Annotated in this window: 45 protein-coding genes and 3 pseudogenes (2 of these 48 cut by a window edge); 22 read left to right on the forward strand and 26 right to left on the reverse strand. The window is 68.8% G+C overall.

All coding sequences use genetic code 11. From position 1 onward, the window contains the following. Both IFT54_RS17790 and crtD read right to left on the reverse strand, forming a co-directional pair. Window positions 1-541 carry the 5' portion of a hydratase gene (locus tag IFT54_RS17790; RefSeq protein ID WP_192071650.1) on the reverse strand. Its footprint begins 170 nt before the window's first position, so only the first 541 of its 711 coding nucleotides appear in the window; the start codon lies at window positions 539-541; the stop codon falls past the left edge of the window. A gap of 122 nt (window positions 542-663) precedes the next feature. Next, complete coding sequence (gene crtD / locus IFT54_RS17795) at window positions 664-2,244, reverse strand: 1-hydroxycarotenoid 3,4-desaturase CrtD (RefSeq protein ID WP_192071595.1); 1,581 nt, start codon at window positions 2,242-2,244, stop codon at window positions 664-666. A gap of 45 nt (window positions 2,245-2,289) precedes the next feature. On the opposite strand from crtD, the gene IFT54_RS17800 reads away from it, so the two are divergent. The 11 genes and pseudogenes from IFT54_RS17800 (at window position 2,290) to IFT54_RS17850 (ending at window position 13,432) form a co-directional block, all read left to right on the forward strand. Then, window positions 2,290-3,414, forward strand: coding sequence for a methyltransferase (locus IFT54_RS17800; protein WP_192071596.1), 1,125 nt, complete (start codon window positions 2,290-2,292; stop codon window positions 3,412-3,414). An 87-nt stretch (window positions 3,415-3,501) separates the two neighbouring features. Further along, on the forward strand, window positions 3,502-4,428 hold the full coding sequence (bchC, locus tag IFT54_RS17805) for a chlorophyll synthesis pathway protein BchC (RefSeq protein WP_192071651.1): 927 nt from the start codon (window positions 3,502-3,504) through the stop codon (window positions 4,426-4,428). After that, on the forward strand, window positions 4,425-5,408 hold the full coding sequence (locus tag IFT54_RS17810; RefSeq protein ID WP_031394550.1) for a chlorophyllide a reductase iron protein subunit X: 984 nt from the start codon (window positions 4,425-4,427) through the stop codon (window positions 5,406-5,408). The genes bchC and IFT54_RS17810 overlap by 4 nt, the downstream gene beginning before the upstream one ends. A 241-nt stretch (window positions 5,409-5,649) precedes the next feature. After that, window positions 5,650-7,050, forward strand: coding sequence for a chlorophyllide a reductase subunit Y (bchY, locus tag IFT54_RS17815; protein ID WP_446740685.1), 1,401 nt, complete (start codon window positions 5,650-5,652; stop codon window positions 7,048-7,050). After that, a pseudogene (bchZ, locus tag IFT54_RS17820) lies at window positions 7,047-8,492 on the forward strand (chlorophyllide a reductase subunit Z). The gene bchY and the pseudogene bchZ overlap by 4 nt, the downstream one beginning before the upstream one ends. A gap of 196 nt (window positions 8,493-8,688) precedes the next feature. Continuing rightward, a pseudogene (gene pufB / locus IFT54_RS20785) lies at window positions 8,689-8,793 on the forward strand (light-harvesting antenna LH1, beta subunit); the annotation flags it as partial. Window positions 8,794-8,834: 41 nt separating this feature from the next. Then, window positions 8,835-9,005, forward strand: coding sequence for a light-harvesting antenna LH1, alpha subunit (gene pufA / locus IFT54_RS17830; protein ID WP_081874173.1), 171 nt, complete (start codon window positions 8,835-8,837; stop codon window positions 9,003-9,005). Window positions 9,006-9,159: 154 nt separating this feature from the next. Then, entirely contained in the window at window positions 9,160-9,984 is an 825-nt protein-coding gene (pufL, locus tag IFT54_RS17835; protein WP_192071597.1) for a photosynthetic reaction center subunit L, read from the forward strand. A 13-nt stretch (window positions 9,985-9,997) separates the two neighbouring features. Continuing rightward, entirely contained in the window at window positions 9,998-10,972 is a 975-nt protein-coding gene (pufM, locus tag IFT54_RS17840; protein ID WP_192071598.1) for a photosynthetic reaction center subunit M, read from the forward strand. Continuing rightward, window positions 10,969-12,063 (forward strand): photosynthetic reaction center cytochrome PufC, encoded by a 1,095-nt coding sequence (gene pufC / locus IFT54_RS17845; RefSeq protein ID WP_192071599.1) that lies wholly within the window; start codon window positions 10,969-10,971, stop codon window positions 12,061-12,063. The genes pufM and pufC overlap by 4 nt, the downstream gene beginning before the upstream one ends. 58 nt (window positions 12,064-12,121) lie before the next feature. Further along, a complete protein-coding gene (locus IFT54_RS17850; protein WP_192071600.1) occupies window positions 12,122-13,432 on the forward strand; it encodes a DUF3422 domain-containing protein in 1,311 nt (436 codons plus the stop codon). A gap of 57 nt (window positions 13,433-13,489) precedes the next feature. Here the strand turns inward: IFT54_RS17850 and hemA are convergent, their stop codons facing one another. From hemA to bchF, 14 genes are read right to left on the reverse strand one after another with little or no spacing between them, the layout of a single operon-like run. Then, window positions 13,490-14,710 carry a 5-aminolevulinate synthase gene (hemA, locus tag IFT54_RS17855; RefSeq protein WP_192071601.1) on the reverse strand — a complete coding sequence of 407 codons (1,221 nt, stop codon included), beginning with the start codon at window positions 14,708-14,710 and terminating at the stop codon, window positions 13,490-13,492. Beyond that, the gene (gene puhE / locus IFT54_RS17860; RefSeq protein WP_192071602.1) at window positions 14,700-15,503 is read right to left on the reverse strand and encodes a putative photosynthetic complex assembly protein PuhE; all 804 of its coding nucleotides are present in this window, start codon (window positions 15,501-15,503) and stop codon (window positions 14,700-14,702) included. The genes hemA and puhE overlap by 11 nt, the downstream gene beginning before the upstream one ends. Continuing rightward, window positions 15,500-16,603, reverse strand: coding sequence for a magnesium-protoporphyrin IX monomethyl ester (oxidative) cyclase (gene acsF / locus IFT54_RS17865; protein WP_192071603.1), 1,104 nt, complete (start codon window positions 16,601-16,603; stop codon window positions 15,500-15,502). The genes puhE and acsF overlap by 4 nt, the downstream gene beginning before the upstream one ends. Then, window positions 16,600-16,896: a hypothetical protein gene (locus IFT54_RS17870; RefSeq protein WP_031439820.1), complete on the reverse strand. Its 297-nt coding sequence runs from the start codon at window positions 16,894-16,896 to the stop codon at window positions 16,600-16,602. The genes acsF and IFT54_RS17870 overlap by 4 nt, the downstream gene beginning before the upstream one ends. Further along, window positions 16,893-17,375, reverse strand: a complete 483-nt coding sequence (gene puhC / locus IFT54_RS17875) for a photosynthetic complex assembly protein PuhC (RefSeq protein ID WP_192071604.1) — start codon at window positions 17,373-17,375, stop codon at window positions 16,893-16,895. Before puhC ends, IFT54_RS17870 begins: the two co-directional genes overlap by 4 nt. Then, window positions 17,372-18,028: a photosynthetic complex putative assembly protein PuhB gene (gene puhB, locus IFT54_RS20790; RefSeq protein ID WP_192071605.1), complete on the reverse strand. Its 657-nt coding sequence runs from the start codon at window positions 18,026-18,028 to the stop codon at window positions 17,372-17,374. The genes puhC and puhB overlap by 4 nt, the downstream gene beginning before the upstream one ends. Next, window positions 18,025-18,792: a photosynthetic reaction center subunit H gene (puhA, locus tag IFT54_RS17885; RefSeq protein WP_192071606.1), complete on the reverse strand. Its 768-nt coding sequence runs from the start codon at window positions 18,790-18,792 to the stop codon at window positions 18,025-18,027. The genes puhB and puhA overlap by 4 nt, the downstream gene beginning before the upstream one ends. Before the next feature lie 10 nt (window positions 18,793-18,802). Then, entirely contained in the window at window positions 18,803-20,263 is a 1,461-nt protein-coding gene (locus IFT54_RS17890) for a BCD family MFS transporter (RefSeq protein ID WP_031439824.1), read from the reverse strand. Continuing rightward, window positions 20,260-20,958, reverse strand: a complete 699-nt coding sequence (gene bchM / locus IFT54_RS17895; RefSeq protein ID WP_192071653.1) for a magnesium protoporphyrin IX methyltransferase — start codon at window positions 20,956-20,958, stop codon at window positions 20,260-20,262. The genes IFT54_RS17890 and bchM overlap by 4 nt, the downstream gene beginning before the upstream one ends. After that, window positions 20,958-21,860: a ferredoxin:protochlorophyllide reductase (ATP-dependent) iron-sulfur ATP-binding protein gene (gene bchL / locus IFT54_RS17900; protein ID WP_192071607.1), complete on the reverse strand. Its 903-nt coding sequence runs from the start codon at window positions 21,858-21,860 to the stop codon at window positions 20,958-20,960. Before bchL ends, bchM begins: the two co-directional genes overlap by 1 nt. Before the next feature lie 10 nt (window positions 21,861-21,870). Beyond that, window positions 21,871-25,419 (reverse strand): magnesium chelatase subunit H, encoded by a 3,549-nt coding sequence (locus tag IFT54_RS17905; protein WP_192071608.1) that lies wholly within the window; start codon window positions 25,417-25,419, stop codon window positions 21,871-21,873. After that, the gene (gene bchB, locus IFT54_RS17910) at window positions 25,409-26,962 is read right to left on the reverse strand and encodes a ferredoxin:protochlorophyllide reductase (ATP-dependent) subunit B (RefSeq protein WP_192071654.1); all 1,554 of its coding nucleotides are present in this window, start codon (window positions 26,960-26,962) and stop codon (window positions 25,409-25,411) included. The genes IFT54_RS17905 and bchB overlap by 11 nt, the downstream gene beginning before the upstream one ends. Further along, entirely contained in the window at window positions 26,962-28,278 is a 1,317-nt protein-coding gene (locus IFT54_RS17915) for a ferredoxin:protochlorophyllide reductase (ATP-dependent) subunit N (RefSeq protein WP_192071609.1), read from the reverse strand. The genes bchB and IFT54_RS17915 overlap by 1 nt, the downstream gene beginning before the upstream one ends. After that, the gene (gene bchF / locus IFT54_RS17920; protein ID WP_192071610.1) at window positions 28,275-28,814 is read right to left on the reverse strand and encodes a 2-vinyl bacteriochlorophyllide hydratase; all 540 of its coding nucleotides are present in this window, start codon (window positions 28,812-28,814) and stop codon (window positions 28,275-28,277) included. Before bchF ends, IFT54_RS17915 begins: the two co-directional genes overlap by 4 nt. 223 nt (window positions 28,815-29,037) lie before the next feature. Between bchF and IFT54_RS17925 the strand changes: the two genes are divergently transcribed. The 7 genes and pseudogenes from IFT54_RS17925 (at window position 29,038) to IFT54_RS17955 (ending at window position 35,662) form a co-directional block, all read left to right on the forward strand. Then, window positions 29,038-29,943, forward strand: a complete 906-nt coding sequence (locus IFT54_RS17925) for a cobalamin B12-binding domain-containing protein (RefSeq protein ID WP_192071611.1) — start codon at window positions 29,038-29,040, stop codon at window positions 29,941-29,943. A 30-nt stretch (window positions 29,944-29,973) separates the two neighbouring features. After that, window positions 29,974-31,404 (forward strand): transcriptional regulator PpsR, encoded by a 1,431-nt coding sequence (ppsR, locus tag IFT54_RS17930; protein WP_192071612.1) that lies wholly within the window; start codon window positions 29,974-29,976, stop codon window positions 31,402-31,404. Between the two features lie 72 nt (window positions 31,405-31,476). Continuing rightward, complete coding sequence (locus IFT54_RS20940) at window positions 31,477-31,683, forward strand: hypothetical protein (protein WP_342354861.1); 207 nt, start codon at window positions 31,477-31,479, stop codon at window positions 31,681-31,683. A 12-nt stretch (window positions 31,684-31,695) separates the two neighbouring features. Continuing rightward, window positions 31,696-32,385, forward strand: a pseudogene (gene bchG, locus IFT54_RS17935) ((bacterio)chlorophyll synthase); the annotation flags it as partial. Continuing rightward, complete coding sequence (locus tag IFT54_RS20945; RefSeq protein ID WP_342354862.1) at window positions 32,382-34,928, forward strand: geranylgeranyl diphosphate reductase; 2,547 nt, start codon at window positions 32,382-32,384, stop codon at window positions 34,926-34,928. The pseudogene bchG and the gene IFT54_RS20945, both read left to right, overlap by 4 nt. A 6-nt stretch (window positions 34,929-34,934) precedes the next feature. Further along, window positions 34,935-35,417: a TspO/MBR family protein gene (locus IFT54_RS17950; protein ID WP_192071613.1), complete on the forward strand. Its 483-nt coding sequence runs from the start codon at window positions 34,935-34,937 to the stop codon at window positions 35,415-35,417. A gap of 35 nt (window positions 35,418-35,452) precedes the next feature. Continuing rightward, a complete protein-coding gene (locus IFT54_RS17955) occupies window positions 35,453-35,662 on the forward strand; it encodes a hypothetical protein (RefSeq protein WP_342354863.1) in 210 nt (69 codons plus the stop codon). 159 nt (window positions 35,663-35,821) lie between these two features. On the opposite strand, the gene IFT54_RS20950 is transcribed toward IFT54_RS17955, so the two are convergent. The 4 genes from IFT54_RS20950 to IFT54_RS17975 all read right to left on the reverse strand — a co-directional run bounded on the left by IFT54_RS20950 (window position 35,822) and on the right by IFT54_RS17975 (window position 44,013). Further along, the gene (locus tag IFT54_RS20950) at window positions 35,822-37,981 is read right to left on the reverse strand and encodes an MFS transporter (RefSeq protein ID WP_192071614.1); all 2,160 of its coding nucleotides are present in this window, start codon (window positions 37,979-37,981) and stop codon (window positions 35,822-35,824) included. Further along, window positions 37,959-40,145: a glycoside hydrolase domain-containing protein gene (locus IFT54_RS17965; RefSeq protein ID WP_244649182.1), complete on the reverse strand. Its 2,187-nt coding sequence runs from the start codon at window positions 40,143-40,145 to the stop codon at window positions 37,959-37,961. Before IFT54_RS17965 ends, IFT54_RS20950 begins: the two co-directional genes overlap by 23 nt. 80 nt (window positions 40,146-40,225) lie before the next feature. Beyond that, on the reverse strand, window positions 40,226-41,455 hold the full coding sequence (locus tag IFT54_RS17970) for an ElyC/SanA/YdcF family protein (protein ID WP_192071616.1): 1,230 nt from the start codon (window positions 41,453-41,455) through the stop codon (window positions 40,226-40,228). Next, the gene (locus tag IFT54_RS17975) at window positions 41,452-44,013 is read right to left on the reverse strand and encodes a TonB-dependent receptor (RefSeq protein ID WP_192071617.1); all 2,562 of its coding nucleotides are present in this window, start codon (window positions 44,011-44,013) and stop codon (window positions 41,452-41,454) included. The genes IFT54_RS17970 and IFT54_RS17975 overlap by 4 nt, the downstream gene beginning before the upstream one ends. Window positions 44,014-44,135: 122 nt before the next feature. On the opposite strand from IFT54_RS17975, the gene IFT54_RS17980 reads away from it, so the two are divergent. Then, entirely contained in the window at window positions 44,136-45,248 is a 1,113-nt protein-coding gene (locus IFT54_RS17980) for an ROK family transcriptional regulator (protein WP_244649184.1), read from the forward strand. Between the two features lie 15 nt (window positions 45,249-45,263). Here IFT54_RS17980 and IFT54_RS17985 read toward each other — a convergent pair whose 3' ends face one another. The 5 genes from IFT54_RS17985 to IFT54_RS18005 all read right to left on the reverse strand — a co-directional run bounded on the left by IFT54_RS17985 (window position 45,264) and on the right by IFT54_RS18005 (window position 52,920). Next, window positions 45,264-46,586: an MFS transporter gene (locus IFT54_RS17985; protein ID WP_192071619.1), complete on the reverse strand. Its 1,323-nt coding sequence runs from the start codon at window positions 46,584-46,586 to the stop codon at window positions 45,264-45,266. Next, window positions 46,583-47,476 carry an ROK family protein gene (locus IFT54_RS17990; protein ID WP_192071620.1) on the reverse strand — a complete coding sequence of 298 codons (894 nt, stop codon included), beginning with the start codon at window positions 47,474-47,476 and terminating at the stop codon, window positions 46,583-46,585. The genes IFT54_RS17985 and IFT54_RS17990 overlap by 4 nt, the downstream gene beginning before the upstream one ends. After that, window positions 47,473-49,275 (reverse strand): alpha-amylase family glycosyl hydrolase, encoded by a 1,803-nt coding sequence (locus IFT54_RS17995; protein ID WP_192071621.1) that lies wholly within the window; start codon window positions 49,273-49,275, stop codon window positions 47,473-47,475. Before IFT54_RS17995 ends, IFT54_RS17990 begins: the two co-directional genes overlap by 4 nt. A gap of 13 nt (window positions 49,276-49,288) precedes the next feature. Further along, window positions 49,289-51,811 carry a TonB-dependent receptor domain-containing protein gene (locus IFT54_RS18000; RefSeq protein ID WP_192071622.1) on the reverse strand — a complete coding sequence of 841 codons (2,523 nt, stop codon included), beginning with the start codon at window positions 51,809-51,811 and terminating at the stop codon, window positions 49,289-49,291. Window positions 51,812-51,936: 125 nt separating this feature from the next. Next, window positions 51,937-52,920 carry a LacI family DNA-binding transcriptional regulator gene (locus tag IFT54_RS18005; RefSeq protein WP_192071623.1) on the reverse strand — a complete coding sequence of 328 codons (984 nt, stop codon included), beginning with the start codon at window positions 52,918-52,920 and terminating at the stop codon, window positions 51,937-51,939. Between the two features lie 282 nt (window positions 52,921-53,202). Between IFT54_RS18005 and IFT54_RS18010 the strand changes: the two genes are divergently transcribed. Both IFT54_RS18010 and IFT54_RS18015 read left to right on the forward strand, forming a co-directional pair. Further along, window positions 53,203-54,138, forward strand: coding sequence for a DMT family transporter (locus tag IFT54_RS18010; protein ID WP_197975323.1), 936 nt, complete (start codon window positions 53,203-53,205; stop codon window positions 54,136-54,138). 34 nt (window positions 54,139-54,172) lie between these two features. Continuing rightward, the gene (locus IFT54_RS18015) at window positions 54,173-55,642 is read left to right on the forward strand and encodes a sugar porter family MFS transporter (protein ID WP_197984741.1); all 1,470 of its coding nucleotides are present in this window, start codon (window positions 54,173-54,175) and stop codon (window positions 55,640-55,642) included. A gap of 8 nt (window positions 55,643-55,650) precedes the next feature. Here IFT54_RS18015 and IFT54_RS18020 read toward each other — a convergent pair whose 3' ends face one another. Continuing rightward, a complete protein-coding gene (locus tag IFT54_RS18020; protein WP_197984742.1) occupies window positions 55,651-56,604 on the reverse strand; it encodes a LacI family DNA-binding transcriptional regulator in 954 nt (317 codons plus the stop codon). 110 nt (window positions 56,605-56,714) lie between these two features. Here IFT54_RS18020 and IFT54_RS18025 point away from each other — a divergent pair, with 110 nt between their 5' ends. Next, window positions 56,715-57,671: the 5' portion of a DUF885 domain-containing protein gene (locus IFT54_RS18025; RefSeq protein WP_192071625.1), read on the forward strand. Its footprint extends 873 nt past the window's final position; 957 of the gene's 1,830 nt are visible here — the first part of the coding sequence; it begins with the start codon at window positions 56,715-56,717; its stop codon lies beyond the right edge, outside the window.

A 57,671-nucleotide genomic window follows, 5' to 3' on the forward strand; every position in this document is an offset into this window, starting at 1 on the left:
GCGGGCGATACCCAGCATCCGCCCGCGTCGCGCGCTTTATGAGCCAGCCGGTCCGCGGCAAGGCCACCGGGGCGGGCTGGACGACGTCGTGCCACCGGCCCTGCGCATCGAATTTGAGCGCAAGGTCGAACGGCGTGCCGTCGCGCCGTCGCCCTTCGTACAGCACCGCGACATCGCTTTTCAGATGTGCGCGCGACCAGTGCCAGTCGTCGAACCCCGCCTCGAGCGGTTCGTCGCCGAAGTTCGAATCGAAATAGCCGGGGCCCGACCAGCGGACGCCGGGATGCGTCATCGCGACCTCGACCTGTGCGCGGGGTGCGACCGGATGCCAGCGATGCCGCCCGCCCGGATCGAGCGCGAAGGCGGTGGTGCCGATCATCGCGGGGCTGACGCGGATCGTGCCGCGCACAGGGTAGGGCAGCGGCGCGGATCGCTCGCGGATCTCGATCACCAGCGTGTCGCCGTCCCAGCTGAGGCCGCTCGGGCCGACGACGAGATGATCGGTGCCCCGGTCGACGCGGTGCGCGGGACGTTCGGTCATCGCCCAGGCGCTGCCGCGCGGGCCGGTCAGCGCGACGTTGATCGCACAGTGGTTTTCGGGGGTCGTCCGGCCGCTGAGCTTGTAATAGGGCGAGAACACGCTGCCGATGAAGGCGATGATCGTCAGCCCATGGGCGCCGTCCGCGCTGGTCGCGTCGACATACCACCAGGCATAGCCCTGGGGATCGACACGAACGTCGAAGCGTGGTCCCTGAGCAGGCAGTCGACGGCTAGCTGGCCGGAAAGCGCCGCCATCGGGACGCCCGCGCCGGGGTGGGTGCTCCCGCCCGCGCAATAGAGCCCAGGGATCCGAGTCCGGCTGCCCTGCCGGCGGAAGGACGCCGCCCACCCGTGCGAGGCCCGTCCATAAAGGGCTCCACCCGTCGAGGGACACAGCGCCTCGAACGCGTGCGGCGTCGTCATGACGGTCGAGGGCGCCAGATCGAGCGAAAGACCCGCCTGCGAAACGCCCTCCAGCATACGCCTCGTCCATGTCGCGATCTCCTCCTGGCTGGTGTCGGGGCCGTCGCCGGTGGGCGGCGCGTTGACGATGATCTGCACGCGTTCGGGGCGGGCCGGGGCGGGCGCGCCGCGGCGGTCGTCGGCGCCGTTGTCGCTGCGATCCTGCGCGCAGACATAGACGCTGGGCCGGGCGGCGGCGCGCCCCGCCGACAGCGCGGCGAATTCGGCCGGATAGTCGTCCGAGAAGAAGACGGTGTGGCGGGCGAGCGGAAAGCCCGCGGCCTGCGCATGTCCGGTCCACACCATGGCGCTGAGCGATCGGTGCGTGGCGGGGACGGGGGCGACCGCGTGACGGACCGCGGCGCCGAACCGGCCGACGGCGATCGCGGCGGGATCGGCGTTGCAGATCACCGCCGACGCGGCGATGCGTTCGCCGTCCTCGAACATGATCCCGGCGGCGCGGCCGTGCTCCAAGAGGATCGCGCGGACCGGCGCGCGGTAGCGGAAGCGGACGCCGTTCTGCCGGCCAAGCGCCTCGAGTGCGAGCGCGAGCCGGTACATGCCGCCGTCGATCAGCCACACGCCGCTCGCCTCGACATGCGCGACCAGCATCAGCGTCGCCGGGCACTGCATCGGCGACGCCCCGCAATAGGTCGCATAGCGCGCGAACAGCTGGCGCAGCCGCGGATCCGCGAAATAGCCGCCGAGCGCGTGCCACAGCGATGTATAGGGGCGCAGCGTGCAATAATCGCCAAGGCCGTGCAGACCCATCCGCCAGCCCAGCGTCAGCGGCCCCGGGCGTGTCGCGTGGAGAAAGGGCCGGTCGAGCGCGGTGAACAGCCGTTTCGCCTCGGCCCGGAACGCGCGATAGCCGCGGGCATCGGCCGCGCCGGCAAAGGCGCCGATCGCGTCCTCGCTCGCGGCGGGATCGGCGAACAGGTCGAGGCGGGCGGGACCCCAGGCATGACGGGCGAGCAGCCCGGCGGGGCGCATCGTCACGTGCCGGTCGAGCGTGTCGCCGCATGCCGCGAAGACATCCTCCATGACCGATCGCAGCGTGAACACCGTCGGCCCCGCATCGATCGCGCCGCCGTCGACCGCGATCGTGCGCAGCTTGCCCCCCGGCCCGGGTTGCGCCTCGACGACCGTCACGGTGCGGCCCTGCGCGGCGAGCAGCGCGGCGCTGACCAGCCCGCCGACCCCCGCCCCGATCACCACCACGCCCGCATCCGACACCGGCATCCTCCAATTGACGCGATGCTAACACCTGTCCACAAATATGGACATATGAAAACGTATCATCATCTTTCCGCCCGGGTGCGGGAGCGGTGGCTGGACTGTCGCAACCGCCTGCTCGCCGATCCACGCGTCCAGCACGCGGCGCAGCGCTTTCCGCTCAGCCGGCCGATCGCGCGTCGTCGGGCGGGCGCGCTGTTCGATCTGGTCGCAGGGTTCACCTATTCGCAGATCCTTGCCGCCTGTGTCGAAACCGGGCTGCTCGCGCTGCTGGCCCGCGGGCCGGCGGAGGCGCAGACGATCGCGGCGCAGCTCGACCTGCCGGTGGCGGGCGCCGAACGGCTGTTGCGCGGGGCGGCGGCGCTGCGGCTCGTCGAGCCGTGCGGGGCTGACTGGGCGCTTGGCAGCGATGGCGCGGCGCTGCTCGGCAATCCCGGGATCACGGCGATGATCGCGCATCACCGTCTGCTCTATGCCGATCTGGCCGATCCCGTCGCGCTGCTGCGCCGCGGGGGCGGGGGCGGGGCGGTGTCGGATCACTGGCATTATGCCGAGTCGGCGGGGCAGGGCGATGCCGCCGCGGTCTCGGCCTATTCGACGCTGATGGCGGCGTCGCAACCGATGGTCGCAGGCCAGACACTCGCGGCCTATCGGTTCGACCGGCATCGTCGCGTGCTTGACGTCGGCGGCGGCGAGGGGGCGTTTCTCTGCGCGCTCGGGGCGCGGTTCGAGTCGCCCGGTCTCGGGCTGTTCGACCTGCCCGCGGTGACCGAGCGCGCGCGTGGGCGGTTCGACTCGGCGGGGCTGGGGGCGCGCGCGACGCTGCACGGGGGTGATTTCCTCGCGGATCCGCTGCCCGAGGGCTATGATCTGATCACGCTGGTGCGCGTCCTGCACGATCATGACGACGCGGTGGCGCGGACGTTGCTGCGTCGTATCCATGCCGCGCTGCCCCCCGGTGGGACTTTGTTGATCGCCGAACCGATGGCGCAGACGCCGGGTGCGGAGCGGTCCGGCGATGCGTATTTCGGCTTCTACCTGCTCGCCATGGGCACCGGTCGACCGCGCAGTGTCGCGGAGATTCGCGCGATGCTGCACGCTGTGGGCTTTGGCCAGGTCCGCACCCGGCGCACGGCGCTGCCGCTCATCACCTGTGTGATCACCGCAACACGATAATGTGTCCAATTAAGTTGACAACATGATTTGTCTAGAGCAGATTACGACCATGATCTGATGGAGGACGGGGCGGTGGGCAACGGACGTATGGACGCACTGGCGGTCATACTGGAAGCGCCGGAAAGGCTTGCGCTCCGCACGCTGTCGCTCACCCCGATGGGCGATGCCGATCTGTGCGTCGAGATCGACTGGAGCGGGATCAGCACCGGTACCGAAAGGCTGCTGTGGAGCGGTCGGATGCCCGAATTTCCCGGCATGGGCTATCCGCTGGTCCCGGGATATGAATCGGTCGGGCGGATCGTCGATGCCGGTGTCGAGGCGCGCGCGCGGATCGGCGAATATGTCTTCGTCCCCGGCGCCAATTGCTATCGCCAGGCGCGCGGCCTGTTCGGAGGGGCAGCCCGGCGCGTGATCCTGCCCGGTGCGCGCGCGGTGCCGATCGACGCGACGCTCGGGCGCAACGGCGTGCTGCTCGCGCTCGCCGCCACCGCGCACCACGCGATCGCGGTCGGCGGCGCGCCCGATCTGATCGTCGGTCACGGCATATTGGGGCAGCTGATCGCGCGGATCGCGGTCGCGTCGGGGGCGGGCGCGCCGACGGTGTGGGAGGTCCAGCCGGCGCGTCGGACCGGATCCGGCTACCGCGTGATCGACCCGGCCGACGATGATCGCTCCGACTATCGCACGATCTGCGACGCGAGCGGGACCGCCGATATCCTCGACCTCGCTTTCGCGCGGCTCGGCAAGGGCGGCGAGGTGGTGCTGGCCGGCTTCTACGACCGGCTGTCCTTCGCCTTCCCGCCGGCGTTCCTGCGCGAGGCGCGGATGCGTGTCGCCGCCGAATTCACCCCTGCGGACATCGCCGCGGCGCTTGCGCTGATCGAGACCGGGCTGCTCGAGCTCGACGGCCTGATCAGCCACACCCGACCCGCGGGTGAGGCGATGGACGCCTATCCACAGGCCTTCACTGACCCCGATTGCGTCAAGATGGTCCTCGACTGGAGAGCGCTATGAGCATGTTCGATCCCGGACCCCTGCGGCGCGAGGCCGAACAGGAGCCGGATCCGGTCCCGACCGGCCCGGTCACCAAGGAGACGCAGATCATCGCGATCTACGGCAAGGGCGGCAGCGGCAAGTCGTTCGCGCTGGCGAACCTCAGCTACATGATGGCGCAGCAGGGCAAGCGCGTGCTGCTGATCGGCTGCGATCCCAAGAGCGATACCACCTCGCTGCTGTTCGGCGGCAAGTCGACCCCGACGATCATCGAGACCAGCTCACGCAAGAAGCTCGCGGGCGAGGAGATCGGGATCGAGGACGTCTGCTTCCAGCGCGACGGGGTGTTCGCGATGGAGCTGGGCGGGCCCGAGGTCGGGCGCGGCTGCGGCGGGCGCGGGATCATCCACGGGTTCGAGACGCTCGAGAAACTCGGGTTCCACGAATGGGGCTTCGACTATGTCCTGCTCGATTTCCTCGGCGACGTGGTGTGCGGCGGCTTCGGCCTGCCGATCGCGCGCGACATGTGCCAGAAGGTGATCGTCGTCGCGTCGAACGACCTGCAATCGCTCTATGTCGCGAACAACGTGTGCAAGGCGGTCGAATATTTCCGCAAGATGGGCGGCAATGTCGGCGTCGCGGGGATGATCCTCAACAAGGACGACGGCACCGGCGAGGCGCAGGCGTTCGCCGCTGCGGTCGGCATCCCGGTGCTGACCGCGATCCCCGCGAACGAAGACATCCGCAAGAAGAGCGCGAACTACCAGATCATCGGCAAGCCCGGCGGGCAATGGGCGAGCCTGTTCGAGGAGCTTGCGGTCAATGTCGCGGAAGCCCCGCCGCTGCGGCCGACGCCGCTCGACCAAGACGGGCTGCTCGGGCTGTTCTCGGCGGATGTGACGGGGGCGGATTATGCGCTGAAGCCCGCGAGCCAGGCGGACATGCGCGGGGTGGCGTATGTGGCGAAGCCGACGCTCGAGGTGGTGTACGATGCCGTCTGAGGGCCACGATCTTCTCAAGCCCCTCCCCTTTAGGGGAGGGGTTGGGGTGGGGACGTCCGACCGCGTCCGCGACGTGATTTCAGACGTCCCCACCCCCAACCCAGCGGCGGGTCGATCAGGCTCCCAGCCTGATCTGAACCGCGCGGGGCGCGGTTCACCCGCCACTCCTGAAGGGGAGGGGAGCAGTTGCGCCAGCGGCACTACCCTGCGCGAAGCCGCAGAGCTCGCCGGGAAATCCGACATCCTCGCCCGCTACGACGCAGACTACCCAAAAGGCCCGCACGACCAGCCGCAATCGATGTGCCCGGCCTTCGGATCGCTCCGCGTGGGGCTTCGGATGCGCCGCACCGCGACGGTGCTCTCGGGCTCCGCCTGCTGCGTCTACGGCCTGACCTTCACCTCGCATTTCTACGGTGCGAAACGCAGCGTCGGCTATGTGCCCTTCTCGTCCGAAACGCTGGTGACGGGCAAATTGTTCGAGGACATCCGCGACGCGGTCCACCAGCTCGCCGATCCGGCTCTGTACGACACGATCATCGTGACCAATCTCTGCGTGCCGACCGCGAGCGGAGTGCCGCTGCAACTGCTACCCGACCAGATCAATGGCGTGCGGATCATCGGGATCGACGTTCCCGGTTTCGGCGTGCCGACGCATGCCGAGGCGAAGGACGTGCTGGCGGGGGCGATGCTCGCCTATGCGCGCAGGGAGGCCGAGAGCGGTCCCGTCGCCGCGCCAAAGCAACGACCGGACCGGCCGAGCGTGACTCTCCTTGGCGAGATGTTCCCGGCTGACCCGCCAGGAATCGGGCTGTTGCTCGAACCGCTGGGCCTTGCGGCCGGCCCGGTCGTCCCGACCCGCGAATGGCGCGAGCTCTATGCGGCGCTAGACTGCGCGGTGGCGGCGGCGATCCACCCCTTCTACACGTCCAGCGTGCGCGAATTCGAAGCGGCGGGGCGGACGGTGGTCGGCTCGGCGCCGGTCGGCGCAGACGGGACCGCGGCGTGGCTCGATGCGATCGGTGCGGCGTGCGGGATCGCGCAGGACAGGGTCGATACGGCGAAGAACCGCGTCCTCCCGGCAATCCGCGGCGCGCTTGCGGCACGGCCGATCAAGGGCCGGATTACCGTGTCGGGCTATGAAGGCTCCGAACTGCTCGTCGCGCGGCTGCTGATCGAGAGTGGTGCGGACGTGCCCTATGTCGGCACCGCCTGTCCGCGCACGCCATGGTCCGAACCCGATCGCGACTGGCTGGTGAGCCGCGGCGTGCAGGTCCAGTATCGCGCGAGCCTCGAACAGGATCTCGCCGCGGTCGACGCGTTCGGCCCCGATCTCGCGATCGGCACCACGCCGGTGGTGCAGCACGCCAAGCAAAAGGCGATCCCGGCGCTCTATTTCACCAACCTCATCTCGGCGCGGCCGCTGATGGGGCCGGCGGGGGCGGGGAGCCTTGCGCTGGTCGTCAACGCGGCGCTTGCCAACCAGGCGCGGTTCGACCGGATGACTGCGTTCTTCGACGGTGTGGGCACGGGCGCGACCGCGGGTGTGTGGGAAGACACGCCGGTCGACCGGCCCGAATTCAAGGCGAAATACGCCGCCAAACGAATCGCTGCGGCCAAGGCCGAAGAAAGCGTCGGGGTATGACCCTCATCCTCGATCATGACCGCGCGGGCGGTTACTGGGGGGCGGTCTATGCCTTCACCGCGATCAAGGGATTGCAGGTGATCATCGACGGGCCGGTGGGGTGCGAGAATCTCCCGGTCACCTCGGTGCTCCATTATACCGACGCGCTGCCGCCGCACGAACTGCCGATCGTCGTCACCGGCCTTGGCGAACAGGAGCTCGGGCGCGACGGCACCGAAGGCGCGATGAAGCGTGCCTGGGCGACGCTCGACCCGGATCTGCCCGCGGTCGTCGTGACGGGGTCGATCGCCGAGATGATCGGCGGCGGCGTCACGCCCGAGGGCACGAACATCCAGCGGTTCCTGCCGCGCACGATCGACGAGGATCAGTGGCAGTCGGGCGACCGCGCGCTGACCTGGCTGTGGACCCAGTTCGGCCCGAAGAAAGTGCCCGCGCCGCGTCCGCTGAAGGACGGCGAGCGCCCCAGGGTCAACATCATCGGACCGATGTACGGCAGCTTCAACATGCCCTCCGATCTCGCCGAGATCCGCCGCCTGATCGAGGGGATCGGCGCGACCGTGGGCATGGTCTTCCCGCTCGGCAGCCATCTCGCCGATGTCCGCAAGCTGGCGGACGCGCAGGTCAATGTCTGCCTGTACCGCGAGTTCGGGCGCGGGCTGTGCGAGATGCTCGAACGGCCCTATCTCCAGGCGCCGATCGGGTTGGAGAGCACGACGCTGTTCCTCCGCAAACTCGGCGAGCTGCTCGGGCTCGATCCCGAGCCGTTCATCGCGCGGGAGAAGCACACGACGATCAAGCCGCTCTGGGATCTCTGGCGCTCGGTCACGCAGGATTTCTTCGGCACCGCGAGCTTCGGCATCGTCGCGACCGAAACTTACGCGCGGGGTATTCGCAACTTCCTCGAAACCGACATGGGGTTGCCCTGCAACTTCACGTTCGCGCGCTCGGCCGGGATCAAGCCCGACAATCAGGCGGTGATCGAGGCGATCCGGAGCAGTCCGCCGCTGATCGTCTTCGGCAGCTTCAACGAGCGGATGTACATGGCCGAGGCCGGCGCGCGGGGCGTCTATATCCCGGCGAGCTTCCCCGGCGCGGTGATCCGCCGCCATACCGGCACGCCGTTCATGGGCTATGCCGGCGCGACCTATCTGATCCAGGAAGTGTGCAACGCGCTGTTCGACGCGCTTTTCCACATCCTGCCGCTTGCCGGACAGCTCGACTAGGTCGAGGCGACGCCGGCGCGGATCGAGCGCGACGTGGCCTGGGACGACGATGCCAAGGCCGCGCTCGACGCGGTGATCGAGCGCGAACCGGTGCTGGTGCGGATCTCCGCCGCCAAGCGCATCCGCGACGCGGCCGAACGCGGCGCGCGCCGCGCGGGCGAAGCGTCGATCAGCACGGACCGCCTCGCGCACGCAATCACCGAAAGCCGCGGGCGATGACCCCGGCACTGCCTTTCCCGTCCGGCCCCAGCGGTGCCGATGCGGGTGACTCCTTCCTCGCGGGCATCCGGTCCGCCTGGATCCAGGGAGCGCGTTTCACGCTCCCCTTCTCCTCGGGAACAACGGAGACGTCATCATGAGCGACCTGAGAGACAAGGACGAGAGGATGGGGCTTGGCACCTAACTCACGCCCGAAGAGGCCAAGGAGTTTCACAAGCTGTTCATCACCAGCTTCCTGATCTTCACCGTCGTCGCGGTCATCGCGCATTTCCTGGTCTGGAACTGGCGCCCCTGGTTTTGAGCCGCACGCCCTAATCGCAAACCAATGAGAGGAACCACGTCATGTGGAGAATCTGGCTGATCTTCGATCCGCGGCGTTCGCTCGTCGCTCTGTTCACGTTCCTGCTGGTGCTGGCATTGCTGATCCACTTCATCCTGCTCAGCACCGATCGCTTCAACTGGCTCGATGGCCCGCACAAAGCGCCCGCCGTCACCGCGCCCGCGGGCAGTTGATGCGACGATCGGCGGTTGCGGAGGACGGGGGCAGACCGAACCCGTCCTCCCATACCCCTTGGCTCCACCGCAGTTCCGACCCCGGCCGATCGGCACGGGGTGATGGGACGGCGTGACGGGATGCCGTGACGAAACGGGGAAACGGAGACGTGCCATGGCGCTGTTGAGCTTCGAGCGAAAATACCGGGTGCGCGGCGGGACGCTGCTTGGCGGCGACCTGTTCGACTTCTGGGTCGGGCCCTTTTACGTCGGGTTCTTCGGCGTCACGACCGCGATCTCCGCGCTGCTCGGCACGTTGCTGATCTTCTACGCCGCGTCGCTCGGGCCGAGCTGGAATCCCTGGCTGATCAGCATCGCGCCGCCCGACATCGCCTATGGCCTGGGGCTGGCGCCGTTGCGCGAGGGCGGGTTCTGGCAGGTCATCACGATCTGCGCGATCGTGGCTTTCGTATCCTGGGCGCTGCGCGAGGTCGAGATCTGCAACAAGCTCGGCATGGGCTATCATGTGCCCTTTGCCTATGGCTTTGCGATCTTCGCCTATGTCTCGCTGGTCGTCGTCCGGCCGTGGCTGCTCGGCGCATGGGGCTTCGGCTTTCCGTACGGGATCTTCAGCCATCTCGATTGGGTGTCGAACACCGGCTACCAATATCTCCACTTCCACTACAATCCCGCGCACATGCTCGCGGTGAGCTTCTTCTTCACGACCGGGGGCGCGCTGGCGTTCCACGGCGCGCTGGTGCTGTCCGCGGTCAACCCGGCGGAGGGCGAACCGGTCAAGTCGCCGGAATATGAGGACGCGTTCTTCCGCGACACGATCGGCTACTCGATCGGGACGCTCGGCATCCACCGGCTGGGCCTGTTCCTTGCGCTGTCAGCTGGGTTCTGGAGCGCGATCTGCATCATCAGCTCGGGGCCGCTCTGGACGCGCGGCTGGCCCGAATGGTGGACGTGGTGGCTCAACCTGCCGATCTGGTCCTGAAGGGGGTATGGCGATGGCGCGCTATCAGAACATGTTCACCCAGGTGCAGCTGCGCGGTCCGCTCGAGGCGGGACCGCGGCTTCCCCCGGGCAGCTTTCCGCGGGTCGGCACGGGGACCTATAACTACTGGATGGGCAAGCTCGGTGCGGCCCAGATCGGTCCGATCTATCTCGGCAGGCTGGGCCTCGCCTCGCTGATCTGTGCCTTTGTGGCATTCGAGATCATCGGCCTGAACATGGCCGCCAGCGTCAACTGGGATCCGGTCCAGTTCGCGCGCCAGCTTCCCTGGCTCGCGCTCGAGCCGCCCGGCCCGCAATGGGGGTTCAAGCTGCTGATGCCGCTTGCCGAAGGCGGCTGGTGGCAGATGGCGGGCTTCTTCATGAGCGCGTCGCTCATCCTGTGGTTCGTGCGGACGTACCTACGCGCGCGCGCGCTCGGCATGGGGACGCATGTCGCCTGGGCGTTCGCGGCGGGGATCCTGCTGATCCTGACACTCGGCTTCATCCGACCGATGCTGATGGGCAGCTGGGCGGAGGCGGTGCCGTTCGGCATCTTCCCGCATCTCGACTGGACCGCCGCTTTCTCGATCCGCTACGGCAATCTGTTCTACAACCCGTTCCACTGCCTCTCGATCGCGTTCCTCTATGGCTCGACGATGCTGTTTGCGATGCATGGCGCGACGGTGCTGGCGATCGGCCGCTATGGCGGCGAACGCGAGATCGAGCAGATCACCGACCGCGGCACCGCGTTCGAGCGCGGCGCGCTGTTCTGGCGCTGGACAATGGGGTTCAACGCCACCGCCGAGTCGATCCATCGCTGGGCCTGGTGGTTCGCGGTGCTGACCCCGCTGACGGGCGCGATCGGGATCCTGCTGACCGGGACCGTGGTCGACAACTGGTATCTCTGGGCGGTGCTGCACGGTTATGCGCCGGGCTATCCGGACACCGGCGTCGTCGATCCCGCCTTGCTCCCGGGAGGTGTACGATGACCGCATTACCCACCAAGACAACGGTACTCGGCGTGGCGCTCGTCCTGCTCGCGGGGTGCGAGATCGGCCCCAAGACAGCGACGCAGACGGGCTATCGCGGCGCCGGACTGAACCAGATCATCAACCCCAAGCTGATCGCGGCGGCCAGCACGATCCCAGAGCCGCCCTATCCGTTGCCGCCCGAGGGCGGTCCGACGGCGGGCGAGAGCTACGAGAATGTGAAGGTGCTCGCCGGGCTGGGCCGCGAACGGTTCGACCATCTGATGGCCGAGATGACGCAGTGGGTCGCGCCGCCCGAACAGGGGTGCAATTACTGCCACAACCCGGAAAACATGGCGTCGGACGAGAAATACACCAAGATCGTCGCGCGCCGGATGCTGCAGATGACGCAGGCGATCAACGGACGCTGGGCGACCCATGTCAAGCAGACCGGGGTGACCTGTTACACCTGCCATCGCGGCAATGCGGTGCCCGCGTATAAATGGGCGATCGCCGAGGGGACGCCCGAGCCCGGCAAGGTTCTGGGCAACCGGCATGGCCAGAACGCGCCGAACCCGAATGTCGGCTATGCTTCACTGCCCTATGATCCTTTTGCCGAATATCTTGGCGGACGGGCGCAGATCCGGGTCGCCAGCAGCAGCGCGTTCCCGAACGCCAACCACATCGTCTCGATCAAGGCGGCGGAGAAATCCTATGGGCTGATGATGCATGTCAGCGGCGCGCTGGGGGTCAATTGCACCTATTGCCACAACAGCCAGTCGTTCCGCTCCTGGAACCTCAGCAGCGTGCAGCGGGGCACGGCCTATTACGGCATCCGCATGGTCCGCGACATCAACCAGACCTACATCACACCGCTGCAACCGATCTTCCCGGCCAATCGCAAGGGGCCGCATGGTGATCCCTACAAGGTCAACTGCACCACCTGTCACCAGGGCATCAACAAGCCGCTGGGCGGGGTCAGCATGATCGACCAGGCGCCGATCCTGAGGGGCGCGTCGATCGCCCGCGCGGTGCCTGAGGGCGGACCAGGCGCCGGCGTCGCGGTGCCGGCCGCCTTTGCCCGGCCGGCGGCGATGACGGACGCAAAGTGATGCGGTCCGCGCCGCCGGGGGCGCGGATCTCACCGCTATCGGCCGGGCGGGCCTGACGATGCACAATCACCCGCTGCGCGCCGCGCTGGCCGAGGAAATGCATCTTCGGCGACTGCCACGCTTTGCCGCGCCGTGCCGGCTGGTGCAGATCGTGACCGTGCTCGAGGAGGCGGCGGCGGACGCGGCACGCGCGCATATCGCGACGCTGGCCGAGCAGGGCCGCGAGATCGTCCCCGTGGCGGGGAAATACGGCGTGCTGTGCCTGGGGCCGGTGACATTGGTGTGGGAGCGCCATACGGAATTCGCGACCTATACGCTGTTGCGCGGCGGTGCGGGCGACGCCGAGGCTGGGGGAGAAGCCGGGGCGGGGGCCGCCGCCGGCACGCCGTCGCGATACGCGCCGTCGCTGTTCGATCCCGGCCCGTTCGAGCCCGCGCTGTCGGCCATATTCAAGGACCTGCCCGGTGCGATCATCCGGGCGACGCAGATCGCGCTGGTGCCGCGCGCGGCGGGCGATCCGACGCCCGACGATCTCGAACGCTGGTTTGCATCCGAAGCGACGATCCTGTGCGACGTCGCGGACGGCGCGGGCCGGATCGTGTCCGATTTCCGGCTCAACCCCGACGGCTATGGCCGGCTGCTCGTGCTCGACCGAGGCCTCGAGCGGGACGAACCGGCGCAGCTCGTCATGCGTCTGCAGGAATTGGGCAATTACCGGAACATGGCGCTGCTCGGCCTGCCGCTGGCGCAGCGCCTGACGCCGAGCGTCACAGCTCTGGAATCGCGTCTGGCGCATCTGACCCAGGCGGTCTCCGAACGGACATCCGAAGACGACCGGCTGCTCGACGAGCTGACCTACCTGTCCGCACGGCTCGCCCGGCTCGTCGCCGAGACGCGCTACCGAATGAGCGCGACGCGCGCCTATGCGCAATTGAGCACCGACCGTCTGTCCAGCCTGCGGATCGGCGGGGTGCGCGGCTATCAGACACTGGGCGATTTTACCGAACGGCGGCTGGTGCCCGCGGTCCGGACCTGCGATTCCTTCTCGGCCCGGCTCGAGGATCTGTCGCAGCGCGCGGCCTGGACGAGCGAGCTGCTGCGGACGCGGATCGACATCGCGCTCAGCAAGCAGAATCGCGACCTCCTCGTGTCGATGGACCGTCGCGCGACGGTGCAGCTGCGGCTGCAACAGACGGTCGAGGGCCTCTCCGTCGTCGCGATCAGCTATTATCTGGTGTCGCTCATCGGCTATCTGCTGACGGCCATTCCGGGCGTCCATCATGACGTCGCCACGGCGGCGGCGGTGCCCGTGGTGATCGCGCTTGTCGCGCTGGGGCGCTGGCGGATGCACAAACACCTGGCGGCGTGACGCCCGGCGACGGTGGTCCAGAGCCGTCGGCGCCCTTTAGACGCCGACGGCACCCGGTCAGGCCGCCATCGCCCGCCGCGCCAGCGCGCATTGCGACCAGATCTCGCTGAGCGCGGTCACCAGCGTGTCGATATCGGCATCGCTATGCACCGGCGACGGCGTCAGCCTGAGCCGTTCCGTCCCGACGGGGACGGTCGGGTAATTGATCGGCTGGACGTAGATGCCGTGATGTTCGAGCAGCCAGTCGCTGATCCGTTTGCACTTGTGCGCATCGCCGACCATTACCGGGATGATATGGCTCGGATTGTCGACCGTGGGGATGCCAGCGGCGTCGAGCCGGCGGCGGACGGTGGCGACGCGATCGCGGTGCCGCGCACGCTCGACCTGGCTTACCTTGAGGTGGCGGATGCTCGCGGTCGCGCCCGCGGCGAGCGCGGGGGGGAGGGCGGTGGTGAAGATGAAGCCGCTAGCGAAGCTGCGGACGAAATCGCACAGCGCCGCCGACGCGGCGATATAGCCGCCCATTACGCCAAAGGCCTTCCCGAGCGTGCCCTCGATCACCGTGACGCGGTCCATCAGCCCCTCGCGCTCGGCAACGCCGCCGCCGCGCGGACCATAGAGACCGACGCCGTGCACCTCGTCGAGATAGGACAATGCGCCATGCGCCTCGCACACGTCGAGCAGCTCGGCGATCGGCGCAATATCGCCGTCCATCGAATAGACGCTTTCAAAGGCGACGATCTTGGGCCGCGATGGATCGATCGCGGCCAGCCGGCGATCGAGATCCGCAGGGTCGTTGTGCGTGAAGACCTGCACCTCGGCGCGGCTGTGGCGGATGCCCTCGATCATCGACGCATGGTTGAGCGCGTCGGACAGGATGACACAACCGGGCAGCCGCGCGCCAAGCGTACCCAGCGCAGCCCAGTTAGAGACATAGCCCGAAGTGAAGAGCAACGCCGCCTCCTTGGCGTGGAGATCGGCCAGTTCGGCCTCGAGCAGCACATGGCTGTGCGTCGTCCCCGAGATGTTGCGCGTCCCGCCCGCGCCCGCGCCGCACCGGTCGATCGTCGCATGCATCGCCTCGAGCACCGCGGGATGCTGGCCCATGCCGAGATAATCGTTCGAGCACCACACCGTCACCGGTCGCCGGGTCCGGCGGATGACCTGTTCGGCGGCGGGAAAGGCGCCCGCGGTGCGCTCCAGCTCGGCAAACACCCGGTAGCGCCCATCGTCACGGAGCGCCGCGAGTTCGCCTTCGAAAAATGCCTCATAGTCCATGCGATCGTCCCCGTCCGTCGGTGATGGCGGCCTGTGCCGCTCGTGTGGAGGAAGCGGCCCAGCGCCAGAGGCGCGCATCGCGCATCGGCAGGACCAGAAACAGATGCTCGACGAGCCCGAGAACCGCCAGCCCGGCCAGCAGCGTACCCGCAGCCGCAGCGCCGCTGCCGGTGGGGGCGGCCTCCGCGACCGTCCAGGCCCACGCCGCGATCGCGCCACTGGCGAGGATCGAGACCGGGAACAGCGCGTTCAGCCGGCGCTTCCGGAAATAGCTCTTGAGATAGGCCAGATGCGCGGGAAACACCTCGTCGCTGAGATTGGGCACGCCCAGATACAGGTTGAACTTGGCCGATAGCCGCAACACGAACAGCAGCAGGAAGGTGAGCGGTGCGGCCTGGTTCGGCCCGCTCCAGCTGACCGCGAAGAGCAGGATCGCGGTTGCGGCGATCGCGAGCTCGTGATGGATCACGGTGGCGGTCGCGGCGCGGAAGCGGGGCCAGCCGGTCGCGTCGGGCGGACATTCGGTGCGACGCGGACCCGCGACCGCCCCCATGAGAAAGCTCATTTCGTGCCAGCCCCAGATCAGGATCGCCGCGGCGAACCCGGTATAGGCGGCACCGGCGCTCGCCTGGTCGGCGATCGACCCGACCAGCGCGACCGCGGCGATCGCGACCAGCCCGGCAAGCGTCAGGCTGGTGCGGAACGTCGCCGCGGGGCGGCTGTCGAGCCAGACCACCGCGGCCGTCCCGATAAACCACATCAGCAGCGCGAAAAGCAGCGGGGGAACGCTCACCACGCCGGGACCAGCCGCACCGTCGCGGGGGCGGTGTTGCGTTTGACCGGCGTGAGGTACAGCCAGACGAAGCTGACGGCGGCGGCGGCAGTCAGGCCGAGCCGCCGGATCCCCCCCATCACGCCGCCGCGCGCCTTGGCCGCGTCGATCGCCCGCGCAATCCGCCGCATCCGCTCGAGCCCGGCGCGGAAGCGCGGGCTGTCGGTGTCGAGCACGACCGGGAACACCTGCCGCGTGATCGCCGAACAGATCGAAAAGACGCGCATGTCATAGTCGGTCGGGTCGATCCCCAGCGCCTTGTGGAAGGCGGGCCGGTTGTGATCGCGCACGTACATTGTCGCATAGACCGCGACGAGGAAGAAGCGGATCCACCATTGGTTGACGCCGCGCAGCAGCTTCGGGTCGGTGCGCATCAGGATCGCAAAGGCGTCGCCGTGGCGGAACTCGTCATTGCACCAAAGTTCGAACCAGTCGAAGATCGGATGGAAGCGCAGTTCGGGATGCTGGGCGAGGTGGCGGTAGATGGTGATGTAGCGCGAATAGCCGATCTTCTCGCTGAGATAGGTCGCGTAGCAGATGAATTTCGGCCGGAAATAGGTGTATTTCTTCGTCCGCGTCAGGAAGCCGAGATCGACGCCGATGCCTGCATCCTTGAGCGTGTCGTTGATGAAGCCGGCATGGCGGCTCTCGTCGCGGCTCATCAACTTGAACAGCTGTTTGACGTCGGGGTTGGTCACACGCTTGGCGATCTCGGCATAGAGGATGCAGCCGGAGAATTCGGCGGTCAGCGAACTGACGAGGAAATCGGTGAATTCCTCGCGCAGGCCGTCGGGGAGGCTTTCGATCACGCCGTCGAATGCGGCGGTGCGCTTGAAATGGAGGCGGTTGGGATCGCTCGCCATCTCGCCGATCAGCGCATCCCATTCGCCGCGGACCGCCGAGACGTCGATCCGGTCCATCGCCGCGAAATCGGTGGTGTAGAAGCGGGGCGACAGGACGGTGTCTGCGCGGGCGATCGCGAGTGTATCGAGCAAGGGCGCGGGCGACGCGGCGGGGGCGGCGGCGAGCGGCGCGGGGGCGAGGGTGGTGATCCTGTTCATGCTATCGTCCGATCCGAAAAGCTGACCTCGTATAATTCCGTCATCGCGAAATGGCCGGCGAACTGCGTCCAGAGCCGCCCGGCCAGACCCGCGCGTTCGACCGTCGCGATCCGGTCGACCACGCAGCGCTCGCCGAAACCGACCCGGATCGGTGCGCCGTGCACCCGGACCCGGTCGCCGGGCCCGATCGCGACATCGCCCGCGAGCACGACATGCGCGCAGAGGAACGCGTCGCTATGCTCGATCTCGACGCGGCAGGGCGTGTCGAACCGGGTGGACCGCAGCAGCGTCATGTCCCAGGCGCCTGTGCGGGCAACAGCGCGGCAAAGGTCGCGCGGTTGGTCGGGCCGAAGGCGCTGAGCTCGATCGTCCGGCCCGTCGCGGTGTCGGTCAGCGACAATTCGCCGTCGCGCCAGAGCGTCAGCGTGAAGGGGGGGCGGTCGTCGATCCCGCGCGCGCGCCGGTCGCGCGCGAGGCCGCGCATCACGCCGCGGACGAATCCCGTCTTCTGCCCCGCCGCGATGACCGCCACGGTCCCGCCGCGCGCATTGCCGATCACCACCGACCCATCGGCGCGGTCGACGAAGCGCAGCTCGCGCGACGCGAGGGGCGTGATCTTCGCCTGTTCGCGCATCAGGACGGGCGAGGCCGCCGGGGCGATGTTCGCGATCCGGACGATGCTCGTCGCCGCGAGCGTGAAGGCCAGCAACGCGCCGGCGCCGATGAGCGTGGTGCGCGGGACGAGGTCCGGATGGCGATGCGTGCCGCTCATGCCGCCTGCGCCTTGGCGAAGACGCCACCGGCTGGCGCATGCTGCGCGGGATCGGGAACCGCCAACTGCCCGGTCGGGTGCACCGTCAAGCAGGTCCGGGCGATCAGCGCGGCGACGGTCGCCGCCTCGGGCACGGCGCGGAGCATCGGCCGGGGCGTGACGATCCGCCAGGGCCGGGCGTGCGGCCACAAGGCGAGATAGCCGAGCTTGTAGCGGCCGGTGACCGTCAGCGGCATGTCACCGGTCCCGTCGGCGCGCCCCGCGAGATCGACCGCGCCGATCAGCGTCAGTGGCAGGTTGATGCATTTGGGCAGCGCCATGCCGATCCGCAGCACCACGCGGCGGGTGGTCAGCGTATAGAGCGTCGTCCGCGCCGCGCCCCAGGCGAGCAGGTGGAGCAGCGTTACGCCCAGCAGCCCGACGATCGCGGTCATCGCCGCTCCGACGAGGTCCCGCGGATCGTCGATCCCCTGCCGTCCGGCCTCCGCCAGCGCCCACAGCGTCAGCGCCGCGAAATAGGCCGCGACCAGCCGCGTGTGGAAGGCGGTTCGCGCGAGCACCCGCCAGTCGGGTGATCCCTGCCACAGGATCCGCTCACCGGGCGGTGGCACCCCGGGAAGGCCGGGGATCGGTTCAACGTCATGCTCGGTCACAGCAGCGGCTCCTGACGTGAGGGCGTGGCATAGAGATAGCCGCCGCCGAAATAGGCCTGGACCCGCTCCTCCTCGTAGAGCGTGATCCGGTCGGCGGCCTCGATCGGCGGCACGTCGGCGAACTGGCTGGCGAGCAGCGCGTCGATGACGACGCGGCGGCGGCGGCGATCGACCTTGGCCATCATCATCGGTGCGAGCACCGCGCGGTCGCCGACCGACACCTGCATGTAGCGGATCAGCCGGTCGGCGCGGTCGATCCACAGATCGTCGATCGTCCCGGCGACCTCGCCATCCGCGCCCAGCATCGGCCAGCCGAGCAGGTCGGGATCGCCGACCGCGACCGCATAGTCCGACGCCACGCTGAGCGGGACGATCCGCGGATGCCCCTCCATGTCGAGATCGGGATGGCGCGCGCGCTCGGCCCAGGCGGCGGGACCGATGCCGTCGACGAGCGGGTTGCCGGTCGGCGCATAGGGGGCGCCCGCAAACCGGTCGGTGCGCCTCGCGGCGATGTCGACGGGCTCGCGCCCCTGGGTCGGCGCCGTGACGCGGCCGCGACCGAAGGGCAGCAGGAACGACTTGGTCGAGGCGGTATGCAGCGGGCCACCGACCGTATCGAGCCGGCCGGTCAGCTCGTCCTCGAGCGGATAGCCCTCGCGACGGTCCTCGCGGCGCAGGTAGAAGACGAGCACGAGGAAGAACAAGGCGAACGCCCAGAGGACCAGGAGCGCGACGTCGATGCCGGATGTCAGATGCGGGTTCATGATCGTCCCTTCAGACCGGAAATTCGCTGAGACCGAAACGCGGCACCGGCCGCTCGCCGACCGCGTCGACGGTGGCGCCCCGACCGCGCACGAGCGGGCCGAGCGCGACGAGCGTGCCGAGCAACAGGAGAATCTCGACGCCGTAGACCGCGGCATAGCCGGTGACCCGGGTCGCGAGCGTCGGGCCGTACGCCCCCGCCATCGCTGACGCCGAGACGAGGTCGCGCAGGACTGCACCGAGTGCGATCGCGACGCCGGCACTGCTCGCCTGCACCGCGCCCCAGGCACCCAGCGCGAGCCCGGTGCGGCCGTCGAGCGGCCCCGCGTCGGCGATCGCCATCGCGGCGGTCAGCGTGCCCACCGAGAACAGTCCGCCGCCAAAGCCGATCAGCGCCGCGCCGGTGCCGAGCAACGCGACCGACGACAGCGCGCCGGCGAAGATCACGCACAGGAACGCGGTGACGCCCAGCACGCCGCCAAAGCCCGCCAGCTGATGCGGATCGTCGCCCTCGCCGAGGCGTCTGGCGGCGAGTGCGAACCCGCCCAGCATGCCGAGCGCCCAGAGCGCGGTCAGCGCGGTGGTCGCACCGACCGTCATGCCGAGCACCTGCCCGCCATAGGGTTCGAGCAGCACGTCCTGCATGCTGAACGCCGCCGCGCCCAGACCGACCGCGACGAGCAGCCGCAGCGTGCGTGGGCGGGCGATGAAGATCGCCCAGATCGCGCCGAAGTTCGGGCGATCGGGCCGGGGCACGACCGGGCGAGGCCCCCGCGCTTCCTGTTTCCACATCGCGACCAGATTGAGGACGACGGTCAGCACCGCCGCGCCCTGGATCAGCTGGACCAGCTTGGTCGGGGTGAAATCGGCAAGCAGCCGGCCGATCACGATCGCGCTGACCATCATGCCGAGGACCAGCATGACGTAGAGCAGCGCAACGACACGCGGCCGCGCATCGTCGGGGGCGAGATCGGTCGCGAGCGCCAGCCCCGCGGTCTGCGTGGTGTGCATCCCCGCGCCGACCATCAGGAAGCCGAGCGCCGCGCCGATCTGCCCGAAGATCGCGGGGCCCGTGCCGCCGCCGGTCATGACCAGCAGCGCGAAGGGCAGGATCGCCAGGCCGCCGAACTGGAGCAGCGTTCCGAACCACAGATAGGGCACGCGCTTCCATCCGAGCAGCGAGGCATGGTGATCCGACCGGAACCCGATCAGCGCGCGCAGCGGCGCGAACAGCAGCGGGAGCGAGACCATCGCCGCGACGAGGCTGGTCGACATGCCGAGCTCGACGATCATGACCCGGTTGAGCGTGCCCGTCAGCAGCACCGCGGTCATCCCGACCGACAGCTGGAACAGCGACAGCCGCAGCAGACGCCCGAGCGGCAGGTCGTCGGTCGCCGCGTCCGCGAACGGCAGGAAGCGGGTGCCGAGCCGCGCCCAGAACGCGCCGGTCTTCAAGGCGACCAGCCGGTTCATGCGGCGATCATCTCCAGCGCGTGGCTGGTGTAGAAGCCGCTGGCGACGCGCGCGTCGCGGCCGATCCGCGCATGGCCGACGCTCGCGTGCAGCTGCGCGCGCAGGACGCGTTCGCGGACGGGCTCGATCGCCGGCGCACGGTCTGCGCGGGGAAAGAGCGTGCCGATCGCGTGCATCACGACCAGCGGCCGGGTCGAGGGCGCGAAGGTGAACAGCATCGAGCCGTGCGTGCGTCGGGTCAGCGTCTCCACCAGCTCGACGAGGTCGGTGCTGCGGTAATGGATCAGCGAATCCATGGCGACGACATGATCGAACATGCCGAGCGCAGGGTCGCGCATGTCGCCGACTCGCCAGTCGATCGCGAGCCCGGCCGGCGACCGGTCGCGTGCGACCTCGACGAGGCTGGCGGCAAGATCGATCGCGACCACCGAAGCGCCGCGCCGCGCCGCCTCGACCGCCAGCGCGCCCGTGCCGCAACCTGCATCGAGCAGCCGCAGCCCGGTCATGTCCGCGGGCAGCCAGGACAGCAATGTCTCGCGCATCCGGTTGCGGCCGGCGCGGACGGTGGCGCGAATGCCGCTGACCGGCGCGTCGGACGTCAGCCGCGCCCAGGTTTGCGACGCGGTGCGGTCGAAATAGGTTTCGAGCCGGTTGCGGCGCGCGGCATAGCCGGTGGAAGGAACCAGGCTGGCCATCATTCGAACCCCAGAAATTCGAAGATGTCGCGATCCTTCATCGGCATCGCGTCGAGCGCATCGCAGCCCGACCAGAGCAGCGCGGCGAGGCGCTTATATTCGTCGCACGCCGCCGCGACCTCGGCCGTCTGCTCCATTTCGAACAGCGTGCATTTCTTGAGGCGGCTGCGCCGGATCGCGTCGAGATCGGGAAAATGCGCGAGGCGCTTCAGCCCGGTGGCGGCATTGTAGCGGTCGATCTCGTCGGTCGCGGCGGACCGGTTGGCGATGACGCCGGCCATCCGCACCTCGTAATTCTTCGCCTTGGCCTGGATCGCGGCGGCGATGCGGTTCATCGCGAAGATGCTGTCGAAGTCGTTCGACGCGACCACCACCGCGCGCTCGGCATGCTGCAGCGGGGCAGCGAACCCGCCGCACACGACATCGCCGAGCACGTCGAACAGCACGATATCGGTTTCCTCGAGCAGATGATGCTGTTTCAGCAGCTTGACGGTCTGGCCGACGACATAGCCGCCGCATCCGGTGCCCGCGGGCGGCCCCCCTGCTTCGACGCACATCACGCCGTTATAGCCTTCGAACATGTAATCCTCGGGCCGGAGTTCCTCGGCGTGGAATTCGACGGTCTCGAGCACGTCGATCACCGTCGGCATGAGCTTCTTGGTCAGCGTGAAGGTGCTGTCGTGCTTGGGATCGCAGCCGATCTGCAGCACGCGTTTGCCGAGCAGTGAAAATGCCGCGGACAGGTTGGACGAAGTCGTCGACTTGCCGATCCCGCCCTTGCCGTAGATTGCGAACACCTTGGCGGAGCCGATCCGGTCGGCGGGGTCGAGCCGGACCTGGACGCTGCCCGCGCCATCGGGTCGGGATGCAACGGGGCGGGTAGGGGGATCGAGCAGGGCCATGATATCGTCCTTATGCCGCGACCGCGGTGATACCCTCGAGGCGATCCTCGAGGTCGTCGCTTGCCGCATGGAGTGCGGCCAGCGTTGCTGCGTCGGGTGACCAGAAATGCCGGTCGCTCGCCTCGATCAGGCGGTTGGCGACGCGCGCCGACGCCTTGGGGTTCAGCGTCGCCAGCCGTTCGCGCATCGCGTCGTCGAGCACATAGGTCTCGCTGATCCGCTGATAGACCCAGGGGCTGACGTCTCCGGTCGTCGCCGACCAGCCGAGCGTGTTGGTAACGTGCGCCTCGATATTGCGGACGCCCTCGAAGCCATGCTTGAGCATCGCTTCATACCAGAGCGGATTGAGCATCCGGGTGCGTGTCTCGAGCTCGACCTGTTCGGACAGCGTCCGGACCTTGGTCGCGCCTTGCGTGGCATCGACGATATAGACCGGGGCCGCGCTGCCACGTGCGCGCGTGATCGAGCGGCTGATCCCGCCCAACGCATCGACATAATGGTCGATATCGGTGACGCCGAGTTCGACCGAGTCGAGATTCTGATAGGCGAGGTCGACGCCCGCGAGCGCGGCCTTGAACAGATCGGCCTGGCGCGCGGGGGTGCCGGTGCGGCCATAGGCATAGCCCTTTTGCCGTTCGAACACCTCGGCGATCTCGTCGGGATCGCTCCACGCGCCATCGTCGATCAGCAGGTTGACGTTCGCGCCATAGGCGCCCTCGGCATTGGAGAAGACGCGCAGTGCTGCGGTTTCGAGATCGCAGCCGGTCCGCTCGGCGTAGGCCAGCGCGTGGCGGCGCACCGCGTTGCGGTCGAGCGGTTCGTCCGCGGTCGCGGCGAGCCATGCGGCCTCCGCGATCATCCGCGTCTGGAGCGGCAGCAGGTCGCGGAAGATGCCCGACAGCGTGACGATCACGTCGATCCTGGGGCGACCGAGCTCGTCGAGCGCGATCAGTTCGGCGCCTGCGAGCCGGCCATAGCCGTCGAACCGCGGCCGTGCGCCGATCAGCGCGAGCACCTGCGCGATCTGAGTCCCCTCCGATTTCAGATTGTCCGTACCCCAGAGCACCATGGCCAGCGTCTCAGGGAAGGCCGCGCCGCTCGCGGTGTGGCGTGCGATCACCTCGTCGGCCTGTGCGAGGCCCTGCGCCATCGCGAAGCTGCCTGGGATCCTGAACGGATCGAAGCCGTGGATATTGCGCCCGGTCGGCAGAGCCTTGGGATTGCGCAGCACGTCGCCGCCGGGCGCCGGGCGGACGAACCCCGCATCGAGCGCATGGATCAGCGCGCCGAGTTCGGGATTGACGGACGACAGCGACGGATCGGCGCCCGCGGCGATCATCTGCGCGCGCATCGCCTCGGGCAGCGGCTCGCCGAGCACATGCAGGCCGTAGGGGATCAGCTCGCGTTCGACTTCGTAGAGATTGGCCGACAAGGCATCGAGGTCGCGCGCGTCGAGATCGAGCGCAGCCGCCGAAGCGACGATCATCGGATCGAGCAGGTCGCGCTCCGCCTGCGACGGCGACGAGCGCCACCGCTCGAGCAGCGCCTTGAGCTCGGTCATCCCCTTGTAAAGCCCCGCTTCCGCGAGCGGCGGCGTCAGATAGCTGATCAGCGTCGCGCCCGAGCGGCGCTTGGCGATCAGCCCTTCGGACGGATTGTTCGCGGCATAGAGATAGAGGTTGGGCAGGTCGCTGATCAGCCGTTCGGGCCAGCAGTCGCCGCTCAGCCCCGCCTGCTTGCCCGGCATGAATTCGAGCGCGCCGTGCGTGCCGAAATGCAGGACCGCATCCGCGGCGAAATCCTCGCGCAGCCAGCGGTAGAAGGCGCTGAACGCGTGGGTGGGGGTGAAGCGGCCCTCGAACAGCAGCCGCATCGGGTCGCCCTCATAGCCGAAGGCGGGCTGGATCCCGACGAACACCTGCCCGAACTGCGCGCCGAGGACGTGGATCGACGCGCCGTCGCTTTGCTGGCGACCGGGGGCGGGCCCCCATTGCGCCTCGATCGCGGCCAGATGCGGCTCGCGCCGGACATGGTCGTCGGCGGGGATGCGGGCATGGACATTGGCATCGGCACCGTAGCGCGCGGCATTGCCGTGCAGCACGGCCTCGCGCAGCGCGTCGACATCGGCGGGGACGTCCACCGCATAGCCCGCGGCCGCGAGCGCCGTGAGCGTGGCGTGGAGCGACTCCCAGACGGCGAGATGCGCCGCGGTACCCGTCGCGCCGGCATTGGGCGGGAAGTTGAAGAGTACGACGGCGAGCCTGCGCGCGCGCCGTTCGGACCGGCGCAGGTCGACAAGGCGCGCGACCTTGCCCGCCAGCGCCTCGGCGCGGTCGGGGCAGGAGCGCATCTCGCGCGTCAGCCCGGATTCGGTAAAGGTGCAGCGGCGTGCGCACCCGCTGCACGCGCCCGATCCGTCGGCACGCCCACCGAACACGCTCGGTACGACCGCACCGTCGAGTTCGGGGATCGCCACCATCATCGTCGCCTCGAGCGGCAACAGCCCCTGACGCCCCGCGCCCCATTGCTGGAGCGACTGGAATTCGAGCGGATGCGCCGCGACATAGGGCACGTCGAGCGTGGCGAGGATCGCCTCCGCCGCCTCTGCATCGTTATAGGCGGGGCCGCCGACCAGGCTGAACCCGGTGAGCGAGACGACCGCATCGACGATCGGCACGCCGTCGCGCATGAAGAAGCGCTCGATCGCGGGGCGCGAGTCGAGCCCGCTGGCAAAGGCGGGAATTACGCGCAGCCCGCGCGCTTCGAATGCGGCGATCGCGCCGTCATAATGACCAGTGTCGCGGCCGAGCAGATAGGAGCGCAGCATCAGCACGCCGACCGTGCCGCGCGAGCCTCCGTGAACAGGCAGCGCGTCCGCCCGGTCGGCGATCCGGTCCGGTATCGCCGGATGGTAGACGCCGACCTCGGGATAATCGCGCGGCGCGGCGGCGCGGACGGCGTGGCCCGCATAGCGGCCGGCGAGCGCCTGGATCATCCCGACGACATTGTCGTCGCTGCCCGCCAGCCAATATTGCAGCGTCAGGAAATAGGCGCGGACGTCCTGCGCGGTGCCGGGGATGAACCGCAGGATCTTGGGCAACCGCCGCAGCATCCGCATCTGTCCCGCGCCCGACGAGGCGCCGGGCTTGGCTGATCCGCGCAGCCGCTTGAGCAGCGCGAGCGGACCGCTGGCCGGCTTGTCCATGCGATAGTCGCCGAGCCTGGTCAGCCGGACGATCTCGCTACCCGACATCAGCCCGACCATCGCGGCACAGGCCTCGCGGCGCGCGGTCAGCGCGGGAAGGACCGCGCGGATATGATCGTCGAGGAACAGCATCGTCGCGATGACGATGTCGGCGCGGCCGATATCGGCGATGCAGCGATCGAGCGACCCGGTGCCGCGATCCCAGTCGGCCGCGGCGTGGAAGCCGATCGTGATCCCGCTATCGTCCGCGGCGAACCGTGCGGCGGCGCGTTCGGCGGCGCCCGACAGATGGTTGTCGAGCGTGACGATCACGACATGCAGCGGGACCGGGCGGCGGATGGCGCTATCGGGCATAATGGGCCTTCGCATCATAGAGCGTGTCGATCGTGATCGTTGCGACGTCGCGCTCGGCGGCGAACCGTTCGGTGTTGCGACGCGCCTTGCCGCGGACGAAGAAGGGGATCTTGAGCAGCTCGCGCTCGGCATCCGCCGACCAGACACGCGCGGCGCTGGCGTCGGGGGCGGGGCGGGATGCGATTTCGGGCGATACCGGCTGTGGGGCGGGCTCGGGCGCCACCGGGAGGGGCGCGAGATGGCTCGTACCGGCCATGTCGCTGAACTCGAAATCGTCGCGGAACATCGTCAGCAGGTGTTCCTCCAGCCCCATCACGAGCGGATGGACCCAGGTGTCGAACAGCACGTTCGCGCCCTCGAACCCCATTTGCGGCGAATAGCGTGCGGGGAAATCCTGGACATGGACGGGGGCCGAGATCACCGCACAGGGGATCCGGAGCCGCTTGGCGATATGCCGTTCCATCTGCGTGCCGAGCACCAGTTCGGGCTGCAGCGCCTGGATCGCCTCCTCGACGACCAGATAGTCGTCGGTGATCAGCGGCGTGACGCCGTAGAGCGCCGCGGCGGCGCGCAGGTCGCGCGCGAATTCGCGGTTGTAGCAGCCGAGCCCGACGACCTCGAACCCCAGTTCGTCGCGCGCGACGCGGGCGGCGGCGATCGCATGCGTCGCATCGCCGAAGATGAAGACCCGCTTGCCCGTCAGATAGGTCGAGTCGACCGAGCGGCTCCACCAGGGCAGGTGGCCAGGGTCGCACGCGCCCGCCGGATCGATCCCGGTCAGCGCTGCCAGCTCTGCGATGAAGTCGCGCGTCGCGCCGTGGCCGATCGGCACGGTGGTGACGACGGGCTGGCCGTGTTCGCGCGCGAGCCAGCGGCAGGCGGTGTCGGCGATCTCGGGATAGAGGCAGATGTTGAAATCGGCGTCGGGCAACCGGGCGATGTCCGCGGTGGTCGCACCGAGCGGCGCCACGACGTTCACCGCGATCCCCAGCGCATCGAGGATGCGGCGGACTTCGATCACATCGTCGCGGTGGCGGAAACCGAGCGCAGTCGGGCCGAGGATGTTGGCGGTCGGACGCGCGTTTGCCCGGTTGGGCGCGGGGCTGGGCGCGAGGGTCCGGACGAGCTGGTAGAAGGTCTCCGCCGCGCCCCAATTCTCCTTGCGCTGATAACTGGGCAGTTCGAGCGCCACGACCGGGCAGGGCAGGTCCATCGCCGCGACCAGCCCGGCGGGATCGTCCTGAATCAGTTCGGCGGTGCACGAGGCGCCGACCAGCATCGTGCCCGGCGTGAAGCGCGCATAGGCATCGCGCGCCGCGGTCTGGAACAGCGCGGCGGTATCCTTGCCGAGGTCGCGCGCCTGGAAGGTCGTGTAGGTGACCGGCGGGCGCTTGCCGCGCCGCTCGATCATCGTGAACAGCAGGTCGGCATAGGTGTCGCCCTGCGGCGCATGAAGGACATAATGGACGTCCTCCATCGCGGTCGCGATCCGCATCGCGCCGACATGGGGTGGTCCCTCATAGGTCCAGACGGTCAGCTGCATCACACCCTCAGCAGGTCGCGCCGCCGCAGCGGTCGCGCAAAGAGGTCGGCAAGGTCGCCCGCCTGGTCGAAGCCGTGGACGGGCGAGAAGACGAGCTCGATCGCCCATTTCGTCGTCAGCCCCTCGGCCTCGAGCGGATTGGCGAGGCCGAGGCCGCAGACAGTGAGGTCGGGGCGGTTCGCACGGACGCGGTCGAGCTGGCGATCGACATCCTGCCCCTCGCTCAGCCGCGTCGCGGCGGGGAGCAGCGCGAGTTCGCGCGCGAGGTGGCGGCGGTGGAGATAGGGCGTGCCGACCTCGACCGGGACCATCCCGAGCTCGGTCGCGAGAAAGCGCGCGAGCGGGATTTCGAGCTGGGAATCGGGGAGGAAGCTGATCCGCCGGCCCTCGAGCAGCGGGCGTGCATGCGCGAGCGCACGCTTGGCGCGTTCGCGGCCGGGCGCGATCGTGCGTCGGAACTGCATCTCGTCGATGCCGAACGCCTGGGCGGCGGCGTGCAGCCAGTCGGTCGTGCCCTCGGCACCGAACGGGAACAGCGCGTCGAGCCGGGTCGCGCCGCGATCCTCGAGTGCGCGCGCCGTCTCGCCGAGAAACGGCTGGGCGAGCAGGAAGCGCGTATTGGGCCCGACCGGGGGCATCCCTCCTGCGCGCCGTGCGGGCAGGCTGTGGACTGGGCCGATGCCGAGCGCGTCGAACAGCCGGAGGAACTGGTCCTCGACGACATCGGGCAGCGCGCCGACGATCATCAGGCTCGGCGCGGGAGATGCGTCGGCGGCGAGGCCAGGGACCAGTGCCGCGAGGCAGGCATCCTCCCCTTCGGTAAAGGTCGTCTCGATCCCGCTGCCCGAATAGTTGAGGATCCGGGTCGTGCCGCCATGCTTGACCGACAGCCGGGCCGCGGCGCGCGAGAGGTCGAGCTTGATCACCTCCGATGGGCAGGAGCCGACGAGGAACAGCAGCTTTATGTCGGGCCGGCGCAGCAGCATCTGGTCGACGATGCGGTCGAGCTCGTCGTTGCAGTCCGCCATCCCCGCGAGATCGCGCTCCTCGATGATCGCGGTGGCGAAGCGCGGCTCGGCAAACACCATCACGCCCGCCGCCGATTGCAGCAGATGCGCGCAGGTTCGCGAGCCGACGACGAGGAAGAACGCGTCCTGGATCTTGCGGTGCAGCCAGATGATCCCGGTGAGCCCGCAGAACACCTCGCGCTGGCCGCGCTCGCGCAGTACGGGCGCGGCGTCGCATCCGGTCCGGCCGAGATGCTGCGCGGTTGCCAGGGGGGCGGTGGGCAGGGGGGTGGAAAGCGGGGCGGTCATGACGCGACCATGCCCGCCGGTGCACGCTGCAACCGCGCGGCCCGCAGCTTGATCAGGAACTGCGCGGCATTGACGACGTAGCTCGCATAGGCCGCGAGCGCGAGCCACATGCGTCCCGCCTCGCTGCCGAAGTCGCGGGCGAGCGCGACGAGATAGGCGGTGTGCAGCGCGAGCACGAGCATGCTCACCACGTCCTCCCAGAAGAAGGCGGGGGCGAACAGCCATTGGCCGAACACCTGCTTCTCCCAGATCGCGCCGGTGATCATGATCGCGTAGAGCGCGCCCGTCTTGACCACGATCGATATCGTCGCGGCGACCACGCCGTCGCCCGTCGCGAGATAGCGCAGCACCAGCGTCAGACTGACGAGGAAGATCAGGAACTGGATCGGTGCGAGCACCCCCTGGACCAGCGTCCAGCCCGACGAGTCGCGGCGCTCGCGCTGGTCCGGCGTGTAGAGCGGGGCGGCTGCCCGGCGGGCGCCCGGGACGGCCGCGCCGCCCTGCCGATCTGCCGGAGAAAGGTCGTTCGCTTGCATCGCGCCCCGCCTGCCCAAGTTCCGATCGGACCTTACGCCCGCCCCTCAAAAAGTGTCAAGTTATTTGGACGTCCATAATCCGGAACAGGTTGTGCGGTGCAGCAAAACCGTCCGGTTGTCAGTCAATTGCAAGTGGGATATGCTGCGAGTCGCCGCTAATCTGCCAAATGCAGGTCCCGGTCTGTAGTTGTTGGCGTGTCGACCAGGCTGGGGAGAGCCGGTAATGGCAGCGGTTACTCACTATTCGCGCGGTTTCCGGTGGAGCACCGGGTCGTTTGCACGTCGGGACTGGAGCGATGGCCGCCGAGATCTTGGTCCGGGGCCGCGTCGCGATGACGGGGACTATGATCGCCCTTTGTCGGCGCTGATCGAATGCGAGATCATTCCGCGGCTGATGGCGGCACATGCCAGTGCGGCGATGCCCTCCGCCGAGATCGGGACGGATGGCCCGATCGACAGCGTCGAGGTGGGCATCTTCGCGCCGCTGGTGATGCAGGTCGATGCCGATCGCTTGCTCGCGCATATCGAGACGATCCTCGACCGCGGTGTCTCGGTCGAGACGGTCATGGTCGATCTGCTCGCACCCGCCGCGCGTCTGCTCGGCGAATATTGGGATGATGATCGCTGCGATTTCGTCGATGTCACGATGGGGTTGTGGCGACTGCAGGAAGTCGTGCACGAGATTGCCGGTCGCATGCCAAGCATCCGGACGGATCCGGGCGACCGGCATCGGGCATTATTCGCGTCGTTACAGGGCGATCATCACAGTTTCGGGACGATCGTCCTAGACGAGGTCTTTCGGCATGGCGGCTGGCTGACGGACCGGATCAACGACGCGGAGACGCCCGTGTTGCTGGATGCCGCGACGGCGGACTGGTTCGATATCATCGGATTGACGATCAGTTGCGACTGCCATATCGCCGGGCTTGCATCGATCATTGCTGCGTTGCGAGGGGTTTCGCGAAATCCTCGCGTCTGCATCATGGTCGGCGGTGCGATTTTCAATGCAGACCCGGATCTCGCCACCAAAGTCGGCGCCGATGGTACCGCGTCCGATGCGAAACTCGCGCTGAAAATGGCCGGCGATCTTCTCCGCGAAAGCGCATGGGGTACCACGGCGTGTAATTGATTGCTGCAGATTGGAGCGCGACGCTCGTCGATGGACAAGACTATCGCCTCTTCCCCGCATCTGGCCTTCGCCCGCCCCGACGCCGCGCCCGGGGCCCTGAGCGCGCGCGTGGCCGCGTCGCTGCTCGCGGCCGTCGGCGACGTCGCCTTCATCCTTGCCGCCGATGGGCAGATCCTCGACGTGGCGGTGTCGCAGGGTGATCTTGCCAATCACGGCTTTGCCGGCTGGGTCGGCGAACGCTGGATGGACACGATGACGGTCGAAAGCCGTCCCAAGGCGGCCGAGATGCTCGCGGCGGCGGGCCGCCCCGAACCCGCGCGCTGGCGACAGGTGACGCATCCCGCGGCGGGTGGCGACGTACCGGTCCGCTATCTGGTGATGTCGCTCGGCACTCCCGATCGGCTCGTCGCAATCGGTCGCGACCTGCGCGGCGCGGCGGCGACCCAGCAACGGCTGCTGCAGACGCAACAGGCGCTGGAGCGCGACTATATCCGCCTGCGCCAGGCCGAGACGCGGTACCGGATGCTGTTCGACATGGCGTCCGATGCGATCCTGGTCGTCGACGCCGGCTCGCGCCGCATCCGCGAGGCGAATCCGGCGGCGCTGCGGCTGCTCGATGCCGCCGCCGATACGCTGGTCGGTGCGCCGGTCAGCACGATCGTCGACCCGCATGATCGCGACGACCTGGTCGCGCATCTCGGTGCGGCGGAGGCGGCGGACGATGTCGCACCGGTTGCGCTGCGGCTGAACGATCGCGCGCTCGACGTGCGGATCGATGCGAAGCTGTTCCGTCAGGCGCGCAGCCCGTCGCTGATCGTCCGGATCGAGGCGGTCGAGCCGGTCGTCGGTGCGCGGCGGCACGAGGCCACGCTTGGCGACGTGGTCGAGCGCATGCCCGATTCGTTCGTGCTGGTCGATCGCGACTTGGTGGTGCTGACCGCGAATGCCGCCTTTGTCGAGCTGACCGAAATGCCGTCGATCGAGCGGCTGATCGGCGCGCGGCTGGGCGCGTGGCTGGGCCGGCCGGGCATCGATCTCGAGCTGATCGTCGCGCAGCTGCGCGAACATGGCTCGGTCCGCAACGTCGCGACGATCCTGCGCGGCGCGGCGGGTGCGAAGGCCGAGATCGAGGTGTCCGGCGTGGTCGCGCCGATGGGCGGCAGCGAGTGTTTCGGCTTCACGATCCGCCATGTCGGACGTCGCCTGCGCCAGGTGCCGCTGGTCGCGCACGACACGCCGCGATCGGTCGAGCAGCTGACCGAGCTGGTCGGCCGCATGTCGCTGAAAGAGATCGTGCGCGAGAGTACCGATCTGATCGAACGGCTCTGCATCGAGGCGGCGCTGGCCTATACGTCGGACAATCGCGCGTCCGCGGCGGAGGTGCTCGGCGTGAGTCGGCAAAGTCTCTATTCGAAGCTTCATCGCCACGGCCTCGGCAATCTCGTGTCGGGCGACGGCTGAACGCGCGACGGTCAGCGGCACCGGTGTCAACATATGTTGACAGATGAGGGTGTCTGATCCTAGCTTCTTGGCATGGATCGCCTGTCCGCTTCCCGTGTCGCGATGCCGCCGCCCGCGGCCCGCGACGTGCTGGAACTGCTCAAGCCGGTCACCTGGTTTCCACCGATCTGGGCGTTCCTGTGCGGGGTCGTGTCGTCGGGCGTTCCGCTGGGCGATCGCTGGCCGTTTCTTGTCGGGGGTATCCTGCTGACGGGGCCGCTGGTCTGCGGGACGAGCTAGGCGGCCAATGACTGGTTCGACCGCCATGTCGACGCGATCAACGAGCCGCTGCGGCCGATTCCGTCGGGGCGGATTGCCGGCAGCTGGGGCTTGCGGATCGCGATCGCAGGCAGCCTGATCTCGGCGGTGGTCGGGGTGGCGATGGGGCCGCTGGTATTCGCGGCGACCGGCGTCGCGCTGGCCTGCGCCTGGGCCTATAGCGCGCCGCCATTCCGGTTCAAGGCGAGCGGGATCTGGGGGCCCGCGGTGGTCGCGCTTACCTATGAGGGGCTGACCTGGTTTACCGGCGCGGCGGCGATGACGGGCGGCTGGCCCGACGCTGCGGTGCTGGTGATACTCGGCCTCTACACCGCCGGCGCGCACGGCATCATGACGCTCAACGACTTCAAGGCGGTCGAGGGCGACCGGATGATGGGGCTGCGCTCGCTGCCGGTCGTGCTGGGGGTCGATCGCGCCGCCCGGCTGGCCTGTATCGTCATGGCGGTCCCGCAGGTCGCGGTGATCGGCCTGCTGGCTTTGTGGGGGCACGGGCTGATCGGGCTGTTGGTCGCGGCGTTGCTGGTGGGGCAATTGGCGCTGATGGTGCGGCTGCTGCGCGATCCGCTCAAAAACACACCATGGTATAACGCGACCGGCACGACGCTCTATGTCCTCGGGATGCTGGCGTCGGCGTTCGGGCTCGGCGGGGTGGCGGGGTTGTGAGCGGGGTCCCGCTCGGCTGGCTCGGTATCGTGCGGCTCGGGCTGGTGCAGAGCGCGATCGGCGCGATCGTGATGCTGGCGACGTCGCTGCTCAACCGCGTGATGGTGGTCGAATATGCGCTGCCCGCGGCGCTCCCCGCCGGTCTGGTCGCCTGGCATTATGCGGTCCAGCTGTCGCGACCGGTCTGGGGGCATGGTTCGGATCGCGGTGCGCGGCGGACACCCTGGATCATAGGGGGCATGGCGGTGCTCGCGCTCGGCGCCTTGCTCGCGGTCGGTGCGCTGCCGCTGCTCGCCGCACGCGCGCCCGGGGGGCTGGCGCTGGCGATTGCCGCGTTTGCGATGATCGGCATGGGCGTGGGCGCGGCGGGCACCTCGCTGCTGGCGTTGCTCGCGACCCGAGTCGCGCCCGAGCGGCGCGCGGCGGCGGCGGCGATCACCTGGATCATGATGGTCGCGGGGATCGCGGTGACGGCGGGAGTGGCCGGTGCGCTGCTCGCACCTTTTTCCGCAGCACGGCTGACCCAGGTCGCGACTGGCGTCGCGGGGTGCGCGTTCGCGCTCGCGGTGGTGGCGCTTCTCGGTGTCGAGGGGGCTGTGGGGTTCAAGGAGCTTGCCCCGCTCGACGAATCGCTTCGGCGGGTGGATCGTTCGGCTAACCTGACTACGGCGTTGCGGACGATCTGGGACGATGGCGAGGCGCGCCGCTTCACGCTCTTCGTCTTCGTCTCGATGCTGGCCTATGCGATGCAGGACCTGATCCTCGAGCCGTTCGCCGGGCTGGTGTTCGGGCTCGCGCCGGGGGCCTCGACGCAGCTGTCGGGGGTGCAGCACGGGGGTGTGCTCGTCGGGATGATCGTCGCGGGGGTCGGCGGCGGGGCGTTTGGCGGCGGGCGGGGTGAAGGCGGGGAGACGCGCGGGCTGCGCTGGTGGATCGGTGGCGGGTGTCTCGGGTCGGCGGCGGCGCTGGCGGGGCTCGCGCTGGCGGCGCGGATCGGGCCGGGCTGGCCGCTGACCGCCAATGTCGCGCTGCTCGGCCTGGCCAATGGCGTCTTCGCGGTCGCGGCGATCGGCGCGATGATCGCGCTGGCGGGACGCGGGCAGGCAGAGGGGCGGGAGCAGGCGGGACTCCGCATGGGCGTGTGGGGCGCGGCACAGGCGATCGCCTTCGGGCTTGGCGGGCTGCTCGGCGCGACGGGCGTCGATCTCGGGCGGAGCCGGATCGACTCTCCCGCCACCGTCTTCACCCTGGTCTTCCTGGCCGAAGCGCTGGTCTTCGTCGCCGCCGCAGCGCTGGCGATGCGCAGGGCGGGTCGCCAGCAGGACATGACGCCAGTCGCGCGCGCGCGCGGCGGCGGCTTGACGACCTATGACTGCGTCGTCGTCGGCGGCGGCCCGGCCGGGGCGACCGCCGCTGCCGAGCTGGCGCAGGCGGGGCGATCGGTGCTGCTGCTCGATCGCGCGGGCCGGATCAAGCCGTGCGGCGGCGCCATCCCGCCGCGGCTGATCCGTGATTTCGCGATTCCCGATCATCTGATCGTTGGGCGGGCGCGAACCGCGCGGATGATCGCGCCGTCGCGGCGTGCGGTCGACATGCCGGTCGATCCGAGCGGCGCGGGCGGCTATGTCGGCATGGTCGACCGCGACACGTTCGACGAGTGGCTGCGCGACCGCGCTGCCAAACAGGGCGCTGAGCGGCGCACCGGGCGGTTCGAGGCGATCGTCCGCGACGGCGATGGTGGCGCACAGGTCCGCTATACCGATGGCGAGGGCGATCATCGCGTCCGCGCACGGTGCGTGATCGGCGCGGACGGCGCCCGGTCGCGCGTCGCCGAGGCGGTGTTCGACGATGCGGTGCGCAACCCGTGCGTCTTCGCCTATCACGAGGTGATCCGTACGCCGCAACCCGGCACCGCGGCGTTCGATCGCACCCGGTGCGACGTCTTCTATCAGGCCGAATTTTCGCCCGATTTCTACGGCTGGCTGTTCCCGCACGGCGACACCGCGAGCATCGGCGTCGGCAGCGCGCACAAGGGGCATGGCCTGCGCGACGCGACCAGCCGGTTGCGCGTGCGGCTCGGGCTCGAATCGTGCGTGACGCTGCGTCGCGAGGGTGCGCCGATCCCGCTCCGCCCGTTGCGGCGATGGGATAATGGCCGCGACGTGCTGGTGATCGGCGATGCCGCGGGGGCGGTCGCGCCGGCCTCGGGCGAGGGGCTCTATTACGCGATGCTGTCCGCGCGGTTCGCTGCCGAGGCGGTCGATACCTTCCTCGCCAGCGGAGACCCCAGGGCGCTCGGCGCGGCGCGGCGGCGCTTCATGCGCGCGCACGGGCTGGTGTTCCGCATCCTCGCGATCATGCAGCATTTCTGGTACCGCGACGATCGCCGCCGCGAACGCTTCGTGGCGATGTGCGCCGACCGCGACGTCCAGCATCTGACCTGGCACGCCTATATGAACAAGCGGCTGATCTATGCACGGCCGCTCGCCTATGCGCGGATCTTCGCCAAGGACATGCGGCATCTGCTGCAGACCGCGAGTTGATGCGCGATGGATAGGGTCTGGATCTTCCCGGTCTGCATCGCGGCATTGCTCGCGACTCTGGTGGCGCTGGTGGGCGCGACGATCATCGACACCGGATCCTGGTATGGCAGTCTGCTCAAGCCACATTGGGCACCGCCCGACGCCGCCTATGGGCTGGCCTGGACCGCGATCTACAGCTGTACGGCCCTGGCGGGCGTCACGGGGTGGCGGGCGATTGCGCGGTGGCGCGAGCGCGAATGGCTGCTCGGCCTGTTTGCGGGCAACGGATTTCTCAACATCCTGTGGAGCCTCGTCTTCTTCCGCCTGCAGCGGCCCGACTGGGCGGTCGCGGAGATAATCGTGCTCTGGCTGTCGATCCTGCTGCTGATCGTCGTCTTGGCCCGGCATTCGCGGTCTGCGGCAGCGCTGTTGCTGCCCTATCTGCTGTCGGTGGGGTTCGCGGGTTACCTCAATCTGGCGATCGTCCAGCTCAACGGACCCTTTCCCTGACCTGGCTGTTCGCCAGCGGGCACGCGGTCGACATCGTGCTGGGGGTAATCGCCCTCGAACTTCTCTGGCTGCGACGGCAGGGGTGGAGCATCGCGACCGCGGCACTCCGGCTGGCGCCGGGCATGCTGATGCTGTTCGCGCTGCGCGCCGCGCTGACCGGGCTGGATTGGCCTTGGGTCGCGGTGCCGCTGATCGTGTCGCTCCCGGTCCATCTCGCCGATCTGGCAAGGACGGCGCGAGGCTGAATGTCGATCATGCCAGGGTGCAGGACCGGGCGTGGCGTTTCGCACCCTGCCCTGCGGCGACCGGACCATGGTCACGGGGTCAAGCGAAGCTGCGACCAATCCCGCCCGGTCCCGCAACAGGCAGGAGCGGGACCGGTGGGGCAGGGGCGGCGGTTCTGCTCAGCCGCCGGCTTGCAGATAGGCGATCACGTCGGCGCGTTTCTGCGGATCGGGGATGCCCGGGAACGCCATCTTGGTACCCGGGACGACGCGCTGCGGCTTTTCGAGATACTGGAACAGCTTTTCGGGGGTCCAGGTGATCCCGCTATTCTTGTTGGCGGCGGAATAGGTGTAGCCGGCAACCGTTCCCGCGGCGCGGCCTACCACTTCGTGCAGCGAGGGGCCGATCTTGTTCACGCCGGCCTCGACCGCGTGACAGGTCTGGCAGGTGATGAACGCGGTCTTCCCCTTGGCGGCATCGCCCGTAAAGCCGGCGAATTTGACGCCGCTGAGCGTGTCGACATTGTCGGCGGCGGGCGCGGCGGCGGATGCGGTCGCCGCTGGCGCGGCAGCCTCAGCCGGAGCCGCGGCGTTTGCGGTAGCGGCCTCCGGCGCGGCGGCAGCGGTTTCGCCCGCGGCGGGCTCCTCGGCCGCCTTTTTCGAGCAGGCGGAGAGCGTCGTCGCCGAAAGCGCGACGCAAAGTGCCAGATGTCCAAACCGAATCGTGGATGCTGATTTCATAATCCTGCTCCTCTCGACCAAGCGCCGGGTCCGCATGCCAGGCTGTACACTGTCTATTATTCTCCACAGTATCTGCCGTCCAACACTTTGTTTCAGCAACTGTAAGGAGCGGCCCCCGGAAAGGCGTCGGAGAGCGCTGGGATGCGCCGGAGATGGCGACCGCGAAATGCGCGGCATGGTTCGATATCGCGACGCGCCCGGCGATGGACGACGACGCGGCCGGCCGCTATCCGGCGCGGGATCTGCTCGCGCTCTTGGGCAGGCTGCGCGCTGCAAGGATGATGGAACGTCCCGCACCGGTACGGATCTGCAACACAAGATCGCGACGCCGATGACCGCCCCCGCCACCGGCATCGCCCACGCCATGGCCAGCAGTTGTCCGCCGCCGGTCTCGTCGAGCGGTGCGGTGCCGGTCCAGCCGGCCAGGGCGAGGCCCTGACCGAACAGCGCACCGCCGATCCCGCCACCCAGCTTCAGCGTCAGGAGCAGCAACGCGACCGGCACCGCCTCGAGGCGGACCCCGGTCCGGCGCTCGCCGTGATCGATCGCGTCGGCGAGCAGCGCCCAGATCATCATCTGCACGCCCGCATTCCCGGCGCCGAACAGCGCGATCCCGGCCATCATGCCGCGCGGTCCAGTCGCGAACACCGCCGATCCGATCGCGACGAGGATCAGCGCTGCTGCAAGAGCGCCGTGCTGGCCGGCGCGCCGGCTCGCTCCGACCCAGACCGGCAGCATGACGAGTTGCGACAGCGCGAGCGTCGTGAGCGCGCGCGCGGTCCAGTCGGGGTCGTGGATCACCCCCTTGCCGATATCGGCGAAGGATCGCGCAAAGACCGGCAGCGTCAGCGCCTGCGCGAAACCGAACACCAGCAGCGCACAGAACGGACGATTACCGAGGATCCAGACCCGGAGCGGCGTTTGCGGGATGGCCGGTGTTCGCGGCGGCGCTGGGGCGGCGGCGGGCCCCGATGCGGCGGCCAGCCACAAAGTCGCGACATAGGCGAGGGCGGCACAGGCCGTGGTGGCGATGAGGCGATGACCCCCTGCGAGCGCGGGGTCGACAAAGGCGGGGGCGGAGCCGGCGACCGCCAGCGCGCCGAGGCAGCTGAACATGTACCGCAAGGCCGACAGCGTCGTCGCGGCACCACGCGGTCCGGTCATCCGCATCATCAGCGCATTATGCGCGACATCGCAGGTCGCATAGGCGGTGCGGAAGACCAGTACGAGGCTGATCGCCCAAGGAATTATGAAGGGCGGTTGGGGAGTCGGGAGGAGGAAGAGGATGGTGAAGGGGATGGTGACGACAGGGGCGGCGATGACGAGGAGGCGGCGGTAGATCCCCGCGCGGTCGGTGGCGCGGTCGAGGATGCGGCCGAGCAGCGGGTTGCACAGCCCGTCCCAGACCAGCCCGAGCATCACGATCAGCCCGGCGGCGAGCGGCGATATCCCCCAATATTCGGTCAGCGTGAACATCAGGAAGACGTCCATCGTCGACGCGAGCAGGTTCTTGCCGAAATTGCCGCTCGCATAGCCGAGCATCCGCGCCGTGGCAGGCGGCGCGGCGACGGCCGCGTTATCGGGGGTGGAGCATGCCATCGACCGCGACCCTAGCGCGGCTGTCTTGCAGTTGCGGGACATTTTGCGTGGGCGGCGCCTGCGTGGTGACGACCAGCGTGCCGCCGCGCATCAGATCGGCATGGTCGATCCGCGTCGTGGACAGCGCGCGTCCGTCCAGGGTCACCCGTTGCACCACGCCGTCCGCTGGGCCGTCGCGGCGGATCAGCAGAACGCGCCCCTTGCCGAGATCGAGGCGGACCCGTTCGAACGCGGGGGTCGTCGGGACGTACCAGGGCTCACCCGGTACGAGCGGATAGAGCCCGAGCGATGCGAAGACGTACCAGGCGGTCATGCCGCCCGCGTCATCGTCCATCCCGTCGGCGAATCCCTGCGGCGCCAGCGCGAAGCTGCGACCGACGAACGGCACCGCCAGCTTGCCGCTGTTGGTATAGGGATGCGCGATCGGCCGGCTCAGGATCGTCCGGACGAGATCCGCGGTCGGCCGGGGCTCGCCCAGCGCGGCGAACATCCAGGGGACGTGGATGTCGGGCTCGTTCGTCATGTTGAACAGGCCCTGCCCGAAGAAGGTCTGGAGTTCGCCCAGCAGACGCGCGCGCCCGACCGTCTGGGTGATCCAGCCGAGATCGAAGACCGGCGCCCAGCGATATTGCCACAGCGTGCCCTGGTAGAGACCGCGCGCCTTGACGACGTCGCCGTCCGCGCCGGGCGACTGGAACACGGTTCGCCACATCGGGCGGTAGGACAGCGCCTTGGCGGTGAAGCGCGCGGCGAGATCGGTGCGGCCGAGATCGCGTGCGAGTTCGGCGGTCGCCCAGTCGTCATAGGCAGCCTCGATCTGTTCGTCGGGGGTGCCGCGCTTGAGTGTGGCGCTGTCCGCGACCATGCCGGTAAGCGCCGCGTCCGTGTCGAACGCGATCCCCTTGCGGTGCATATCGAGCAGCGCGATTCCGGCATGTTCGGTGCGCACCGTCAGGAAGGGTTCGTCGCGGGTCGACCATTGCGGCTTGCCGCCGGCATAGAGTGCGACCAGCGAGGCGGCGATGTCGGCGCTGCGCTCGGGCTGGAGCAGCGCCAGCAGCGGCATCTGCGTGCGGTAATTGTCCCAGAGCGACCAGCTCGCATAGCGCGTCGTGCCCCTGGGGGAGACGGCGATGCGGCCGCCCTTGTCGCGGTGACGGCCGTCCGGATCGTCGATCGCGACCGGGGTCTGCATGACTCGGTAGAGAGAGGTGTAGAACAGCGCGCGGCGGTCGCGTGGGCCGGTCGGTACCACCCGTCCGAGCACGCGGTTCCAGTCGGACCGGGTTGCCGCGGCGATGGTCGCGAACGGCCGGTCGCCCAGTTCGGTGTCGCGGGTCAGCGCCGCGCCGCCGCCGTCGACGCTCGACAGGCCGGTGCGGATCTCGATCCGGTCCCCCGCCCGGGCCACGAGGCGGAGCGTCGCCAGATCGCCGGTGCCGACACTCAGCCGGCGATGCACGAGGCGGCCGTTGATCCGGATCCGGCTGGCGGTGTGGAGCCGATAGGCGCCCTGGTCGCAGACGGTGCCCGCGACGAGATCGGCGCGCAGATCGTCGCTGTCGAGGCGTGCCCAGTTGGCCGAGAGCCGTTTGGCATAGCTGCGCCGCGGGTCGATCCGCAGGTCGAGAGTCCCTGCACGCGGTACGGTGAAGCGCAGCACGCCGCCGCCGCGCGTCGCGGTCGTCTCGGCAAGGATGCCGGCGTCGTAGCGGACGCTGTACGTGCCGGCGCGGGCGCGTTCGCTGGTCTTGTCGACTTTTGCGGGAGCAGCGTCGCTGCCGGCATAGCGTAGCGCGATCATCAGGTCGCCGCCTGCACCGCCGCAGCCGACGCCGACGCCGCGCGTGTGCGAGAAGCCGAGCAACGTGGTCGCCGCGTGATCATAGCCGGCGTGGTTGGCGGGGCTGGTGTCGGGGCCGAGCTGGACCATGCCGAACGGCGCGACCGCGGCGGGGGTGAGCTGGCCGAAATCGGCGAGTGTCCCGACGAAGGGGGCGACGAGATCGGCGGGGGTGTCCTGGGCGGAGACGGCTGCGGCGGGGGTTAGGAGCAGGGTGAGGAGGAGCGGATGGGTGAGGATGCGTCTCGACCGTGACGGCCGGAACGCGGTCGGGATGGCGGGGAGGCACGCGCGTTGTCCCCGATCATTGGTGTTCCCCAACTGGGCCCCGGCCTTCGCCGGGGTGGGGGTTGGGGTTGGGGAGTTTGTGTTTGCGGGGTCTGACCGCTGAAGGATATTGGTCATGGGTCGAGCGGATCGCGGGGATCCTGGCGGAGCGACTGGCGCGACGGGCGGAATTCGAGGTCGTAGACGGACAGCCGTCGGCCGATCGTGCCGGGCATGTAGCCGAGCTCAGCGGTGTTGCGCGTGGTGAAGGTCGGGCTTTCGATATAGGCGCTCTGCTGCGCGTCGGTGACGATCAGCGTCGGCCGGTCGAGCGGGATGCCGAGCGCGGCCATCCGCCGCGTGGCGTTGCGCAGATTGGTCGTCGTGTGCCGCGCATAGGGTTCGAGGATGATGCGATCGGCGGGGATCGCGTAGCGCTCGATCAGCGCGCGGCGGATCTCGACGGCTTCGACGAAGCGGGTGCCGCGCGGGTGGACCGCGCTGCCCGAGACGAGGATGAACGGGGCGAGGCCCTGGCGATAGCGTTGCGCGGCGAGCAGCGCGTGGAGCTTGCTGCGCGGGCTGAGCCGTGTGGCGCTGTCCTCCGGCCCGACGCCGGGCACGATCAGCGCGGTATAGCGAAAGGCAGCCCAGTCGGTGCGGGCGGCCGCGGCACGGACGCCGGCATTCTCGCGGTCGTCGAGCGGTTCGAACAGCGTCGCCGCGGTCGCGTCGTTGCCATCGAGCAGCGCGAGCGCCAGCGCGACGCTGCCGTCGAGCGTGTCGGGGGCGGCGCCCGAGGCGGCGCGGGCGAACTCGATCCCGACCGCGATGCCGTCGGCGAAATACGGGACCCCCGGGGTGAAGACGGGGCCGTCGATCACGGGATAGCGTGACGGATGGCCGAGCCCATAGACGCGAAGCACCGCGTTCAGCCCGTCGAGCTCGGCATCGATCGCCGCGACCGGTGCGAGGTCCGCGTTCGCCGCGAGCGGCGGCAGCCCGCGCTTGCCCGCGAGCCGGTCGAGGATCGCGACGAGCGCGGCGCGATCCTCGGCCGTCCAGATCGCCGCCTCGATCGTGCAGACGGCTGTGGTGCCGCATGCCGCGCGCCGTGCGGTGCGGGCGGCCTGCAGCGTGCGCATCGCCGGGTCGCGGTCGAGCGCCTGCGCCCAGCCCTGCGTCGTGCGCAACGCGACGAGCCGGGGAAACAGGCGCTGCGAAAGCGCGTCGATCGGGGCGTCGGGGGATTGCCCGACTGCCCCGATCTGCCCGGTCGTTGCCTGTGTCGGTCCCTGCGCGCCGAGCGGCACCGATGCGCTGCCTGCCAGCGCCAGCGCGAGGATCAACCGCAGGCCGGTCACCAGGACTTGCTGACCACGAGGCGGACGTTGCGACCGAAGATCGGGCGGCCGTAGATCGCGTCCGCGGTGCCCTGGCCGCTGAGCTGGTCGGTGCGCGTATTGCCCTCGGTCAGGCCCTTGGCGTTGAAGATGTTGTCGCCGACGACCTGCATCTGCCACGTGTCGCGCGTCAACGTGATGCCCGCGCCGACCGTGCCATAGGCGGGCAGCGCGGTGTTGTTGAAGAAATCGACATAGCGTTTCCCGACATATTCGTAGCGACCATAGAGCTGGACCGCATTGCCCGCGATGTCGAAATCGACCGAGGGGCGGATATTGCCATAGACCTTGGGCTCGCGGACGAGCTGGTTGCCCTCGACATCGCCTGCGCTGGCGCCGTTCGCGTTGACGAGGCTCTTGTACTTCGGATCGCTGACCGTGACCGCGCCGGTGATCGCAAAGCCGTAGGGCAGTGCGAGATTGCCGTCGATCTCGATCCCCTTGATGTCCGCCTTGCCGACGAACGGCACCGACTGGTCGTTGCGGCCGGTGACCGGGTCGAGCGCGACGAACGAGGCGTTAAGCGGGTCGTAGCGCGTGTAGAAGCCGATGACATAGAGATAGGACCGGCCGAACGCCGCCTTCAGCCCGACCTCATACTGGTTGGCCTTGGGCGTCAGGATCGTCGGGTTGATCTGATAGGTGACCTGGGTCGAGGGCGGGGTTTCGAGATGCGACGCGCGCGCATAGGCGCCGAGATGCCGGGTGACGTCGTAGTTGATGCCCGCGGTCCAGTTGGTGATGTCGGGCGCGAGCGAGGAGCGGATGATCTGGCCGGTAAAGGCGCGCACGGCATTGTCGGCGAGCGTCGTCGGATCGCCGAGATTGGCCGAGGTCGTCGCAAAGGCATAGCCGTCGAAGCTGTAGCGTTCGTGACGGATGCCGCCGTCGATCTTAAGCCCCGGCGTCAGTTCCCAGGTGTCGTTGGCGTAGAAGGCATACATCGACGCGTCGGTGTTGCCGCGGTTGAGCGTGGTCGTATAGCGCAGCACGCCATTGTCGGTCACCGAGCCGAGCGCCTGGCCGGCGGCGTTATAGGCGATCAGGTCGAGCGTGCGCGGCTTGCCGCGGACCTCGAGCAGATAGTCCTGATAGGCGACCTCGTTGGTTTCGCCGTACAGGCTGCCATAGACGCCGACGCGCAGGTCATGCGTGCCGAAGCCGGTCGCGATCGAGCGGGTGACGCTGAGATCGCCCTGGGTCGAGTAGAATTTCGACGTGACGTCGCGGAACTGTGCGGGGACGACCAGGCCGGAGGCTGCATTGGGGTCATAGACCTCGGCGCCGTCGGTGCCGGCGATCGCATAGCCGAGGCGGGTGACGCCCGCGCCGAAGGCGGTGCGTGCGGCGGTCAGATAGCTGCCCGCAAAGGCGGTCGCGTCGGACGGATTGCTGGTCGAATAGAGCGCGTTGAAGTGGAGCTTGCCGATGCTGACCCCGCCCTTGGCGGCGACCTTCCAGCCGTCATAATCGGCGTCATACTGAACGCCGACATTGCCGAACTGCGTATGGCGGCCATTGCCGAGATCGGCGCCGACGTTGCGCGTCGTGCCGTCGGCCTCGCGGTAGCGGATCGTCGCGTTGCGCAAAGCGGGCGAGTTCATCGTGCCGCTGAAGAAGTCGATATACTGGTTGAGCGACTTGGACGGATCGCGCGGGTCGGCGGTCGGGATCGGCAGGTAGAAGACGTTGTGGTCGTTCAGGTAATTGCCCGACACCCGCAGCGACCCGTTCGAGAAGTCATGCTTGATGTTCGCGCGGACCTGGCCGCCGCGGTCGTTGGGGAAGCCGTTGTCGCGATAGCCGTCGTGGCGGCGAAGGAAGCCGCCGATCGCGTAATAGGTCGAGTCGTCGATCGGCCCGGCCTGATAGCCGTCGATCCGGTAGAGGCCGGTGTCGCCGAGCGTGAGCTGCGCCTTGCCGCGCACCGTGTCGGTGCCCGAGACGGTGATGTTGTTGACGATCGCGGCGGCATAGCTCGCATAGACCGGGGCGGGGCCGCCGCGCACGACTTCGACGCGCTGCGTCATCAGGTCGAAGCGGTTGAGGCTGTCGCCGCGGAAGAAGTTGCCGTCATTCTCGTGGAACAGCGGCAGGCCGTCCTGCTGGAAGGTGACGAGGCCGCCGTCGCTGGGCAGACCGCGCAGCCGGATGATGTTCTGGACCTCGCCACCGGTGTTCTCGACTGCGAAGCCGGGCAGCTTGCCGAGCAGATCGGCGAAGTTGAGCGGTGCGAGCTTCTGGATGTCGGCGTTGCTGAGCGAGTTGACCGCGTAGGAGACGTCGAAGCGACGCTGCTCGCGTGCCGAGCCGGTGACGATGATGTCGGTGCCGGCTACGGGGTCGGCTTGGGTGGGTTCAGCCTGGGCGGGATCGGGCTGCGCGGGATCGCTCGCCGGGTCGGCAGCGGTCGCGGTGGTGGCGGGGGCCGACGGCGCCGTCTGTGCCCAGGCCGGCGTCTGTGCCGCAATCCCCAGCGCGATCAGCGCACATCCCGAACGCAAGCCGTGTTTTGTCATGATTGTTTCTCCCACCCGATTGATATGTCAGCCGTTGGTCGGGGAATATGACAAAATTAATTAATTTCACGAAATAAACTAATCAGCTATCCGGTGCGGCGAAGGGACGTGGGCGGATGGCGATGGCGCGGTTGAGGCTGGATGACGACGAGCGGCGCGTGATGCAGATCCTGCGGTCCTGGGGGGCACGGTCGCGCAAGGATCTCGCCGCCGATCTGGGAATGAGCGCGACCAAGATCACGCGGCTGTCGGCGACGCTGCTCGCGCACGGGCTGATCGAGGAATGCCCGGGGGCGGCCCCGGTCGCGCCTGGCCGCCCGGCGGTCCCGCTGCAGATTTCGCCCGAGGCGGGATACGGGGTCGGGGCGATGCTCCACCGCGGGCTGCTCGAGGTGGCGCTGGTCGATTATGCGGGCGGCGTGATCGCGCACCGGTCCGCGCCGTTCGAGGATCCCGATCCGCGCGTGTTCGCGCAGCGGGTGACGACTGCGATGCACGAGATGGCGATCGCGAACCGGCTGCTCGGCCGGCGACTACTCGGCGTCGGGATCGGCGTGCCGGGTGCGGCGCTGTCGATCGAGGGGACGCGGCGCTGGACGGTCGACAGTCTGGCGGCGTGGCGCGGGATCGACCTGAAGGCGCTGTTCGAGGAGGATATCGGCCACCCGGTGTGGATCGAGAACGACGCGAACGCGGCGGCGCTCGCGGAATATTATGTCGGCGGACTGATGCGGCGCTGTTCGACCGCGGTCGTCATCCTGCTCGGCCACGGGATCGGCGCGGGGATCATCGTCGAGGGGCGCATCCTGCGCGGGGCGATGGCGAGCGCGGGGGAGATCGGCTGCCTCTACCCGACCAGCGCGCCGCGCCCCTCGACGCTCGACCTGTTGTCGACATTGCGCGAGGCGGGCTGCGCGATCGACTCGCTGGTGGATTTCGACCGGGTGATCCAGGGCTATGAGCCGGTCGTCGACGCGTGGGTGCGCCGGGCCGCGGGGCAGATCGGGCCGATCATCAACTGGGGGATCGCCTGGATCGATCCGGGGGAATTCGTGATCTCGAGCCCGTTGCCGACGCCGATCCTCGACGCGCTGGTCCGCCACATCGATTTCGGCGCGATGCACATCGGCGACCATTGCAGCGTCCCGCCGCGCATCTCGGTATCGACGCTGCAGGGCGCGGCCGCAACGATCGGCGCAGCGCTGATGCCGATCCACGCGACCGCGGTCGGCTGACGCCCGGGCCCGCCGTTACGACGGAGCTCGCGTCGCCGTCGCCGTCGCGGGCATCCGGACCCGCATCGTCGCGGCCGCGCCGAGCACCATCAGCGCACCCGACACATACAGGATGTTGCGCGGGTCGCCGCCGAGCAGCGACTGGTAGAAGAGCGGGACGGTCAGGCTCTCGATGATCATCGGGATGACGATGAACATGTTGAAGATGCCCATATAGACGCCGTTGCGTTCGGGCGGGATCATGTCGATCAGCATGACGTACGGGTTGCCCATCATGCTCGCCCAGCCGATGCCGATGCCGAGCATCGCGACGAACAGCCCCGCCTCGTCGCGGATGCCGGGGATCGCCAGCATCGCGACGCCCGATGCGAGCAGGCAGCCGGCATGCGCCGTCTTCGCACCGAAGCGGCGGGCGACGGGCACCAGCGCGATCGCCGCGAAGAATGCGACCGCATTGTAGAAGGCGCCGAGCTGGCCGACCGTCAGCACGGTGTCGCGGAACGCGACGCTCTTCGCATCGGCCGTGCCGTGCAGCGAGCGCGCGACCGCGAAGGTGATGAACTGCCAATAGGCGAACATCGCATACCATTGGCACAGCATGGCGAGCGCGAGCTGGCGCATCGGCCGGGGCATCTCGACCAGCGCGGTCTTCAGGTCGCGCAGCGTGCCGCCGAGCGTCAGCGGTTCCTTCGCCAGCCGCGCCTTTTCCTCCTCGGGCAAGGGTAGCTCGGGTACGCGCAGGACCGACCAGAGGATCGTCGCAAGCGACAGCACCGCGCCGATCAGGAAGGCGATCCGCGTGATGTCGGGAATACCGTTCCCGTCGACCGCATCCTTGTTGAAGCCGATCCAGACGAGCAGCGACGGCGCGAGATAGGACAGCGTCTGCGCAAGGCCGGTGAACGCCGACTGGGTCAGGAACCCCGCGGCGCGCTGATCATCGGGCAGCCGGTCGCCGACATAGGCGCGGTAGGGCTCCATCGTCACGTTGTTGGCGGCGTCGAGCACCCACAACAGGCTGGCCGCGACCCACAAAGTCGGGCTGTACGGCATGGCGAGCAGGCACAGGCTGCACAGCACCGCGCCGACGAGGAAATAGGGGGTCCGCCGCCCGATCCGGGTCGAGGTCCGGTCGCTCATCGCGCCGATCAGCGGCTGGATCAGCAGCCCGGTCACCGGCCCCGCGAGCCAGAGCAGCGGCAGGCTCGCCTCGTCCGCGCCGAGATAGCCGTAGATTGGCGCCATGTTGGCCTGTTGAAGGCCGAACGAGAATTGCAGCCCGAGAAAGCCGAGATTCATCTCGATGAGGCGGATCAGCGACAGACGGGGTTTGGTCATCGACGCGCCCTTTGTGCGAGTGCCAGCGCGCCGAGCAGTCCGGCGCGGTCGCCAAGTCCCGGCGCGACGATGAGGGTGGCATAATCGTGGGTGCCGAAATAGCCGTTCGCCATACGCGCGGCATGGTCGCGAACCCGGTCGAGCAGCCCGGGGGTTCCCAGTACGCCGCCGCCGAGGACGATCCGCCGCGGCGACAGCAGTGCCTGCTGCGCGACGACCAGCTGGGCGAGATAATAGGCGACGATGTCATGCGCGGGATGATCGGGGCCGAGCTCCGACAGTGACGCGCCCCAGCGCGCGGCGATCGCGGGTCCGCTCGCCAGTCCTTCGAGGCAGTCGCCGTGGAAGGGGCAGGTGCCGGCGAAGTCGCGGTCGTCGGGATGCCGGCGGGGGAGAATATGGCCCATTTCCGGGTGGCGGCTGCCATGCACCGGGCGTTCCTCGACCAGCGCACCGCCGCCGATGCCGGTGCCGACGGTGACGTACACCGCGATGTCCGCGCCGGTGGCGGCGCCCCACAGGCTCTCGGCGAGGATCGCGCCGTTGACGTCGGTGTCGAACCCGACCGGGCAGTCGAGCGCGCGCGAGAACGGGCCGACCAGATCGGTTCCGCTCCAGCCGGGCTTGGGTGTGTCGACGATCCGGCCCCAGCCGGGTGACGAGCGATCGAGATCGACGGGGCCGAACGAGGCGATGCCGAGCGCGTCGACCGCGCCCCATTCGGCTTGCGCCGCAGTGAAGAATTCGAGCGCGGCGCCAAGCGTCTCGTCGGGCGTGGTGGTGGGGATGCGTGCGGTCCGGAGGACGGTGTCGGGATCACGCGCGACGCCGAGCACGAACTTGGTGCCCCCCGCCTCGATGCAGCCGAACAGCGGCGGGGCGGCGGTCATGCCGAGGGTCCTGCCCAAAGCACGCTCCAGGGACCGATCATGGCGTCGTCTCCGATGGGGGTATCCGCCACCCGGTCGTGCCAGCCGGCGAGATCGCCGACCTGGACCGCATGGGGCGAGAAATTGAGGAAGACGCGGTCGCTGCCACAGGCGATGCCGAGCAGCGCGGGCGTCGACGTGGCGATCGTCGCAGGCGCGCCGGCCCCGCCGCTGGCGATGCGCGCGGCGCGCAACGCCCTGATGTCGCCGGAGATCCGCCGGGCGGCGGCGCCGTCGAGCGCATCCCAGTCCATCACCGGGCGGTGCAGCCAGCGCCCCTCATGCGCGCGATCGGGATCGTCGCGATAGCTGTGGTCGTTGAGCAGGCCGGCCTCGTCGCCCATATAGAGCGTGGCAAGTCCGCCGCTGGCGATCGACAGCGCGTTGAGCAGCGCGATGCGGCGGAACGCATGCTCGCGCTCCTCATCGGTCCGCGCGGCCTCGAGCCCGGCGAGCGACGCCATCGTCCCGTTCGAGCCGTGCAGCACCGAACCGTCGGACTGGAACGGTTCGCCCCGCGCCCAGCTGCCCTCCGCGCCGTCGAGAAACTTCGCCGCTATGGTCAGCCGCGCGACGGGGTCCGGATCGATCCCGGCAAGGTCGCCGATCACCGCGCCCCAGCCGATATCGTCATGGCAGCGCGCATAGCTGAGCCAGTTCGCGCCGCGCGGCAGGCCACCGCTCGCCGCGACGATCGCGTGGGGCAGCGCGGCCGACTGCTCGGCGAGCCCGACCCAGCCGGCGACCATCAGCGAGTTGTTGTAGACGAGATGGCATTCGGGCTCGAACCCGCCATCCCAGTCCGACCCCTCGTCCGCGCCGAAATAGGGCGGGACGAGCGCAGTCGGGACGATCGCCTCGGCCTTGAGCAGGGTCGCGGGGGCGACGATGTCGAGCGCGGCGCGCAGTGCGCGGACGATGTAATGCGCCTGCGGCCGGTTGCGGCAATCGGTGCCGAGCTGCTTCCAGAGGAAGGCGATCGAGTCGAGCCGGAACGCCTCGAACCCGTGATTGGCGAGCCGCAGCATCGTGTCGACGATCGCGAGCATGACCTCAGGGTTGGCCCAGTTCAGATCCCACTGGAACGGGTAGAAGGTCGTCCAGACCTGTCCGCCCATCGCCGGGACAGGCGTGAAATTACCCGGTGCGGTGGTCGGGAAGACCTGCAGCAGGTCAGCCTCATAGGCCTGCGCCTCGTCGTCGCTAAGGACGTGGTAGAAGGCGCGATAATGCGGATCGCCGTCGCGCGCCGCCTGCGCCCAGGCATGATCGTCGGCGGTATGGTTGAGCGCGAGATCGACACACAGGCTGATCCGCCCCTCGCGCAGCCGTGCGGCCAGCCGCTCGACATCGGCCATGGTCCCCAGCCGTGGTTCGACCGACAGATAGTCGGCGACCGCGAAGCCGCCATCGCTGTCACCCTCGCGCGCCTTCAACAGCGCGAGCAGGTGGAGATAGCGGACACCGAGCGATTCGAGATGGTCGACATGCCCGATCAGACCCTCGACCGTTCCGGCGAACCGGTCGACATAGGTCGAATAGCCGAGCATGTCGGGCGCGACGAACCAGTCTGGGTCGGCAAGCCGCGCCTCGTCGAGGGCAGCCATCGCGGCGGGGCGTCCGGCGGCCCGCTCGCGCAGGATCGCCTCGAGCCGCGGCCAGATCGCCAGCCCGGTACTGCCATACAGGCGTTCGAGCTGGCGGCGCAGGCGGGGACCGAGCGCCGCGAGGCGACGCCCGGTGGGGGAGGATACGCGCACCTGGGTCAGCCGATCAGAAGCTGAAGCGGACGGCGGCGGAGATCGTGCGACCGGTGATCGACCGGGCGCGGACGATGCCGTTGGTCGGGATCGCACCCTCCTCGGCCTCGGTGATGCCCTTCACGTCGAACAGGTTGTTGCCGTTCACCGACACGGTCACATTGTCCGCCGGGCGGATCGAGACGAACGCGTTGACCTGCGTATAGCCCGGCATCTTGAGGACATTGTTGTCCTGCGCATAGCTGTCGGTGGTGCCGATCACGTTCGCGCCGATCGTCACGCGGTCGAAATCGACTTGTGGCGTCGCCTGATAGATAAACTTGGCCTGGCGACGCGGGCGGTTGCCCTCGACCCCGGGGTTGAGCACGTCGCGGGTGATCTCGGCATCGGTATAGGTGCCGCCGGCCGAGAGCGAGAACGGTCCGCGTGCGATCCGGCCCTCGATCTCGACGCCCTTGGCGTCATATTCGCGGTTGAAGAAGCGCTGCGTCGTCGCCTCGAAATTCTGTTCCTCGGTGCGTGCCCAGAAGCCGGTGGCGTAGAGCGAGACGCCGCCCTGGCGGAACTTGAACCCGCCCTCGAGCTGGCGGACGAAATCGACCGCTGCGCCCTGGTCGGTCAGCCCGCCCGTCGTGGTGTTGATCGAGGGGCCGAACAACAGGCGATCGGCATTGGCACGCCCGCCGCGGCTGTAGCGACCGAACACCGCGGTGCTGTCGGTCAGGCGGAAGTTCACGCCACCCGAATAGGACAGGTAGTCATAGTTGTAGTCGAGCGGCGAGCGGGCGTTGGGGATCACCGCGACCTGACGCTCCGCGGCCGAGATCATGCCGTCGCCGTTGATGTCGAACGTCGTGATGCCGCTGCCGAACGCGGCGCCGAGATCGGAGCCGGCGACGCTGCCGCGCGCGCGACCGAAATCATAGCGCAGCGACCCGTCGATGTTGAACCGGCCGAGCTCGAGCCCGAGCTGCGCGAACGGTGCGTAGGTCGTATAGTCGAGGTCATAGGAGCGGCGGCAGCAATTGCCGAAGAAGCTCGCCGAATAGCCGGGCACGCCGTTCTGCGTCACGGGCACGCCCGCCGCGGTGCGGACGTCGACCAGCTCGGACCGGCCATTGTCCGCGACGGTCTGGACGGACGAGGTCCACAGCCAGTCGCTCTTGATGTCCTGGCGCGAGGCATAGAAGCCGCCGGTGACCGCGAGTGACCCGCCGGCGAACGGCAGCGAACCGTTCAGGCGGATGTCGTTGGTGATGTTGTTGAGGCTCTTCAGATCGACGTCGAACAGGACGACGTTCGCCAGCAGGCCGTTGCCGTTGAGCGAGGCGGGGTCGGCAATGCGCTGACCCGCCTGCGCGCCGCTGGCGTAGAACAGCTGTGCGCCCGCGCCGCCGATGCCGTTGGCGATCGACTGCGCCGAATCGACGCTGGCGGGGAAGGGCGAGGTGAAGCCGCCCGAGATGTCGGCATAGCGGAACCGCTCGACGATGTTCCAGTCGTCCGAGAGCGGGATCTGCGTCTCGAAACCCGCCGAATAGACGACCGGGTGCTGGCCGTCACGGATCGACCGCGTGGTCAGCCGGTTGTTGCCGTCGAGCGTCTGCGCGGTACGGATGTTGGCGCTGTGCAGCGTGCCGTTGTTGATCGAGAAATTGGCGATGCTGCTGTAATCGGGGTCGCTGTTGCTGCCCGTGACGCGGACCGGGTTGGGGAGATAGCCGATCGCGCGGTCGTCGAGATACTTGCCGTAGAGCCGGACATAGCCGCCATTGTCGAACGACTTGGTGATGTTCGCCTTGAGCTGGCCGCCCTTGACGCCGTCGAAGCCGACTTCGCGCTGGCCGTCGCCGATCCGGTAGAAGCCGCCGACATGATAGGTGACGCTGTCCGAGAGCTTGCCGCCCTGGTCGAAATCGACGCGGAATTCGCGGTAGTCGAGGCCGCTCGACAGCTGGAACGCGCCGCTTTCCTGCTCGCCGGTCTTCGAGATGAAGTTGATCACGCCGCCCGGCGAGTTGGACGCGAAGGTCGAGGCGGAGCCGCCGCGGACCGACTCGACGGTGCGGACGTTGAAATCGGCGCGCAGGAAGATGTCGGCATTGCCGAAGGTGATGTCGCCGAACTCCAGGATCGGCAGCCCGTCTTCCTGAAGCTGGAGAAACTTCGAGCCGCCCGACGCGACCGGCAAGCCGCGGACCGAGATGTTCGCGTTGCCGTCACCGCCCGAGGCCTCGACACGGATGCCGGGCAGGTTGCGCAACAGCTCGCCCGAGGTGCGCGGCGCGAGCTGGATCAGCGCGTCAGAGCCGATTGAGCTGGTCGTGATCGAGGTGTTGAGGCGGTTGGTGCCGCGCGCGACCGCGGTGACGACGATGTCGTCCTGGCCGTCGATCGGCGCTGGCGTCGCGGCGGTGTCGTCTGACACGCCTGCGGTCTGAACGGGGGTGTCCTGGATGGGCGTGGTCTGCGCTGCGGCCACCGTCGCGAAGGACGTGGCGGCGATTCCGGCGAGCAAAATGTAACGTGCTTTCAAGATATCCTCCCTGCGCGGTGGCTTTCTATGAAGCCCAGAATCGCCTCATACGCTTTTCGCAATCGATTGCAAGACTTGTCATGCAATCGATTGTGAAGCGTTGAATTCAGCGCAGGCGGAGAGGTTCAGGCGGACTGGCGCTCGATCAGGACGGGGGAGACGATCGCGGATCCGGTCGCGTTGCCCGCGATCCGCTGCATCAGGCGATCGACCATCAGCGCGGCGCCCTCGGCGAGATCCTGGCGGATGGTCGTGAGCGCGGGGGAGGTGTGCGCGGCGAGCGTGACGTCGTCATAGCCGATCACGGCGGTGGTGGTGGGGACGTCGATCCCGGCTTCGGCAAGCGCGCGCAGCACGCTCATCGCGGCGACGTCGGAGGCGGCAAAGATGCCATCGGGCGGCGGCGCGGCGGCGAGTCGCTGCGCCATCGCCGCGTGCACGGCCTCCGGGGTCATCGGCGTTTCGAGCACCTCGCAGGCGAGCCCCGCCTCCGCGGCGGCGGCGGCGAACCCGGCGTGGCGATCGGCGAATTCGGGCGGGGCGGGGTCGCCGACGAACATCAGACGGGACCGGCCCTGGTCGATCATGCGGCGGCCCGCGAGACGTCCGCCCGCGACATTGTCCGAGCCGATCGTCAGATGGTTCTGGTCCGCCCGGTACGCGCCCCACACGACCAGCGGCGCATAGCGGTGCGACACGCGTTCGATCACCGCCCCCTGGTCAGACTGGCCGACGAGGAGCAGGCCGTCGATGCGGCCGCTGTCGACCAGCCGGTCGAGCCAGTCGTCGCCGTCGGGGATGACCCGCGACAACAGGATGTCATAGCCGCGCTCGACCAGCAGATCGGCGAGCAGCCCGAGCAGGGTCAGGAAGAACGGATCGGTGAGATGCTGCGTGCGGGCATGGCCGAGCGGCAGGACGAGTCCGATCGCGCCGGTGCTCTTCAGCCGCAGGTTGCGCGCGAGCTGGTTGGGACGGACGTCATGTTCCTGCGCCAGCGCTTGGATGCGTGCGCGTGTCTGCGCATTGACGGACGAATGCCCGGCCAGGGCCCGTGACACGGTTGCGGTCGAAACGCCGGCGAGCACGGCCAGATCGGCGAGCTTCATTGCGATAGGATATCCTCATCGTCACGGGTGATCGCCCGGTCGTACCGTCAGCCGCGCCAAGCCGCAATTGCGCGCGATCGAAGCGGGGTGCTTACGACGGGGGGGCTAAAACAGAAAACGTTTTCTGTTGCGTCCTTCACCTGCTGTCGGTAGGAGCGGGATACGCAAAGAGACAGAGCTGTTTGCCGCCCCGCTATCCGGTGACGTCGGGCGGTGGCGGCGTTTGTTCGTGCCCGCGGCTCCGGGGAGTCGTCACCGTCCACGCCAGCCCGAGAGACGCAATTGAGCATCGATCTTACCATTCAGAGCCATGGCGCGCGTCTGGCGGCCATCGGCGGCGTGCCGCTGGCCTTCCTGGCTTATGCTGCCTTCGCGTTCAGCGACGCGTCGGTACGGCTGCTCGAAGGCGCGTTCAGCCCGTTCCAGGTGACGTTCACCGGTGCACTGCTCGGGCTGGTCGCCTTGCCCTTCGTGCGCACGCCCGGCGATCGTCTGCTTGACGTGTTCAGCGCGACGCGCCGCTCGCTATGGCTGGCGCGCGCGATCGGATCGTCGATCAGCGGCCTGTCGAGCGTCGTCGCCTTCACGCGCCTGCCGATGCCCGAGGCGTTCGCGCTGATCTTCCTGATGCCGATGCTGGTGACGTTGCTGTCGATGCTGTTCCTGAAGGAGCAGGTCGGTGCCTGGCGCTGGGCGGCGGTGGCGATCGGCTTCGTGGGTGTGCTGATGGTGCTGCGTCCCGGGCTGCGCGCGTTCGACCTTGGCCATGGCGCGGCGATGCTGTGCGCATTGTCGAGCGCTATCGTCATCGTGCTGTTTCGCGCCGGTGGTGCGGGCGAGAAGCGCGTGTCGATGCTCGGCGCGGGGCTGATCGGCCCGCTGGTGATCAACGGCGCGGCACTGCTGTGGCTGCAGGCGTTCCGCTGGCCGGACGGGGCCGAGATGGTCCTGCTTGCTGGCTATGGCCTGCTCGCAATCCTCGGCCAGGCGCTGCTGATGCTGGCGGCGCAACGCGTCGCGGTCAGCCGGATCGCGCCGCCGCAATATAGCCAGATGATCTGGGCGGTCGCGCTCAGCTACACCGTGTTTCACCAGAGCGTCGACCTGCCGACCTTTGCCGGCATCGCCGTCATCATCGGCGCCGGTCTGCTGACCTGGGCGCGCGAGCAGATCCGCCTGCCGTCCTGGCGTCGCCGCTTCGCGCTGCGCCCGCGCTGAACAGCCTTTCAACAACCCCGGAGTCCTCTACGTTTTGACAGATCACAGCATCGCCCCATCCCTGACGCGGCGCAGCCTGACGGCGCGCAACGAGCCGAGAATTCCCGAACCCTATGCCAATGGCGACCGGGTGCTGCGCACCGCAGCGTTCGTCGCTGCGGTGTGCGGCGCGCTCTATGGCTATGACACGGGGATCATATCGGGGGCGCTGCTGTCGATCACCGACGAGTTCGGGCTGGATCACCGCATGCAGGAGATCGTCACCGCGGCGATCCTGGCGGGCGCGGTGATCGGTGCGCTGGCGACGAGCTGGCTGTCCGAACGGATCGGCCGCAAGCTGTCGGTGATGGGGGTGAGCGCGCTGTTCACACTGGGCGCGATCGCCTGTGCGTTGGCGCCGAGCGTCGGCGCGCTGATCACCGCGCGGGTGTTCCTGGGCATGGCAGTCGGCGGATCGACGCAGGTCGTGCCGATGTACATCTCCGAACTCGCGCCGCAGCATCGTCGCGGCAATCTGGTGACGATGTTCAACGTCGCGATCGGCGTCGGCATCCTGCTCGCCAGCGTCGTCGGGTTCGGCCTGCACGACGTCTGGAGCTGGCGGACGATGGTCGCGGTTGCGGCGATTCCCGCTGCGATCGTCTTCGTCGCGATGGCGTTCATGCCGCGCAGCCCGCGCTGGGCCGCGGAGAATATCGGCATCCACGCCGCGATCGACGTGCTGCGCCGCGTGCGGACCACACGCCGCGAGATCCGCCGCGAAGTCACCCAGATCCGCGATGCGACGACCGACGCGGATCCGGCCGATAGCGGCTGGCGCGGCATTCGCCAGAGTTGGGCGCGACCGGCGCTGATCGCGGCGCTGGGCGTCGCGTTCTTCACCCAATGCGGCGGGCTGGAGATGATGATCTACTACGCGCCGACCTTCCTGTCGGGGGTGGGGTTCGGCAAGGAGTCGGCGCTGCTCGCCAGCCTCGGCGTCGCGATCGTCTATGCGGTGATGACATTGCTTGGCTGTCTGTTCGTCGACCGGATCGGGCGGCGGCGGCTGATGCTGGTGATGATTCCGGGATCGGTCGTGAGCCTGATCGGGCTGGGCATCATGTTCGCCAGCGGTGCGCATGGCGGCTGGCAGGGCTGGCTGACGATCGGCTTCCTGCTGGCGTTCATGCTCTTCAATTCGGGTGGCATCCAGGTGTGCGGCTGGCTGCTGGGCGCGGAGATGTTCCCGCTGGCGATGCGCGGCCCCGCGACCGCGCTGCACGCGGCGATGCTGTGGGGCAGCAACCTGATCGTCACGGGGACCGCGCTGTCGCTGGTCCATGCGATCGGGCTGGGCTCGACGATGTGGGTCTATGCCGGGGTCAATCTGGCGTCGTTCGTGTTCGTGCTGTTCTTCGTGCCCGAGACGGCCGGCGCGAGCCTCGAGGATATCGAGACCGCGCTGCGCAGCGGCCGGTTCCGTCCGACGCGCGGGCACACCGCGATCGCCGCCGCCGCCTGACCTGAACCTCAGGCGGGGCTGACGATCGTCCCGTTGAAGACGAGCCGGACGGCGTCGCTCTCCGCCCCGGTCATGCGTTCGACGAGCAGCGCCAGCGCGGCATGCGCCATCTCGTCGACCGGCTGCTCGACGATGATCGGTGCGGCGTCGAGCAGGCGCAACCAGGCGGCGTCGTCGAACCCTGCGAGCCGGACGGGCGATGCCTGCGGTTCGGTTCGGCCGCGCAACACGACCGCCGCCTCGAGCATCAGGAACGTGTCGCCGACCAGCACCGCGTCGCAGGCGGTGTCGGCGAGCGCGGTCCGCACGCAGGCCGCCCGCGCCGCGGGTTCGTGCGGGACGTCGATGATCTGGGCTGGGAGCGCGTGGCGGTCGAGCGCCGCCGCATAGCCATGACGGCGGTCCACCGCGGTGCTGCCGCGTTCGCCGAACAGGCCGGTGATCCGCCGACAGCCGGATGCGTGCAGCGCGTCGACCAGCGCGCCCGCCGCGCCGGCATTGTCGAGCTTGACGCTGTCGACCTGCGGCGTCCCCTCCACCCGATCGACCAGCACGAGCGGTGTCGCGGTCTCCGGCACGCCGCCGGCCCGGGTCGGGGCGAGGATGATGCCCGACACGCGCTCGTCCTCGAGCAATTGCAGGTAATAGCGTTCGCGCGCGGGATCCTCGCCGCTGTTGCACAGGATGACGCGCAGCCCCTCGCGCCAGGCATAGCCCTCGACCGCCTGGACGAAGGCGACGAAGAAGGGGTTGCCGATATCGGGCACGATCAGCCCGATCACGCTCGCGCGCGTCGAACGCAGCCGCCGCGCCGCCAGATTGGGGCGATAGTCGAGCGCGGCCAGCGCATCGTCGACCCGGCTGCGATAGGCAGGCCGGACGGGCTTGCCCGACAGGACGCGCGACACCGTCGCGATCGAGACGCCTGCGCGTGCAGCGATGTCCTTCAGTCCGATCGTCACGTAACTCAGCCCTTTTCCCCGCCGACCTCTAGGCGGCGGCGGGTGTTTGTCCACCGTGATGGCACGGTGGTGCGTTTGACCGCGGCGAATGGCGAGTCCATGTTTCGCAAATGAACCGACCCCTGTTCCGCCGCCGCGACGCGCTTGCCGGCATCGCGGCCACGCTCGCCGCCGCACCCGTCTCCGCACAGACTGCCGGCCGCTCGTCGACATCCGCCGACGCGGCGGCTCTTCTCGACCGGCTCGCGTGGCAGCTGCTGACGCTCGATCCCGGCAAGGCGACCGGGCTCGGCCTCGACACCGGCGCGCATGCGGCGTTGCGGGGGCAGCTCGACGACCGGTCGCCGGCGGGCATCGCCGCGCGGCGACGCGTCCTGACCGACGGGCTGGCGGCGCTCGGCCGGCTGCCGCGCGACGGGATCGATCAGGCGACGCTGACCAGCATTGCGGTGACGCAGAGCGCGTTCCAGACCGCGCTGGACGGGATGGCGCTGCCTTACGGCGTCGCGACGATCGGCGACTGGCGCAACACGCCCTATGCCGTCATCCAGAATGTCGGCGCGTGGCTCGACGTGCCGCAGCTGCTCGACGGCGATCAGCCGCTGCGCACGGCGGCGGATGCCGAGGCCTATCTCGCGCGGGTCACGGCGATGGCGAAACAGCTCGATGACGAGACGGGCAGGGTGCGCACCGCGCGCGAGCAGGGGCTGGTCCCGCCCAGTTTCCTGCTCGACAAGACGCTGGCCGGGATGCGACGTACGCTGGCCGAGGCGGCGGCGGTCGACGGTCCGCTGATCGGGCCCCTTGCACGCAAAACGCAGGCAATCCCCGGCGACTGGACCCGGCGTGCGACGCAGATCGTCCGCGATGCGGTCATCCCCGCGCTCGAGCGGCAGATCGCGGAACTCATCGCGCAGCGCGCGGTCGCAACCGACGTCGCCGGACTGGGATCGCGCCCGCATGGCGCGGCCTGGTATGGCTGGGGGCTGCGCGCGGGGACGACGACGCGACGGAGCCCGGCGGAGATCCACGCGCTGGGGCGTGCGCAGCTCGTCGAGCTTCAGGCG

The organism is Sphingomonas sp. CFBP 13714, from assembly GCF_014842205.1.
GTDB lineage: Bacteria > Pseudomonadota > Alphaproteobacteria > Sphingomonadales > Sphingomonadaceae > Sphingomonas > Sphingomonas aerolata.

Coding starts and splice junctions, on each gene's coding strand:
- IFT54_RS17800 (WP_192071596.1), top strand. CDS start 2,290: ATGAAAACGTATCATCATCTTTCCGCCCGGGTGCGGGAGCGGTGGCTG.
- pufM (WP_192071598.1), top strand. CDS start 9,998: ATGGCGCGCTATCAGAACATGTTCACCCAGGTGCAGCTGCGCGGTCCG.
- pufC (WP_192071599.1), top strand. CDS start 10,969: ATGACCGCATTACCCACCAAGACAACGGTACTCGGCGTGGCGCTCGTC.
- IFT54_RS17975 (WP_192071617.1), bottom strand. CDS start 44,013: ATGACAAAACACGGCTTGCGTTCGGGATGTGCGCTGATCGCGCTGGGG.
- IFT54_RS17950 (WP_192071613.1), top strand. CDS start 34,935: ATGGATAGGGTCTGGATCTTCCCGGTCTGCATCGCGGCATTGCTCGCG.
- pufL (WP_192071597.1), top strand. CDS start 9,160: ATGGCGCTGTTGAGCTTCGAGCGAAAATACCGGGTGCGCGGCGGGACG.
- IFT54_RS17985 (WP_192071619.1), bottom strand. CDS start 46,586: ATGACCAAACCCCGTCTGTCGCTGATCCGCCTCATCGAGATGAATCTC.
- IFT54_RS17905 (WP_192071608.1), bottom strand. CDS start 25,419: ATGCCCGATAGCGCCATCCGCCGCCCGGTCCCGCTGCATGTCGTGATC.
- puhA (WP_192071606.1), bottom strand. CDS start 18,792: ATGAACCCGCATCTGACATCCGGCATCGACGTCGCGCTCCTGGTCCTC.
- bchL (WP_192071607.1), bottom strand. CDS start 21,860: ATGGCCCTGCTCGATCCCCCTACCCGCCCCGTTGCATCCCGACCCGAT.
- bchM (WP_192071653.1), bottom strand. CDS start 20,958: ATGGCCAGCCTGGTTCCTTCCACCGGCTATGCCGCGCGCCGCAACCGG.
- IFT54_RS17980 (WP_244649184.1), top strand. CDS start 44,136: ATGGCGCGGTTGAGGCTGGATGACGACGAGCGGCGCGTGATGCAGATC.
- hemA (WP_192071601.1), bottom strand. CDS start 14,710: ATGGACTATGAGGCATTTTTCGAAGGCGAACTCGCGGCGCTCCGTGAC.
- ppsR (WP_192071612.1), top strand. CDS start 29,974: ATGGACAAGACTATCGCCTCTTCCCCGCATCTGGCCTTCGCCCGCCCC.
- IFT54_RS18005 (WP_192071623.1), bottom strand. CDS start 52,920: ATGAAGCTCGCCGATCTGGCCGTGCTCGCCGGCGTTTCGACCGCAACC.
- IFT54_RS17850 (WP_192071600.1), top strand. CDS start 12,122: ATGCACAATCACCCGCTGCGCGCCGCGCTGGCCGAGGAAATGCATCTT.
- IFT54_RS17870 (WP_031439820.1), bottom strand. CDS start 16,896: ATGACGCTGCTGCGGTCCACCCGGTTCGACACGCCCTGCCGCGTCGAG.
- bchF (WP_192071610.1), bottom strand. CDS start 28,814: ATGCAAGCGAACGACCTTTCTCCGGCAGATCGGCAGGGCGGCGCGGCC.
- IFT54_RS17990 (WP_192071620.1), bottom strand. CDS start 47,476: ATGACCGCCGCCCCGCCGCTGTTCGGCTGCATCGAGGCGGGGGGCACC.
- IFT54_RS20950 (WP_192071614.1), bottom strand. CDS start 37,981: ATGGCATGCTCCACCCCCGATAACGCGGCCGTCGCCGCGCCGCCTGCC.
- IFT54_RS17810 (WP_031394550.1), top strand. CDS start 4,425: ATGAGCATGTTCGATCCCGGACCCCTGCGGCGCGAGGCCGAACAGGAG.
- bchC (WP_192071651.1), top strand. CDS start 3,502: ATGGACGCACTGGCGGTCATACTGGAAGCGCCGGAAAGGCTTGCGCTC.
- puhC (WP_192071604.1), bottom strand. CDS start 17,375: ATGAGCGGCACGCATCGCCATCCGGACCTCGTCCCGCGCACCACGCTC.
- pufA (WP_081874173.1), top strand. CDS start 8,835: ATGTGGAGAATCTGGCTGATCTTCGATCCGCGGCGTTCGCTCGTCGCT.
- crtD (WP_192071595.1), bottom strand. CDS start 2,244: ATGCCGGTGTCGGATGCGGGCGTGGTGGTGATCGGGGCGGGGGTCGGC.
- IFT54_RS20940 (WP_342354861.1), top strand. CDS start 31,477: ATGGATCGCCTGTCCGCTTCCCGTGTCGCGATGCCGCCGCCCGCGGCC.
- IFT54_RS17890 (WP_031439824.1), bottom strand. CDS start 20,263: ATGAACCGGCTGGTCGCCTTGAAGACCGGCGCGTTCTGGGCGCGGCTC.
- acsF (WP_192071603.1), bottom strand. CDS start 16,603: ATGAACAGGATCACCACCCTCGCCCCCGCGCCGCTCGCCGCCGCCCCC.
- IFT54_RS17925 (WP_192071611.1), top strand. CDS start 29,038: ATGGCAGCGGTTACTCACTATTCGCGCGGTTTCCGGTGGAGCACCGGG.
- bchB (WP_192071654.1), bottom strand. CDS start 26,962: ATGCAGCTGACCGTCTGGACCTATGAGGGACCACCCCATGTCGGCGCG.
- IFT54_RS17915 (WP_192071609.1), bottom strand. CDS start 28,278: ATGACCGCCCCGCTTTCCACCCCCCTGCCCACCGCCCCCCTGGCAACC.